We start from the raw sequence: 57,054 nt of genomic DNA, 5'->3' as shown, positions 1-57,054 counted from the left end.
ACGCTCGCGCGCGGGGAGCACGCGCCGCATCTGATCCTGGACGCCTTCCTGCTGCGCTCCCTCGCCGTCAACGGCTACGCGCCGAGCTTCGACGACTGCGCGAAGTGCGGACTCCACGGGCCGAATCGTTTCTTTTCGGTCGCGGCGGGTGGCGTCATCTGCGGCGACTGCCGGGTGCCCGGCAGCGTCGTACCCTCGGCTGAGGCCGTCGGACTGCTCAGCGCGCTGCTGACCGGTGACTGGGACACGGCGGACGCGTGCGAGGCACGGCATGTCAGGGAGGGCAGCGGACTGGTGTCCGCCTATCTGCACTGGCACCTGGAGCGCGGGCTGCGCTCGCTCAGATACGTAGAGAAGAACTAGGAAAACTAGGAGACGAGAGCGCATGGCACGACGCGGAATCCTGGGGCGTCCCCGCCGCGAGTACAAGACGCCGGAACCGCACCCCTCCGGTGCGCGCCCGCCGAAGATCCCCGGCGAGCTGGTGCCGAAGCACGTGGCCTGTGTCATGGACGGCAACGGCCGCTGGGCCAAGGAGCGCGGTCTGCCGCGTACCGAGGGCCACAAGGTCGGCGAGGGCGTTGTGCTCGATGTGCTCAAGGGCTGTCTGGAGATGGGTGTCAAGAACCTCTCCCTGTACGCCTTCTCCACCGAGAACTGGAAGCGCACCCCCGACGAGGTGCGCTTCCTCATGAACTTCAACCGCGATGTCATCCGGCGCCGCCGCGACGAGATGGACGAACTGGGGATCCGGATCCGCTGGGTGGGCCGGATGCCCAAGATGTGGAAGTCGGTCGTCCAGGAGCTCCAGGTCGCCCAGGAGCAGACGAAGGACAACGACGCCATGACGCTCTACTTCTGCGTCAACTACGGCGGCCGTGCGGAGATCGCGGACGCCGCGCAGGCGCTCGCCGCCGATGTGGCGTCCGGCAAGCTCGACCCGTCCAAGGTCAACGAGAAGACGTTCGCCAAGTATCTGTACTACCCGGACATGCCGGACGTGGATCTCTTCCTGCGCCCCAGCGGTGAGCAGCGCACGTCCAACTATCTGATCTGGCAGAGCAGTTACGCCGAGATGGTCTTCCAGGACGTGCTGTGGCCGGACTTCGACCGGCGTGATCTGTGGCGGGCCTGTCTGGAGTACGCGTCCAGGGACCGGCGCTTCGGCGGCGCGCTGCCGAACGAGGAGCAGCCGGAGCAGGCCGAACCGGCGGAGCGGCAGGGCTGAAACGCGGCGGGGTCGCCGTACGGGCCGCATGACGAGCCCGTACGGCGACCCCGAGGCGCCTCGAACAACGGCCGGACAGGGCCTAGTTCTTCGCGACCGCCGCCGCGCACTCCGCGCAGGTGCCGAAGATCTCCACCGTGTGCGCCACGCCGACATAGCCGTGCTGCGCGGCGATCGTCTCGGCCCACTGCTCCACCGCGGGTCCCTCGACCTCGACGGCCTTTCCGCAGACCCGGCAGACGAGATGGTGGTGGTGGTCGCCGGTCGAGCAGCGCCGGTAGACCGACTCGCCGTCGTTCGTCCGCAGTACATCGACCTCGCCCGCGTCGGCGAGGGACTGCAGGGTGCGATAGACGGTGGTCAGACCGACCGAGTCACCACGGTGTTTGAGCATGTCGTGGAGCTCCTGCGCGCTACGGAACTCGTCCACCTCGTCGAGCGCCGCCGCCACCGCGGCGCGCTGGCGGGTCGATCGGCCGCGCACGGGGGCCGCGCTCGATCCACCGCTGGGCGCAGTCGTCACAGGTGCCTCCTTGCCTCTGCCCGTATCCCTCGGGCGTTGCCCGCTTCCCACGGGCCATTCTGCCAGTTCGTGACCGGCTCTTGGTCGGACCGTGACATCGCAGGCGATCAGACCGTGACATCGCCCGTGCTCCGGCGCGCGGCGGGTACGTGTACCTCCGGCGCTTCCCCGTCCGGTACGGCCGAGGCCTCGGCGGTGCGCAGGGCGCGGGCCCTGCGTCTCGCGAGGGGGGTCGCGAGAGCGGTCAGCACCACGAAGACACCGATCGCGATCAGCACGATCGTCGCGCCGGGCGGCACGTCCTGGTAGTACGAGGTGACCGTGCCGGCCAGCGTCACCGCCGTACCGATCACGACGGCCAGGACGAAGGTGACCACGAAGGACCGGGTGATCTGCTGGGCCGCCGCGACCGGCACCACCATCAGCGCGCTGACCAGCAGCAGACCCACCACCCGCATGGCGACGGTGACCGTCACCGCGGCCGTCACCGCGATCAGCAGATTCAGCGCCCGTACCGGCAGTCCGGTGACGCGGGCGAACTCCTCGTCCTGGCTGACCGCGAAGAGCTGCCGCCGCAGCCCCACGGTGACCAGCACCACAAACGCGGCGAGCAGCGAGATCGCGGTCACGTCCGCCGGCGAGACCGTCGAGAGGGAGCCGAAGAGATACGTACTGAGGCTGCCGTTGGAGCCGTTCGGCGCGAGATTGATCAGCAGGACACCGCCCGCCATCCCGCCGTAGAAGAGCATCGCCAGCGCGATATCGCCGCGCGTGCGGCCGTACGCCCTGATCAGCTCCATCGTGACGGCACCGGCCACCGAGACCAGCGTCGCCATCCAGATCGCGCTGGTGGAGAGCAGGAAGCCCAGACCGACCCCGGTCATCGCGACATGGCCGATGCCGTCGCCCATCAGGGCCTGACGGCGCTGTACGAGATAGATGCCGACGGCGGGGGCGGTGATGCCGACCAGGACGGCCGCGATCAGCGCGCGCTGCATAAAGGCGGTCTGGAGTATTTCCATGGTCAGGTCAGCAGTCCTGTGCGGAGCGGCTCGCCGGCCGCGTGCGGATGAACGTGATCGTGGCCGGGCAGGGCATGCTGGCCGACCGCCCGGGGCGGTGGCCCGTCGTGCACCACGCAGCCGTCGCGCAGCACCACCGCGCGGTCGATCAGCGGCTCCAGTGGGCCGAGTTCATGCAGGACGAGCAGAACGGTCGTACCGGCCGCGACCTGTTCGCGCAGGGTGGCGGCGAGGATGTCCTGGCTGGCCAGGTCGACGCCCGCCATCGGCTCGTCCATGATCAGCAGTTCGGGCCCGGCGGCGAGCGCCCTGGCTATCAGCACGCGCTGGTGCTGGCCGCCGGAGAGCGCCTCCACGGAGTCCTTGGCGCGGTCGGTGAGCCCGACCAGCTCGATGGCCCGCTCGACGGCGGCCCGGTCGGCCTTGCGGGGCAGGCCGAACCTCGTACGGGACAGCCGACCGGAGGCGACGACCTCACGGACGGTCGCGGGCACCCCGCTCGCGGCGGTGGTGCGCTGCGGTACGTAACCGACGCGCGCCCAGTCGCGGAAGCGGCGCAGCGGCGTCGAGAAGAGCGTGATCTCACCCTCGGCCAGCGGTACCTGCCCGATCACCGAGCGCACGGCGGTGGACTTGCCGGAGCCGTTGGCGCCGAGCAGGGCGACGACCTCACCGCTGTGCACGGCGAGGTCGATACCGCGCAGCACGGGGCGCGAACCGAGCGTGGCCCTGGCGCCCCGGACGGTGACGACCGGGGCGGAGCGCCGCTCCGGTGTCCGCTGTGCCGCCTCAGCGGTCTGGCCGCTCTCCACCGTCGCCATGTCGGGCGCCTCCGATCCTGCTGCCGGCTGTTTCACTTCGCGGGCCTCACTTCGCGCCGAGTGCCTTCCGCAGCGCGGCGAGGTTGGAGTTCATGACCTCGATGTAGTCATCGCCCTTGGACTTGTCCGTAATTCCCTCCAGCGGGTCCAGGACGTCGGTCTTCAGTCCGGAGTCCGCGGCGATGGTCTTGGCGGTCTTGTCGCTGGCGAGCGTCTCGAAGAATACGGTGCCGACCTTGTCGTGCTCCGCGATGGTCTCCAGTTCCTTCACCCGGGCGGGGGTGGGCTCCGACTCGGGGTCGAGGCCCGCGATGGCCTCCTGCGTCAGACCGTAGCGCTCGGCGAGATAGCCGAAGGCGGCGTGGGTGGTGATGAAGGTCTTGGTGGTGGTGTCGGCGAGGCCCTGCTTGAACGCGGTGTCCAGGCCGCCGAGCTGCTTCACCAGCGCGTCGGTGTTCTTCCGGTACGTGGCGGAGTTGTCCGGGTCGGCCTTCTCCAGGGAAGCGCCGACACCCTTGGCGACCTCGGCGTACTTCACCGGGTCCAGCCAGATGTGCGGGTCCTTGCCGTCCAGGGAACTTTCTTCGCCGGCGTGGCTCTCCTCGTCCGCATGGCCGTCCGCGCCGTCCGCGTGGCCGTCGTCGTGGGAGTGGCCGACCTCGGTGCCGTGCTTCTCCAGCGTGGTGAGCGAAGTCGCGTCGACGGTGTTCTGCACACCGGACTGCGTGATGGCCTCGTCCACGGCGGGCTGAATACCCTTGAGGTAGAGGATGACATCGGCTTCGCCGAGCTGGGCGGCCTGCCGGGGGCTGAGCTCCAGGTCGTGCGGCTCGACGCCGGGCTTGGTGAGCGTGGTGACGGAGACGTGGTCGCCGCCTATTCGCTCGGCCAGGAACTGCATGGGGTAGAACGACGCGGTCACCGCGAGCTTGTCGCCGCTCTTCTTGGTGGCGGCGTCGGAGGAGGAGCAGGCGGACAGCGCGACCAGACCGAGGGTGACTGCTCCGGCGAGGGTGGCGGTGGGTATCAGGCGTCGTGCGTTCATGACTGTCATTTTCAACAAAACTGGAAACGATTGTCAACAAGGGGCGGAGAGGTCTCTTACCCCGCACCGATTTGATCCAAGGGGTGCGGCCGCCGCTAATCTGAAGCATTCGCCGTTCGTCGTCGTCGTAATGAAGAGAGCACCGTGGCCGCCGACAAGATCGACAGCATCGTCAACCTGAGCAAGCGCCGTGGCTTCGTCTACCCGTGCAGTGAGATCTACGGTGGTCAGCGCGCCGCCTGGGACTACGGGCCGCTCGGAGTCGAGCTGAAGGAAAACCTCAAGCGTCAGTGGTGGCGGTACATGGTCACCTCGCGCGAGGACGTTGTCGGTATCGACTCCTCGGTGATCCTCGCCACGGAGGTCTGGGAGGCGTCCGGCCACGTCGCGACCTTCAGTGACCCGCTCACCGAGTGCACCTCCTGTCACAAGCGCTTCCGCGCCGACCACCTGGAGGAGGCGTACGAGGCGAAGCACGGCAAGGCGCCCGAGAACGGCCTCGCCGACATCAACTGCCCCAACTGCGGCAACAAGGGAACGTTCACCGACCCCAAGCAGTTCTCCGGCCTGCTCTCCACTCATCTCGGCCCGACGCAGGACTCCGGCTCGATCGCCTATCTGCGGCCCGAGACCGCGCAGGGCATTTTCACCAACTTCGCCCAGGTGCAGCAGACTTCGCGCAAGAAGCCGCCGTTCGGCATCGCGCAGATGGGCAAGTCCTTCCGGAACGAGATCACTCCGGGCAACTTCATTTTCCGCACGCGCGAGTTCGAGCAGATGGAGATGGAGTTCTTCGTCAAGCCGGGCGAGGACGAGCAGTGGCAGGAATACTGGATGGAGCAGCGCTGGAACTGGTACACCGGCCTGGGTCTCCGTGAGGAGAACATGCGGTGGTACGAGCACCCGGCCGAGAAGCTCTCGCACTACTCCAAGCGCACCGCCGACATCGAGTACCGCTTCCAGTTCGGCGGCAGCGAGTGGGGCGAGCTGGAGGGTGTCGCCAACCGTACGGACTACGACCTCTCCGCGCACTCCAAGGCGTCCGGCCACGACCTGTCGTACTTCGACCAGGAGGCCGGCGAGCGCTGGACCCCGTATGTCATCGAGCCCGCCGCCGGTGTCGGCCGCTCGATGCTGGCCTTCCTCCTCGACGCGTACAACGAGGACGAGGCGCCCAATGCCAAGGGCGTCATGGAGAAGCGCACCGTGATGCGTCTTGACCCGCGCCTGGCGCCGGTCAAGGTGGCCGTGCTGCCGCTCTCCCGCAACCCGCAGCTGTCGCCGAAGGCCAAGGGCCTCGCGACGGATCTGCGGCGCAACTGGAACATCGAGTTCGATGACGCGGGCGCCATCGGCCGCCGCTACCGCCGCCAGGACGAGATCGGCACGCCGTTCTGTGTGACCGTCGACTTCGACACCCTGGACGACAACGCGGTGACCGTGCGCGAGCGCGACACGATGCAGCAGGAGCGTGTCTCGCTGGACCAGATCCAGAGCTACCTCGGCGCCCGGCTCCTCGGCTGCTGACGGCGGCTGCCGACGGCCCACAGTGAACGGCGGGTCACGTTCGTAGCTCGAAGCCCCCGGTTCCTCCACGGAACCGGGGGCTCCGTTGCAGACTGGGCGCTGACCTACCAGGGAGGCACGGATCATGCCGGCCACGACCACCAGCACGGTCAGGAGATGGGACCAGCATGGGCGCGAGCATGTCGTACGCGTCCAGAAGGCGGGTGTGCAGCGGTCGTTGAGCTGCGACACCTGCGGCTGGCGCAAGGGGGCGCAGTTCCTGCCCTGGCTCAAGGCCGAGGAGCATCTCACCGAGGCCCACCAGGCGACGGTGGACCCGGCGGCCGAGTGAGCGCGCCCGGACCGCCGCCCGGTCAGGCCCGCAGACCGCGCAGCAGCAGATCGCACACGGCGGTGAACTCGGCGTCGATCGTGGGCTTTTGCCACTCCGGCGCATAGGCGGGGTCATGGAAGCGGGCCGTGGCGGCGAAGACCGCCCCGGCCGTGCTCGCCGGGTCCGCCGCCACGAACTCGCCCTCGCGCACGCCCTCTTCGACGATCCGGGTGAGCTGATGGGCCAGCTCCGTCAGATGCGCGTCGACCACATCGCTGCTCTCGTCGATGAGCACGGAGAACGTGGCGAACAGCTCCGGGTCGTCCCCCGCCTTGTGCCGCTTGGTGTCGAACAGCGCCAGCAGCCAGCCGCGCAGCTTCTCCGGGCCCGGCCCGGCCTCGCCCTCCATGATCTCGGCCAGCACGGTCTCCGTACGGCTCAGCCAGCGCGAGGTGACCGCCTCCCGCAGCGCCGCCTTCGTACGGAAGTGCCGGTAGACACTGCCATGGCTGACGCCGAGCACCCGTGCCACATCGACCACCGTCGCCTTCGCCGGTCCGTAGCGGCGCAGCACCTCCTCGGTGGCTTCGAGGATGCGCTCTGCGGTCAGGGGCTCGGTGGCCATGGGGCGCCCGGCCTTTCATGTCATGGCTCGTACGGCGGATGCGACAGATGACACTACCTGTCAGGTCCGGCGGCCCGCACCGGTCAGCGCTCGCTGTCCAGATGCGCCATCTGCCCGGCCGGATACCGGTCCCCGGCGGCGGCGCCGGACGGTACGGCGCGCTCGATGGCGGCCAGATCATCGGCGTCCAGCGTGACGTCCAGTGCGCCCAGGGCCTCGGTCAGCCGGTCACGGCGGCGGGCGCCGACGAGCGGCACGATGTCCTCACCCCGGGAGAGCACCCAGGCGATGGCGAGCTGGGCGACCGAGACGCCCTTCTGCTCGGCGATCTTCCGCAGCGACTCGACCAGCCCGAGATTGTGCTGAAGGTTCTCGCCCTGGAACCGGGGACTCATGGACCGGAAGTCGGTGGGGGACAGCCGGCGGTCGCGGGTGAAGTGGCCGCTGATCAGTCCGCGTGAGAGCACTCCGTACGCCGTGACACCGATGCCCAGCTCGCGGACGGTCGACAGGATCTCGTCCTCGATGCCGCGCGAGATCAGGGAGTACTCGATCTGGAGGTCCGCGACCGGGGTGACGGCGGCGGCCCGGCGGATGGTCCCGGCGCCAACCTCGGAGAGTCCGACGTGGCGCACATGCCCGGACTGGATCAGCTCGGCGATGGCGCCGACCGTCTCCTCGATCGGGACGTCCGGGTCGACCCTGGCGATCCGGTAGATGTCGATGTGGTCGGTGCCGAGCCGCCGCAGGGAGTACGCGGCGAAGTTCTTCACGGCGGCCGGACGGCCGTCATAACCGCTCCACCCGTTGTCCGGATCGCGCAGGGCGCCGAACTTGACGCTGGTGAGGGCCCGTTCGCGGGCGCCGGCCGGGGCGGTGCGCAGGGCTTCGCCGATCAACAGCTCGTTATGGCCCATGCCGTAGAAGTCGCCCGTGTCGAGCAGGGTGACGCCCGCGTCCAGCGCGGCGTGGATGGTGGCGATGGACTCGGCGCGGTCCACCTCTTCCCCGTACAGGGCGGACATGCCCATGCAGCCGAGGCCGAGGGCGGCGGTGCGGGGACCGGAGGCGCCGAGGGAGCGCGTGGGGATGGCGTTCATGAGGGGTTCCTCCATGCGGATCGGGATCTGAGAACGAGAAGCGACGGAGCGGAGAACGAGGAGCTACTGAACAACCATGGCATGAGCGATGACAGATTTCAATATCTGTCATTACCCATCCGTGGATGTGTCTGGTGTCCGCCAAAAACGCGTTACGTCCCGGCCCCGCCCGGTGGTAGCGTCACGGGCATGTTCTTCCAGATCTACGAGTGAGAGCGCGGCGGCGACGACCCGCCCCCCACCGACGAATCCGCAGATCACTTCTCATCGCTTCGGGAGAACCCCATGGCAAAAAGCCGCAACAACCTTCTGGGCGTCGGCGGACAGCGCAAGAAGCTGTCCCGCACCGACCCGCAGGCGAGCGCCCCCGCCCGCGACGCCAACCGCAAGGCCTCCGCCGACCACAAGCAGGAGCTGCTGCGCAAGATGCGTGAGCGCGCCGCCGGCAAGGGCGACAGCGAGCAGAGCGACAGCACGCAGCGGAACGACGCGGCCGAGGGCACCGCCGCGCAGGGCTGACGTAACCCCAGTCATACGCCGTGGGCCCGGATCACCGACGTGATCCGGGCCCACGGCCATGAGCGCGTCCCGCGCCCGCTCTCCCGCGTTCCGCGCCCGCTCTCCCGCTCAGGCGATCTTCCGGGGCAGTCGCAGACTCAGCAGCGCCGTCAGGACGACCAGCCCGAGTTGTGCGAGCAGCGTGACCACCAGCGCGTCCCGCATCCCGGCCGTGGTGGTCAGGGTCAGGAACAGCGAGCCCAGTGTCGCCACCCCCAGCGCCAGCGCGGACTGCTGGGCCGTCACCATCACACCGCTGCCCACCCCGGACCGCTCGGCCGGTATGTCGGAGAGCACGATGCGGATGATGACGGGCAGCTGGAGGCCCTGGCCGAGACCGGCCAGCGCGATGCCCGGCAGCAGATCGAGCCCGCCGACCGAGGGCCAGCCGACCCATACGGCGAGCGCCAGCAGCGCCACCCCGGCCGTCTGGATCGCCGCACCGGCCGTGACCACCCGGCTGCCGTACCGCCGGATCAGCCGCGGTCCGGCCAGCGACGCCCCGAAGAACGCCACCGCCATGGGCACCAGCGTCAGTCCCGCGTCGATCGCGCCGAAGCGCAGACCCTGCTGAAGGGCGACGGCGATCACGAACATGAAGCCGCCGAAGCCGATTCCGAACGGCACGATCAGCGCCAGCCCTCGCCGCAGCGTGACCAGCGCGAGCAGACTCGGCGGCACCAGAGGGGTCCTGCCCCGCCGGTCGGCCCGGCGCTCCACCCGTACGAAGGCGTACGACACGACCGGGAAGGCCGCGAGCGAGACCCAGGTCCACACGGGCCATCCGGCCGCCCGGCCCTCCGTGAGGGGCGCCAGGAGCGTCACCAGCGCGGCGGCCAGCAGGACCGTCCCCGGTGTGTCGATGGGCGCGGGCCGCTGCGAGCGGGTCTCCGGCACCGAACGGACCGCGAAGAGCAGGCCCGCCAGCGCCACCGGCACGTTCACCAGGAAGATCGCCCGCCAGCCGCTCCCCGCGATATCGGCCGCGACCAGCACCCCGCCCAGGATCTGGCCCGCCACCATCGCGAGGCCGGCCGTCGCGCCGTACAGGCTCAGCGCCTTGGCGCGGCGCGGTCCACTGGTGGCGGAGTGGATGGTGGCCAGCACCTGCGGCAGCATCAGCGCCGCCGCGGCACCCTGCGCCACCCGCGCGCCGACCAGCGTCCAGGCGTTCGGCGCGAGGCCGCAGGCGAGCGAGGTGATGCCGAAGGCCGCCATGCCGATGAGGAAGAGCCGTCTCCGGCCGAGCATGTCCCCGAGCCGTCCGCCGAGCACGAGCAGCACCGCGTACGAGAGCCCGTACCCGGCCACCACCAGCTCCAGCAGGGCGGGGCCCGCGGCCAGATCGTGATCGATGGTCGGCAGAGCTACATTGACGATGAAGAAGTCGATCAGAGGGAGCGCCGCACCGAGGAGCACGGTGAACAGGCCGAGAGTGCCGAGCACGGACCCGTGGTCATGGATGACGGGCGGTCCGCCGGACGGGGCCTTGGCGGTGGATGTCTTCTGGAGGGACGCGAATGCTCTGCTCACTCCATCGAGAATCGTCCATCGCTCACCCTGGTACCAGAGTCTCTTTATCCCGGTACTCGCACTACCCGGCAAGAGGCTGAGGTGCGACACCCTCCTTCACCGAGGGCGACCGCACTGGCCGCTTCGTACACTCTCGGTTACGTCGAGTGACATTGGAGTGATGATGAAAGCAAGCAAGGGCGACCGTCTCGTGATGCACGGCCGAGTGGTCGGCGAGCACGACCGGATCGTGGAAGTCGTGGAGGTGCTGGGGCCGGACGGCTCGCCTCCGTTCAAGGTACGCGCCAAGAACGGTCACGAATCGATCGTGTCGCCGGGCCCGGACACCGCCGTGGAGCCGCACTCGAGGCACAAGTGAGACGCGGGTGACGAAGCCCGGGTGGTGACGAAGCCCGGGTGACGAGGCGCGGGTGGCACGGCGAGATGCCCAGCCGAACGGTATCGGCCGGAACCCCGCGCCCGTCAGCACGCCAGCCTGGTAGCGGGGAGTTCTTATCCCGGTACCGGGGCTACCTGGCACGGGGCTGGGGCATGCGGCACCCTGGACACATGACCTCCACCATCGCGCGGGCCGGGCACACGGCACAGGCCGGGCGGGAGAGCGATATCCGGCGGCATGAGCTCGCGGGGTTCCTGCGCAGCCGCCGTGAGCGGATCATGCCCGAGCAGGTCGGGCTCGACCGGGGGAGCCGTCGGCGTACCCCGGGGCTGCGGCGCGAGGAGGTCGCCCAGCTCTCCGCCGTCGGTGTCACCTGGTACACCTGGCTTGAGCAGGCGCGGCCCATTCAGGTCTCCGCGCAGGTCCTCGACGCGCTCGCCCGCGCCCTTCTCCTCGACCCCAGCGAACGCGCGCATCTCTTCGCGCTGGCCGGGGCGCTGGATCCCGCGCCCGGGACGCCGTGCCCCACCATCACGCCCGCGATCCGGCGGATGCTGGAGCGGCTTGAGCCGTTCCCGGCGTGTGTGCAGAACAGCCGGTACGACATCCTCGCGTACAACCGCACGTACGGCGTGATGATGTGCGACATGGACGCGCTGCCGCCGCAGGACCGCAACTGCCTCTGGCTCGCCTTCACCAACGAGGCATTCCGCGCCGCCCTCGGCAATCCCGAGGAGACGAGCCGGATCATGGCGGCCAAGTTCCGGGCCGCCATGGCGGAGCATCTCTCGGAGCCGCCCTGGAAGACGCTGCTCGGACGGTTGCGCGCGGCCTCGCCCGAGTTCCGTGAGGTCTGGGAGCGGCATGAGGTGGTCGCCCCGGTCGGGGACAGGACCAAGCGGTTCGTCAACGCCCAGGTGGGGCTGCTCAATCTGGAGCACACCAACCTCTGGCTCGGGCCGTCCGCGGGGCCCCGGCTGGTCAGCTATGTCCCGGTGGACGACGAGACCGCGCTCCGGCTGGAGAAGCTCCAGGCGTTCGCTCAGGCGTCCGGGCCGGTTCCCGCCGATCTCTGAGCCGATCTCCGGTCGAGCGCGTCCGGGGAGGTCCCGCCGCCGGCGCCGGCCGGCTCCAGGCGCTTCGCCGTACGCAGTGCCGACTCCCGCGCCCAGGCGCCGCTGGTCAGCGCGCCCACCAGCAGGACACAGAGCCCGCACGCGGTGATGATCCACCAGGCCGGACGGCTCGCCTCCATGAACCCCGTCTCGTACGAGGCGGAGGCCACCGCGCCGACCGTGCCGCCCGCCAGCACCGCGCCGATCACGGCCACGCCCAGCGTCTGGCCGATCTGGCGGCTGGTGGAGGCCACGGCGGCGGCGACGCCCGCCTGGGAGCGGGGCATTCCGGAGACGGCGGTGTTGGTGATCGGCGCGTTGACCATGCCGAAGCCGAGACCGAAGAGCACATAGCCGGTGAACATCAGCGCCGTGGTCGCCTCCGCGTCGAACGCGGCGAACAGCACACCGCTCGCCGTCATCGCCGCCCCCGCGACCAGCAGCGAGAGGCGTGGCCCCCGGCTGCCGACGAGCCGGCCCGAGAGCGGGGCGCAGAGGAAGGTCATGGCGGCCATCGGCAGCATGTACAGCCCGGCGTGCAGCGCGGACAGACCCCGTACGTTCTGCAGATAGAGCGTGTTGAGGAAGAGGAACCCGCCGAGCGCGGCGAAGGCGCAGATGGCTATGACCGTCGCGCCGCTGAACGGCGCGCTGCGGAAGAACCGCAGGTCGATCAGTGGTTCGGCGCGCCTCGGCTCGTACAGCAGCAGCCCGGCGAGGGAGAGGACCGCGACGGCGGCGAAGGACACGATCAGCGGTGAGGTCAGCCCCGCCGAGGGCGCCTCGATGATCGCGTAGGTGAGCGCGCCGAGTACGCCGATGACCAGCAGCTGTCCTACGGGATCGGGGCGGCGCGGCTTCGGGGCGCGCGACTCGGGGACGTAGCGCCAGGTCAGGATCAGCGCGGCGATCCCGATCGGGAGGTTGATCCAGAAGATCGACCGCCAGCCGACCGAGTCCACCAGCAGGCCGCCGACCAGCGGGCCCGCCGCCATCGAGATACGGACGACACCGCCCCAGACCCCGATGGCGCGGGCGCGCTCGCGCGGGGCCGTGAAGGTGTTGGTGATGATCGACATCGCCACCGGATTGAGCATCGAGCCGCCGACCGCCTGAACCATCCGGAAGGCGATCAGCGATTCGAGGTTCGGCGCGAGGGAGCAGAGCAGCGAGCCGAGCGTGAACAGGACCAGCCCGGCCTGGAAGACCCGCCGTCGGCCGATCCGGTCGGCGGTGGAGCCCGCGAGCATCAGCAGCGAGGCGAGGACGAGGGTGTAGGCGTCGATCGTCCACTGGAGCCCGGCGACCGAGGCATGCAGTTCCTTCTGCATGGAGGGCAGGGCGACATTGAGGACGGTGTTGTCGAGACTGACGATCAGGAGACTCATACAGCAGATCGCCAGCACCAGCACGCGCCGTCGATGGCTCAGCTCGGGCATCCATTGATAGTACGACTAACTAATGACTCGTGTCGTGCGCGACAATGGGCGGATGACCGCTCCACTCTCCACGCTCACGGCACCTCCGGCCGCCCCGCTGGCCATCGGCCCCCACACCGTCCAGCCGCCGGTGGTGCTCGCCCCCATGGCCGGGATCACCAACGCCCCGTTCCGGACGCTCTGCCGGGAGTTCGCCGAAGGCGTGCGGGGGTTCGGGGGCCGCCCCCCGGTGGACGCCGCCAGTGGGGGCAAGGGGCTGTTCGTCAGCGAGATGATCACCACCCGGGCGCTGGTGGAGCGCAATGAGAAGACCATGCAGCTCATTCACTTCGACGCGACCGAGACCCCGCGCTCGATCCAGCTGTACGGCGTGGACCCGGTCACCGTCGGCAAGGCGGTCCGCATGATCGTGGACGAGGATCTGGCCGACCACATCGACCTCAACTTCGGCTGCCCGGTGCCCAAGGTCACCCGCAGGGGCGGCGGCTCGGCCCTCCCGTACAAGCGGCCCCTGCTGCGGGCGATCCTGCGCGAGGCCGTGTCCAACGCCGGGGATCTGCCGGTCACGATGAAGATGCGCAAGGGCATCGACGACGACCACCTCACCTATCTCGACGCGGGGCGTATCGCGGTCGAGGCCGGCGTCACCGCGATCGCGCTGCACGGCAGGACCGCCGCCCAGCACTACGGCGGCACCGCGGACTGGGACGCCATCGCGCGGCTCAAGGAGCATGTCCCGGAGATCCCCGTGCTCGGCAACGGCGACATCTGGTCCGCGGACGACGCGCTGCGGATGGTGCGCGAGACGGGCTGTGACGGCGTGGTCGTGGGGCGCGGCTGTCTGGGCCGGCCCTGGCTCTTCGCGGACCTGGTCGCGGCCTTCGAGGGCCGGGGCGAGGCCGCGCGGCCCACGCTGCGCGAGGTCGCGGGCGTCATGCGGCGCCACGCCGAGCTGCTGGGGGAGTGGATCGGGGACGAGGCCCGGGGCGTGATCGACTTCCGTAAGCATGTGGCCTGGTACCTGAAGGGTTTCTCGGTCGGCTCGCAGCTGCGCAAGCAGCTGGCGATCACCTCGTCGCTCGCCGAGCTGGACGAGCTGATGGCAGGACTCGATCTGGACCAGCCGTGGCCGGACGGCGCGGACGGGCCGCGCGGGCGCACGTCGGGGAACAACCGGGTCGTCCTGCCGGACGGCTGGCTGAAGGACCCGTACGACTGCGCGGGCATCGGCGCGGACGCGGAGCTGGACACGTCGGGCGGCTGAAACCCCCTCGGGGGACCGGACCGGACCGGACCGGACCGGGCAGGGCAGGGCAGGGGCGAGCCCAGCCGTTCACTCCCCGGACGGGCCCCTGGTCACCTCGGGACCGGCCTGCCGCTCCAGCGGCGCCGCCGCCGCCGAGTTGCTGACGCTGAACGCCACGCTGCCCGCGCGATAGCGGTCGTCGGTCCACTCGATGGGCCGGCCCGCCGCCGTGTTCGTCAGATGACGCTGCCTCAGCAGCGGGCTGGCCCGGCGGACCCGGAGCAGCCGGGCGTCCTCGCTGCCCGCCGCGACGGCGTCGATCAGGTGCTCGCCGTAGTGGGCGACGATGCCGGCGTTCTCCGCGATGCTGTTCATGATCGAGACGACATCGTCGGGCAGCGCGCGCACGACCGGCGCGACCCACTCCGTATAGGCCGTGCGCTCGACCATCACCGGCTCCCCGTCCAGCCGCCGTACGCGCACGACGTACAGCACCTCGCTGCCCGGCGCGACGCCCAGCCGGGACGCCTCCTCGGCGGTGGCGGGGCGGGTCGTACGGCTGAGGATCAGGCTGGAGACCTCGCAGCCCATGGCCTGGGCCCACTGCGCGAAGCTGTTGAGCTGTTGGAAGCTGTGGCGGCGCTCCTGGCGCAGTACGACACGGCGCGCGCCCTGCCGGGAGCCGATCAGCCCTTCCGAGGCGAGCAGCCCGACCGCCTGCCGTACCGTGCCGCGCGAGACCGACCAGTGGGCCGCCAGATCGCTCTCCGAGGGCAGCCGGGCGCCGACGGGGTGCTCGCCGCTCAGTATCGACTGCCGCAGCGCCTCGGCGATCTCCAGATAGCGCGAACCGCCCGTGTCCGAACCCACGCCCTGTCCCCCTTCTGAACTGTGTACAGGTACCCCGATCAGTCGGGACACACGCCCCTCACTGTAACCACTCGGGATCGGCGGCCGTACCTTGCGGATACGGTCATGTGGCGTTCACTTCCGGGACATCTCGGCCGGGCGAACTGATGCCAGCTTGTATGAACAAGTTGCACACCCCCCGATGAAACACACTTCGCTCCGGGAGACACAGCGTGACCCGATTCCGTCCTCGCGCCCACGGCCGGCTCATCGCCGCCGCGGCGCTCAGCACCGCCGCGCTCACCGTGCTCACCGCCTGCGGCGCGGCGACCGAGGAGACCGGCACGGCCGCCGGAACCGCCGCCTCCGCCGCCGACTTCGGCGGGATCGACGCCCTCGTCACCGCCGCCGAGAAGGAGGGCACGCTCAATGTGATCGCCCTCCCGCCGGACTGGGCCAACTACGGTGAGGTCATCAAGGCGTTCGAGGCCAAGTACAAGATCAAGGTCAGCAGCGAGAACCCGGACGCCTCCAGCTCCGACGAGATCGCCGCCGTCAAGTCCCGCAAAGGCCAGAAGCGCGCGCCCGACGTCCTCGACCTCGGGATCGCCTTCGCCCGCAGCGGCGCCGCCGAGAACCTCTTCGCGCCGTACAAGGTCGAGGCGTGGGACAAGATCCCGGAGGCCCAGAAGGAGAAGGACGGCCGCTGGTTCAACGACTACGGCGGCTATGTCTCGATCGGCTGCGACGCGGCCCGGATCAAGAACTGCCCCCAGACCTTCGCCGATCTCCTCAAGCCCGAGTACAAGGGCAAGGTGGCGCTCAACGGCAACCCCACCAAGTCCGGTTCGGCCTTCGGCGGGGTGTACGCGGCGTCGCTCGCCAACAAGGGCTCCTTCGGCGACATCCAGCCCGGTATCGACTTCTTCGGCAAGCTGAAGAAGAACGGCAACTTCATCCCCGTCGAGTCCACCCCGGCCACGGTCGAGAAGGGCGAGACGCCCATCAGCATCGACTGGGACTACCTCAACGCCGGTTACGCCGACCAGTTCCGCGGCAAGGGCGTCGACTGGAAGGTCGCCATCCCGGCCGACGGCGTGTACGCGCAGTACTACTCGCAGGCCATCAACAAGGACGCGCCCCACCCGGCCGCCGCCCGGCTGTGGATGGAGTTCCTGTACAGCACCGAGGGCCAGAACCTGTGGCTGAAGGGGTACGCGCGCCCCGTGCTGCTGCCCTCGATGACCACCGAAGGCACCGCCGACAAGACCTTCGTCGCCAAGCTCCCCAAGGTCGAGGGCACCCCGAGCTTCCCCGAGTCCGCCGAACTGGACGCGGCCAACGCCACCCTCGCCGAGAACTGGGACAAGGCCGTCTCCTGATGCCCACCCCCTCCTCGTCCGCACCGGGCGCCGCCGACGGAACACGCCGTCGGCGGCGGGCGCCGCGCGCCTGGCTCGGCGCCCTCCCGCTGCTCGTCTTCGCCGCGCTCTGCTTCGGACTGCCGGTCGGCGCGCTGCTGTACGGGGCCGTCACCCGCGACGATCCGGCCACCGGCGCCACCGCGCTGACCGGTGAACACCTCCAGCGTTCGCTCCAGGGCCCGTATCTGACCTCGCTGGCCGGCAGCGTCGAACTCTCCGCGCTGACCGCCGTGATCGCCACCCTGCTCGGCACGCTGATCGCCCAGGCCGTCGTCACCTCACGCGGCGGGGCGCTGCGCAACGCCGTGCTCACCGCCTCCGGCGTGCTCGCCAACTTCGGCGGTATCCCACTGGCGTTCGCGTTCGTCGCCACCCTCGGCATCTCCGGCGTGGTCACCCGGCTCGGCCATCTCGACAGCGCGGGCTGGAACCTGTACTCCTTCACCGGACTCGCCGTCATCTACCTCTACTTCCTGGTGCCGTTGATGGTGCTGGTCAGCGTTCCGGCGCTGGACGGTCTGCGCCCGCGGTGGCGCGAGGCCGCGCAGAACGCCGGGGCCACCACCTGGCAGTTCTGGCGCCATGTCGGACTGCCGGTCCTCGCGCCCTCGCTGCTCGGCGGGTTCGTGCTGCTCTTCGGCAGCGCCTTCGCCGCGCACGCCACCGCCGCCGCGCTGGTGGGCGGTTCCGTCCCGCTGGTCACGCTGAAGATCGCGGACGCGCTCTCCGGCAACGTCCTGGTCGGACAGGAGAACGTGGCGCTCGCGCTGAGCCTCGACATGATCGTGATCGCCGGTCTGGTCATGGCGGTCTATCTGCCCCTCCAGCGACGGAGCACCCGATGGCTGCACTGACACCGACCGCCACCGCCCCCGGGCAGAGCCCGCGGCAGGCCCGGGACGGCAAGGCCGTACGGGTACGGGCGCGCCGCCGCCCCCGCGTCTGGCGTGGCGCGGTGCTGACCCTCGCCGGGCTCTACTTCCTCGTACCGCTGCTGTCCTCGTTCGTCTTCACGGTGCACACGCCGGGACAGGGCGTCTCCTTCGCCGCGTACACCGGGATCCTCGCCGCCGAGGGCTTCACCCAGAGCCTGCTGCTCTCCCTCGGGCTGGCCGCCGCCACCATCCTGCTCGCGCTGCTGCTGGCCGTGCCGGCGCTGATCGCGGTACGGCTGGGCGCGCCGCGGCTGCGGCCGCTCGTCGAGATCGTCTGCATGCTGCCGCTGGTGGTGCCGCCGATCGCGCTGGTCACCGGCGTCACGACCGTGCTGCGCTGGGGACCGGACCATCTCTCCCGTACCCCGCTCTACCAGACCTTCCTGGCCGTGCAGAACGAGTCGTTCCCGGTCGTGCTGGTGCTCGCCTACACCGTGCTCGCGCTGCCGTTCGTCTACCGCTCGCTGGACGCCGGGCTGCGCGCCGTGGATGTACCGACCCTGGTGGAGGCCGCGCGCAACTGCGGGGCGAGCAGGCCGTATGTGATCCTGCGGGTCATCCTGCCCAACCTCCGCTCCTCGCTGGCCGGTGCCTCCTTCCTCACCCTGGCGCTGGTGCTCGGCGAGTACACGATCGCCTCGCTGCTCGGCTTCCGGCCGTTCGCGGTGTGGATCGTCTCCGTCTCCGGCGCGCAGGCGCGGATGTCGGTGGCGGTGTCGCTGCTCAGCCTGCTGATCACCTGGGCGCTGCTGCTGCTCCTGTCGCGTGCGGGGACCCGCGCCGCCTCGGCGACTCCCGCGCCGCCCGCCCCTTCCGGCTCTTCCGCATCTCTCACCTCTCCCGCCTCCGGCAAGGAGTAGACCTCCCATGTCACTCACCTCGACAGCAACCGAAGACCGTCCGGCGGAGGAGACCACGTCCACGACGGGCGCGCTGGTCGAATTCCGCGGTCTGCGCAGGGCGTTCGGCCCGACCGTCGCCCTCGACGGGCTCGATCTGACCGCGCGCCCCGGCGAACTCCTCGCCCTGCTGGGCCCCTCGGGCTGCGGCAAGACCACGGCGCTGCGGGTTCTGGCAGGCTTCGAGCAGCCGGACTCGGGCGAGGTGCTGGTGGACGGCGAGGACATCACGCGCGTACCGGCCAACCGGCGTGACGCGGGCATGGTCTTCCAGTCGTACAGCCTCTTCCCGCATCTCAACGCCCGCGACAACGTGGCCTTCGGGCTGCGGGTGCGCAAGGTGTCCGCCGCCGAACGGCGCGCCCGCGCGGCCGAACTCCTCGACCTGGTCGGCCTTCCCGAGCACGGCGACCGCTATCCGCACCAGATGTCCGGCGGTCAGCAGCAGCGGGTCGCGCTGGCCCGCGCGCTGGCGCTGCGCCCGCGCGTCCTGCTGCTGGACGAACCGCTCTCGGCACTCGATGCCAAGGTCCGGCTGACGCTGCGCGAGGAGATCCGGCGGCTCCAGCTGTCGCTGGGCATCACCACCATCTTCGTCACCCACGACCAGGAGGAGGCGCTCTCCATGGCCGACCGGGTGGCGGTGCTCAACGCGGGCCGGCTGGAGCAGTGCGCGCCGCCCGCGGAGCTGTACGAGCGGCCCGCCACGGCGTTCGTCGCCGAGTTCGTCGGCACGATGAACCGGCTGGCCGGGCGGCTCACCGACAGCGGGGAGGTCGAGGTCGCGGGCGTCACCCTGCCCGTGGACGGCGAACGTCCGGCGGGCCGGGAGGTGGAGGTGCTGATCCGCCCCGAGAACATCACCGCCACCGCCGATCCGGCCGGTACGGCGACGGTCGTCTCCGCGTCCTTCTTCGGCTCGGTCACGCGCGTGCTGCTCGATCTGCCCGGCGGCGGTTCGGTGAAGTCCGATGTGCCGTCCCGGGACGCGGGCGAACTGGTCCCCGGGGTGCGGGCGACGGTCGAGCCCGCGCGGCGCCCGGTCCTCGTGGTGCCGGCCCCGGGCAGCGGCGCGTGAGGACGGTGACGACGCCCGCGGCCGTCCTCTTCGACATGGACGGCACCCTCGTGGACACCGAGGTGCTGTGGTGGGAGACGGCGGACGAGATCGCCGGGAGCCTCGGCCACCGGCTCACCGGCGCGGACGCCCCGGAGGTGGTCGGCCGGGCGGTCGCCGACACCGCCGCTCATCTGGTGCGGGTCACCGGCGGCGGATGCGCCGATACGGTCGCCTCGGAGCTGACCGGTTCCTTCTTCCGGCGCGTGGAGGCGGGGGCGCCGCTGCGGCCGGGCGCCCGGCGGCTGCTGGCCGAACTGGCGCGCGCCGAGGTGCCCTTCGCGCTGGTGAGCGCGTCTCCCCGGGTCGTCGTGGACTCGGTGGTCGCGGGCTCGCTGGCGGATGTGCCGTTCGCGTTCACGCTCTCCGCCGACGACACCGTACGGACCAAGCCGCACCCCGATCCCTACCGGGCGGCGGCCGAGCGGCTCGGGGTCGGGCCCGCCGTGTGTGTCGCCGTGGAGGACTCGCCGGACGGCAGCGCCTCGGCCCAGGCGGCCGGGTGCGCGGTGCTGGTGGTGCCCTCGCTGCTGCCGGTGGATCCGGCGGCGGGGCGGTACTTCGCCCGCAGTCTGGAGGACGTGGACCTGGCGGTGCTGAGGGGTTGCGCGGGCGCCGGTTAGGCCATCCGAGAGCGTGATTCTCGCCACGTTTGATGTGGGCAAGGCTCAGATGAGCGGATCTTGGGTGCATGCGAAACAGAAAGGGTGGCACGCAGTGCCACCCTTTCTGCGTTCATCACTTGAACTCAGACGACGATGTCATCACTCATATGAGCGCATCCGGTCATGGGCGGGTCATGGCCGCTTCGAGGCGTGAAAGAGACCGGCCCGCCCTGCCGCGCCACGCTCACTTTCGATCTGCTGGCGGACGGGTGGTTAAGGCCGTATGACAGGCAAGTGGCCGTACCCAGGCACCTTCGATCTGGGTATGTTCCTCGCCGTCAGGGCAGCCACCGCGTCCTTGAGGAGTCGGACCCGTGTCGGAAAACAGCGATCCCCAGGTAGCCACCCCCACGCTCCGGGGCGAGAAGTTCGTCTATGACTTCACCGAGGGCAACAAGGATCTGAAGCACCTCCTCGGCGGCAAGGGTGCCAACCTCGCCGAGATGACCAACCTCGGGCTGCCTGTTCCGCCGGGCTTCACCATCACCACCGAGGCGTGCAACATCTATCTCGACAGCGGTGCCGAACCGGCCGCGCTGCGCGACGAGGTGAGCGCGCATCTCGACGCCCTCGAACAGAAGATGGCGAAGAGGCTCGGCCAGGCCGACGACCCGCTGCTCGTCTCCGTACGCTCCGGCGCCAAGTTCTCCATGCCCGGCATGATGGACACCGTCCTGAACGTCGGGCTCTCCGACGCCTCCGTCGCCGGACTCGCCGCCCAGGCGGGCGACGAGCGCTTCGCCTGGGACTCGTACCGCCGGCTGATCCAGATGTTCGGCAAGACCGTGCTCGGGGTGGACGGCGACCTCTTCGAAGAGGCGCTGGAGGAGGCCAAGCGGGCCGAGAACGCCGCCACCGACGTGGATCTGGCGACCTCCGACCTCAAGAAGCTGGTCGAGCGGTTCAAGAAGATCGTCTCCCGGGAGGCGGGCCGCGACTTCCCGCAGGACCCGCGCGAGCAGATGGATCTGGCGATCCGCGCGGTCTTCGAGTCCTGGAACACCGACCGGGCCAAGCTCTACCGCCGTCAGGAGCGCATCCCCGGCGACCTCGGCACCGCCGTCACGATCTGTTCCATGGTCTTCGGCAACCTCGGCCCGGACTCGGGTACGGGCGTCGCCTTCACGCGTGACCCCGCCAGCGGCCACCAGGGCGTGTACGGCGACTACCTCCAGAACGCGCAGGGCGAGGATGTCGTCGCGGGCATCCGCAACACCGTGGCGCTCGCCGAGCTGGAGCACATCGACAAGACGTCGTACGACCAGCTCATGGGCATCATGGAGACCCTGGAGACGCACTACCGGGATCTGTGCGACATCGAATTCACCATCGAGCGCGGCCAGTTGTGGATGCTCCAGACCCGTGTCGGCAAGCGCACCGCCGGCGCCGCGTTCCGGATCGCCACCCAACTCGTCGACCAGGGACTGATCGACGAGGCCGAGGCGCTCCAGCGCGTCAACGGCGCCCAGCTCGCCCAGCTGATGTTCCCGCGCTTCGACGAGAGCGCGAAGCGGCAGCTGCTCGGGCGCGGGATCGCCGCGTCGCCGGGCGCGGCGGTCGGCAAGGCGGTCTTCGACTCGTACACCGCCATCAAGTGGTCCCGGTCCGGCGAGAAGGTCATCCTCATCCGCCGCGAGACCAACCCCGACGACCTGGACGGGATGATCGCCGCCGAGGGCATCCTCACCTCGCGCGGCGGCAAGACCTCGCACGCGGCCGTCGTCGCCCGGGGCATGGGCAAGACCTGTGTCTGCGGCGCCGAGGACCTGGAGGTCGACACCAAGTCCCGCCGGCTGACGGCCGACGGGACCGTCATCGAGGAGGGCGACGTCGTCTCCATCGACGGCTCGACCGGCAAGGTCTACCTCGGTGAGGTCCCGGTCGTCCCGTCGCCCGTCGTCGAGTACTTCGAGGGACGGATGCACGCGGGCGCCGACGACGCCGACGAACTGGTCGAGGCCGTCCACCGGATGATGGCGTACGCCGACCGCCGCCGCAGGCTGCGGGTGCGCGCCAACGCCGACAACGCCGAGGACGCGCTGCGCGCCCGCCGCTTCGGCGCGCAGGGCATCGGACTGTGCCGTACGGAGCACATGTTCCTGGGCGAGCGCCGCGGGATGGTCGAGAAGCTGATCCTCGCCGACACCGACGACGAGCGGGAAGCGGCGCTGGGGGCGCTGCTGCCGCTCCAGAAGAAGGACTTCATCGAGCTGTTCGAGGCGATGGACGGCCTGCCGGTGACCGTCCGGCTGCTCGACCCGCCGCTGCACGAGTTCCTGCCCGACATCACCGAACTGTCGGTACGGGTCGCCCTCGCCGAGGCCCGCAAGGACCACAACGAGAACGATCTGCGCCTCCTCCAGGCCGTGCACAAGCTCCATGAGCAGAACCCGATGCTCGGTCTGCGCGGGGTACGGCTCGGGCTGGTCATCCCCGGGCTGTTCGCCATGCAGGTACGCGCCATCGCGGAGGCGGCGGCCGAGCGCAAGAACGCCAAGGGCGACCCGCGTCCGGAGATCATGATCCCGCTCGTCGGCACCGTCCAGGAGCTGGAGATCGTCAGGGACGAGGCCGAGCAGGTCATCGCGGAGGTCGAGCGGGCCACCGGCGTCGAACTCAAGCTGGCGCTCGGCACGATGATCGAGCTGCCGCGCGCCGCGCTGACCGCCGGACAGATCGCGGAGGCGGCGGAGTTCTTCTCGTTCGGTACGAACGACCTCACCCAGACCGTCTGGGGCTTCTCGCGCGACGACGTGGAGGCGAGCTTCTTCACGGCGTACCTGGAGAAGGGCATCTTCGGGGTCTCCCCGTTCGAGACGATCGACCAGGACGGCGTCGGCGCGCTCGTGCGGAGCGCGGCCGAGGCGGGCCGGGCCACCCGGCCTGGGCTCAAGCTCGGCGTCTGCGGCGAGCACGGCGGCGACCCGGAGTCGGTGCGGTTCTTCCACGAGGTGGGTCTGGACTATGTCTCCTGCTCGCCGTTCCGGATCCCGGTGGCGCGGCTGGAGGCGGGCCGCGCGGCGGCGTCGTCGGCCGGCAGCGATTCCCGGTGACTCCCGACGGCGCCGCCGAGGACATCCGGTGATTCCCGATGACTTCTGGTGACTCCCGAGCATGAATCCCGAGAGAAAGTGGGGGATTTCCTCTGAACACCGGAGCCGCATTGCCGGTTGATCCCTGACCCTCGCCCGGCCGGCGGGGTGGCTCCGGGGCACAGAGAAGGGGCGGGCGCCTTGTGCGGAGGCGTCTGCCCCTTCGTCATGTGCGGATGGTGAGTGCTGTGTTGAATTGCCCGCCGGGTAACGCTGGGCAACAGTAGGGCGCGACCAGTGGATCCCCACCCACCGGTCGCGCCCCCCTTTTACGCGGGCCGGACACGGAGCCGCAACCTCGACCGACCGCCGCCGGGCGGGCAAAGTCCCCCACGGCCCTCGCCACGCCTATTCGGTCGTCCAGGTTTCATGCCCGACGAGGTACAGCCTTTCGCTTCGCGGGCACCACCGCGAAGCGTTTCAACTGTGGCCGAAACACCGTGGTAACAGCCCGTGATGGCCTGCATACTCAGTGCTGGGGGCTGCTGGGGAGATAGTGGATGCAACAAGTGGAGATTTGATGCTGCGTATTCATTTCACCGGGAAGGACCTCGGCGGGGTCCGGATGGCCGCCGGGCCCGACCCGCTGTGGGAAACGATTCTCAGCTTTCACCGAATAAGAGACCGGCGCGGTCCGCTCGCCTACGGGCAATGGCGCAGGGAAACGCGGACCCGGTTGAATGGTGAAACAAGTCTGCTCTCCGCGCTCGTTCCGCGGCGCGGCTATTTCCCCGATTTCCTGACGCCGGCTCAGGGACGGCTCGGCTTTGACGTGGGGCTGGAGGCGGGCCTTGAGGCGCTGCGCGCCACCCCGCGGGAAAGAATCCGCGCCGAACTCGCCCTGCTCGCCGTCGACAATAAGCGCGGCAGGGACCCGGGCGGACGGCTGGCCTCGCTCGCCGACGGCGGACCCGGCTGCCTGGGCGGGCTCGGCGGACTCGGCGGACTCGGCGGGCTGGTCGAGGCGTTGCGTACGTACCACCGCGCCGCCGTCGAGCCGTACTGGCCCCATATCCGGGCCAGGGTCGAGGCGGACCGGGCGCTGCGCGGCCGGGCGCTGCTCGACGGCGGCGCGGACGAACTGCTCTCCACGCTGCCGCCGATGCTGCGCTGGCGCTCGCCGGTGCTGGAGGCCGACTACCCGGTCGACCGCGAACTGCGCCTGGACGGGCGGGGGCTGCTGCTCCAGCCGTCGTTCTTCTGCCGCTCCACGCCGGTCGTCCACCGCGACCCTACGCTGCCGCCCGTCCTGGTCTATCCCGTCACGCACTCCGACGCGCCCGCCGTCACGGAGCGTGGCGGCCCCACGCTCGGCCGGCTCGTCGGGCATACGCGTTCGGCCGTTCTGCGCGCCATCGAGCACGGATCGACGACGAGCGAGCTGGCTCGCAGAACCGGCGTGTCGCTCGCCTCCGCCAGCCAGCACGCCTGCGTCCTGCGCGAGGCGGGGCTCATCGTCACCCTGCGGCACGGCAACGCCGTGCTGCACACCCTCACCCCGCTGGGCGCCGCCCTGCTGCGGGGCGGCGGGCCCTCGGCCGGGCTCTACGCCCGGAACGGCCCGGTGACCTCGTAGGTGATACCGCCCGACGAACTCCCGCTGGTACCGCGCTGGCTGGAGAAGTAGAGCCGCTTGCCGTCGGGCGAGAAGGCCGGTCCGGTGATCTCCGAGCCGGACTGGCCGCCGATCCGCAGGAACGGCGCGACGACATCGTCAGGGGTGATCACACAGATCTCCATGTTCCCGCCGTCCTCCGCGACGAAGAGATCGCCGGAGGAGGAGCCGGTGACATTGTCGACACCGGTCAGCGGCGCCGTACCGGAGACGAGCGAGTCGTCGTAGGCCAGCTCGATGGTCCCGGCGGCCGCGTTGTACTGCCAGACCCGGTTGTCGCCCTTGGTGGTGAACCAGCAGGTGTCGTCGGCGTAGTAGCAGCCCTCGCCGCCGTTGAAGCGCTTGGCGCCGGAGACCTGGTTACGGGTGGCCGTCGAGGCGCCGCTCGGGTCGGGGACCGCCGCCCAGCTCACCGGGCCGCTCGTACCCGTACCGGCGACCAGGACCTCCAGCCGGCCCGCCGAGAGATCGCCCCAGGTGGTGGGCGTGAAGCGGTAGAAGCAGCCGTCGGTGGTGTCCTCGGTGAGATAGATGGTCCTGCGTACGGGGTCCGCGGCGGCGGCCTCGTGCTTGAAGCGGCCGATCGCGTCCCGCCGCACCGGCGCCTTCACGCCCCACGGGTCGGTCTCGTAGACATAGCCGCGGTCCACCTCCTCGCAGGACAGCCAGGTGTTCCACGGCGTCGTGCCGCCCGCGCAGTTCTGCCGGGTGCCGGAGAGGATCCGGTACGCGGCGGTGATCGCGCCCGTCGAGGAGAAGCGGACCGCGCTCGCGCCGCCCGACGGGTCGATCTCCGAGTTGGAGACATAGATCCAGCCGGAGCCGTCTGCGTAACAGGCGCCGCCGTCCGGGGCGTTGTGCCAGCTGTACGACGTGCCGGTGACCTGCTGTCCCGACCGGGCGATGACCCGGCTGGTGAAGCCGGCGGGGAGCCGGATGTTGTTGGCGTCCGCCGTGCCGAGTGCTCCATAGGGGCCCGCGCCCGGCTGGGCGGGCGCGGCGTAGGCGGCGCCGCGCCACAAGGTGCCGCCGAAGGCCGCGGCCGAGGTGCCGATGACCGCTCCGCGCAGGAAACTGCGACGTTCCACTGGTCGCTCCAGGGTGGTGTCGTGACCGCCCCGCGGCGCCGGCCGACGTCACGGGGTCGCGCGTCGCAGGAGCCTAGGGGACGCGCATGGCCGCGGGCTGAACGAGCGGTGAGAAGTCGTCATTCCGGCGGGACTTCGGACCGGCCGGGGGCTTCGGAATCGTTCGTCCAGGGGTGTTTACGTGGGGAGGCTCGCGTACCGCACACCCGTGAGCCGCTCCGACTCCGCCCACAGCAGCTTTCCCGCGCGGTCCTCCAGGGTCCAGGACGCGCGGAACGAGGGGGCGGGCGGGCCACGCCAGCCCTGGATCCTGGGGCCGGTGAAGGAGTCGGGCCGCACGCCGGGCGCGGTCGCCGCGTACAGCGTCGGCAGGGCGCCCGCCTCGGCGGGCTGGGCGATGATCCGGTTGGCGAGGGTGACGATCCGTTCCGCGGTCCTGCGGCCCTCCAGCCGGACGCCCGCCGTCTGGAGATTGGTGGCCGCGTACCCGGGCTGCGCGGCGGCGGCCACGATGTCCGAGCCCGCCGTGGCCAGCCGCCTCGCCAGCTCGTGGATGAAGAGCAGATTCGCCGACTTGGAGCGGCCGTAGGCCACCCAGCGGCGGTAGCGGCGCTCGCTGTTGAGATCGCGGATATCGATATTGGCCACCGCGTGCAAACCGCTGGAGACGGACACCACCCGGGCCTCCGGGGTGTCCAGCAGCCGGGGGAGGAGCAGCCCGGTGAGGACGAAATGGCCGAGGTGGTTGACGCCGAACTGGGTCTCGAAGCCATCGGCGGTCGTGCCGTACGGCAGCGCCATCACGCCCGCGTTGTTGATGAGCAGATCGAGCCGTTCGGCCGGATACGCGGCGGCGAAGCCCCGTACGGAGGAGAGGTCCGCCAGATCGAGCCGCCCGAACTCCACCCGGGCGCCCGGCACTTCCTCGCGGATCAGTGCCTCGGCCGCCCTGCCCCGGGTCTCGCTTCGGCACGCGAGGATCACCCGGGCGCCCCCGCGGGCCAGCTCGCGGGCGGTGACGAGACCGATGCCGCTGTTGGCGCCGGTGACCACGGCGACGCGTCCGCTCTGGTCGGGGATGTCGCGCGTGCTCCAGCCGGTCGCTCCGGTCGCTCCGGGGGTCGGCATGAGGGTCGGCATGCGGCGGCTCCTCGTGGCTCCTGGTGTACGCATGGGGCCCGCCTCCCAGCGTACGACCGGACACGACGGCGCACGACCGGCGGATCCGTACGCCCTACGCGGGCACGGGTGCGGGCGTCCGTATCCGGGCCTCGTACGCGCGGACGGCGGCCTCGTCGTCGTCCAGGCAGCGGCCCGTGAGCAGGTCGAAGCGCTGTTTGAGCAGCGGGGAGGCGACGAAGGGCCGTCCCTCGTGCGTACCGGTCAGCCCGCGCGACAGGACCTGCGCGCCCGAGAACGGGTCGCGGTTGCCGATCGCGTACGGGCGGCCCGCGCGGTCCAGGAAGACCGCCACCTGATCTCCGTCCGGGAGCAGCGCGGCGACTCCGCGCCCGGGGGTGAGCGCGGACAGATCGCAGACCGCGAACCATCCGTCGTCCAGAAGCAGTTCGAGGGTCGTCGGTGAGGAGGAAAGGGGTCGGCTCATCAGACGTTGGCTCCTTCACGCGTCGTCAGGGTGAGAAACGTCAGATCCGGCTTGACCTGATCGCGTTCCGGTACGAACTTCACGGACGGGTCAGGGGTGTCCGGCGCGTTGACGAACGAGACGAACCGGCGCAGCCGCTCCGGGTCGTTGACCGTATCCGCCCACTCGTCGCGGTAGCCGTCCACATGCGCCGCCATCAGCCGCTCCAGCTCCGCGCAGAGCCCGAGCGAGTCATGGACCACCACGTCCCGCACATGGCCGAGCCCGCCCTCGATCCGCTCCAGCCAGGCCGCCGTCCGCTCCAGCCGGTCGGCGGTACGGATGTAGAACATCAGGAACCGGTCGATCAGCCGTACCAGTTCGGTGTCGCCGAGATCCTGCGCGAGGAGGTCAGCGTGGCGCGGATCGGCACCGCCGTTGCCGCCGACGTACAGGTTCCAGCCGTTCGCCGTGGCGATCACCCCGAAATCCTTGCCGCGCGCCTCCGCGCACTCCCGCGCGCACCCCGACACCGCCGACTTCAGCTTGTGCGGCGAGCGCAGGCCCCGGTAGCGCAGCTCCAGACCGATGGCCATCCTGACCGAGTCCTGGACGCCGTAGCGGCACCACGTCTGCCCCACACAGGACTTGACCGTACGCAGCGACTTTCCGTACGCGTGCCCCGACTCGAATCCCGCGTCCACGAGCCGCGTCCAGATCAGCGGCAGCTGCTCCACCCGGGCGCCGAACAGATCGATCCGCTGGCCTCCCGTGATCTTGGTGTAAAGGCCGAAGTCCCGGGCCACCTCACCGATCACGATCAGCTTCTCGGGAGTGATCTCACCACCGGGGATGCGCGGCACGATCGAGTACGAGCCGTTGCGCTGGATATTGGCGAGGAAGTGGTCGTTGGTGTCCTGGAGCGCCGCCTGCTCGCCGTCCAGGACATAGCCGCTGACGCCCAGCGTGGGCGCGAGCGAGGCGATGACCGAGGCCACGACGGGCTTGCAGATCTCACAGCCGTCACCGCCGCGCGCCCTCTCCCGGCCGTGCGAGTCGAGCAGCGTGGCGTACGAGGTGACGCGCAGGGTACGGACGATCTCGTACAACTCGGCCCGGGTGTACGGGAAGCAGCCGCACAGCCCCTGGTCGGCGGGGCCGTTGCCGCTCGCGGCCAGCAACTGGCCGATCACCTTGACACAGCTTCCGCAGCCTGTGCCGGCCTTGGTGCACTTCTTCACTTCGGGGAGGGACGAGCAGGCGCTGATGGCGCCCTTGCTGACGTTGTGGCAGCTACAGATCACCGCCTCGTCCGGCAGGGACTCCGGGCCCATCGCCGCCGGCGCGCCGAGCCCGGCAGGCAGCACCAACTGGGCGGCGGGGACCGGCGGTACGCTCCCGGTGAGCGGGCGCAGCATGCCGTACGCGTCGGCGTCCCCGACGAGCACACCGCCGAGCAGGGTGCCCGCGCCGTCCACCACCAGCTTCTTGTAGACACCGGCCCGCGGGTCGGAGTAGACGACGTCCAGGCAGCCGGGCGCGGCGCCGTGCGCGTCACCGAACGACGCCACGTCCACCCCCAGCAGCTTCAGCTTCGTCGACAGATCGGCGCCGGTGAAGCCGGTGCCGGCCGGCCGGCCCCCGTCCGCCGCGAGGAGGTCGGCGACCGTCGTCGCCATCTCGTACCCGGGCGCCACCAGCCCGTACACCCGGCCGTCCGACGCCAGCGCGCACTCGCCTATCGCGAAGACGGCGGGGTCGGACGTACGGCACCGCTCGTCCACCACGATGCCGCCGCGCTCCCCGACCGTCAGCCCCACGTCGCGGGCGAGCTGGTCGCGCGGGCGCACACCCGCCGAGAAGACGACGAGATCGGTGTCGAGCGAGGAGCCGTCCGACAGCGCCATCCCGGTGACGGTCCCGTCGGCGTCCGTGGTCACCTCCCGCGTCCCCACACCCGTGTGGACGGTCAGTCCCATCGACTCGATCGTCCGCAGCAGGGCCGCGCCGCCGCCCTCGTCGACCTGCGCGGGCATCAGCCGGGGGGCGAACTCCACGATGTGCGTGTCGAGCCCGAGCCCCTTGAGCGCGCCCGCCGCCTCCAGCCCGAGCAGCCCGCCGCCGACGACCGCGCCGGTGCGGGCCGTCATCGCGTACTCCTCGATCGCGAGCAGATCCTCGATCGTGCGGTAGACGAAACAGCCGGTCGCGTCCTTGCCCGGCACGGGCGGCACGAAGGGGTACGAGCCGGTCGCCAGGACGAGCGTGTCGTAACGGACGGTGTGACCGGACCGCGAGGTGACCGTACGGGCCGCGCGGTCGACGGTCTCCGCCGGGTCGTCGAGACGCAGCTCGATGGCGTGCCGCGCCATGAAGTCCGGCTCCACGAGGCTGAGGTCCTCGGGCGTACGGCCGTCGAAGTACGAGGTCAGCCGCACCCGGTCATAGGCGGGGCGCGGCTCCTCGCAGAGGACCACGACCCGGGCCCGCTCGGTCACCCCCCGCTCGGCGAGAGCCTCCAGGAACCGCTGGCCGACCATGCCGTGGCCGACGACCACGATCGTGGGGGTGGACATCTCGGAAACCTCCGCCGGGGGCCGGCATCGCTGGGTCATGCACAGGAGCCTGCGCGGCGGCTGTTACCCGGCCGGATCGCCGCGATTTCGCGGGCGGAACGCTGCGCTCAGCGCGGCGACGGTGGAGGTGTGAGGGGTCGGCGCCGCCCAGCTCTTCGGCGCGAGCCGCCAGTCCTCCGGCCCGAGCCGCTCATTCTTCGGCCCGAGCCGCCAATCTCACACTCTTCCGGGATCCATGGACGGGGCACACATCCCCTCCATAGGGTCGCGATCATGCCCGACATCTCGCTGACCATGCTCGTTGTGCTCTGCCTCGCCGCCGGGGCGGCCGGCTGGATCGACGCCGTGGTGGGCGGCGGCGGGCTGCTGCTCCTGCCCGCGATGCTCCTCGGGCTGCCGCACGTACCCGCCGCGCACATCCTGGGCACCAACAAGGCGGTCGCCATCGTCGGTACCTCGGGCGCGGCGGTGACCTATGTGCGCAAGGCGCCGGTCGAGGTGAGGACGGCCGTACGGATCGGGCTCGCGGCCCTCGCCGGCTCGATGACCGGTGCCTTCTTCGCGGCCGGGATCAGCAGCGAGACGCTCCGGCCCGTGATCATGGTGGTGCTGCTGGGGGTGGCGGCCTTCGTCCTGCTGCGGCCGTCGTTCGGCGGGACGCGGGCGGGCGGCCCGGTCACCAGGGCGCGTACGGTCACCGCGATCGTGCTGGTCGGCGGCGGGATCGGCTTCTACGACGGGCTGTTCGGACCCGGCACAGGAACGTTTCTGGTGCTCGCGCTCACCGCCGTACTCCACCTCGATCTGGTGACGGCCTCCGCCACCGCGAAGATCGTGAACGTCTGCACCAACGGCGGCGCGCTCGCGATGTTCGCCTACCAGGGCACCGTGCTGTGGCAACTGGCCGCGCTGATGGCGGTGTTCAATCTGGCGGGCGGGATGGCCGGAGCGCGGATGGCGCTCCGGAAGGGGAGCGAGTTCGTGCGCGGGGTGCTGCTGGTGGTGGTGTTCTCGCTGATCGCGAAGCTCGCGTTCGATCAGTGGACGGCGTGAGCGCGCGGGCGTGGTCGGGGCGGGCGGGGCGCGTGGTCGGGGTGGGCGGGGCGCGCGGTCGTGCGAGGTCGGGCGGGGGCAGCGCGGCGCGGTTGGTGTGGCCTGCCTCCGTGCTATTTCGACCCGGTGAGATGGGCGTACGCCACGACATTGCCCTGGTAGCCGCCCTTCTTGGCGAAACCGCCCCCACAGGTGATCACCCGTAGCTCCGCCTGGTTCGTGGCCCCGTACACCTTGCGGTCGGGGAACTCGGCGTTGTCGTAGACCTCAAGGGCGTCGACCGTGAAGACGGCGGTACGGCCGTCCGCGCGTGTCACCTCGATGTGGTGGCCCTTCTTGAGCGTGCCCAGCTCGTAGAAGACGGCGGGTCCTTGCGCGTTGTCGACATGACCGGCGACGATCGCGGTCCCCTTGGCGCCCGGGGCGGCGCCGTCCTTGTACCAGCCCACGATGTTGCGGATGCCGGGCGGCGGTACGTCGAGACTGCCGTCGCGCCCCAGTCCCAGGCCGAGGACCTGCGCGTTCACATTGATCTCGGGGATGCTCAGCCGCACCGGGGCCGAGGAATCCATCGGGGCGGCGGCGGGCCCGGTGTGGCTGCCGGGGCCCGCGGCGAAGGCCTCGGCGGCGGTCGGCATGGGCGGGGTCACGGGCTCGGAGCCGTTCTGGACGAGCCAGATCCCGATACAGACGGGGATGGCTATCAGCCAGCCCGAACCTCCGCCCCTGGTCCGGCCGGCGGCTCCGCACGCGCGTCCGCCTCTGCCGCCGCCCCCTCCGCATATGGCGCCGCACCCGCATCCGGCACCGTCACCGGCCCCGTACATGCCTCTGCTTCTGCCTCTGCGCCTGGCCCTGGCGGTCATCAGTCCTGATCTCCTGTTTTTCGTTGTCCGAGTTCCGTTGTCCGAGTTCGAGTTCCGCGTTCCGATTTCCGAGAGGAGAGGTTCCCCGCCCCCGTCAGCGATGAGCGTGACGGGGACGGGGACGCGGGGCGGGACCGGGGCGGTGGAGGCCGGCCCGTCAGCTCGCCTGCGTGCCGCTCGCCCGGCGACGCAGGAGCCAGGTCCCGCCGACGGCGGCTGAGGCCAGAACGGCCACGCCCGCCGCGATCTGGGTGGTGTCGGTGGTGACGCTGCCGCCGACCCCCGTTCTCACATGACCGGTCGGCCCGCCGTGCTCCACGAAGAGGTCGCCGTGGGCCTCCCTGCCGTTGTCACAGCGCACACGGATCCTGTGGTTTCCGGTTCTGGCGTGGTGCGCCACCCGGAATTTTCCGGCCACGGCCTCCTTGCCGGCGACGCGGTCGAGTCTGAACTCCCCGGCGCCGGCGGACGCGGCGAAGCCCCGGGCGCGGCCGTCGCGTCCGCAGGCGGTGGTCTTCGCGGTGACGGTGGTGCCGGGGCGCACATGCTTGGGGGACAGCTCCAGCCGGCCCGGTCTCCCGCGGTCACGTCCACTCTCCCCACTGCCTTCCGGGCCGTTGCCACCGCCGGCGTCCCAACCGCCTTCCGGGCCGCGGGCACCGCCGGCGTCCCAACTGCCCTCCGGGCCGTTGCCACGGCCGGCGTCCCAGCTACCGTCGCGGTCCTCGGCGAAGGCCGCCGTGTTGCCCGCGACGGTCAGGGCTATCGCGGCGGCTGCCAGCGCGGTCCGGGTCAGCAGGGGGGCGGTGATGGGCATGGTGGCATCCTCCGAGGCTGGCGACAGCGCGGTACTCGTCACCTCCGAGATAAGGCGCCCCACGGCGCGCACGCCTGCTGATGGGCGATCAGATTCACCGGCCGCACGCCGTGTGCCGGGCCCGCGCGCCGGTGTCGTCGCAGGTCACGGCGGAGCGGTGGCGATCTGTCGGCGTCGCCGCCCGTGGCGCGCTGAACGGGTGACCCCGGGCGCGGTGCGGGCGGCGGTCCCGTCCGCTCAGACGCGGTCCCACTCCACCCCGTCGTACAGCTCGGTCACCGTCTTCAGCAGCGCCGCGTCCCCCGGGAAGACCGTGTCGTCGATCCGGCTCACCGGGGCGATCCCGTGCGAGTTGGTGACCAGGGCCGCCCGGTACCGGGGCAGGTCCGCCAGGGTGACCTCACGGCGTACCGAAGGCAGACCGGCGGCCGGGAGCCGGGGCTCCACCAGCGCCATGGTGATGCCCGTCAGAAACGGTCCGTCCGGCCAGACCACCGAATCGCCGTCCCAGAACGCGATATTGGCGATCGCGGACTCGGCCACCACCCCGCGCTCGCCGGTCAGCAGCGCGTCGTCGAAGCCCGCCTCCCTGGCCAGCCGCCCGTAGTGGATCTGGGCGAAGCCGCCCAGATGCTTGATGTGCGGGACCGGGCGCAGATACGGGACCGACATCAGGCTCCGCGCCCGCCCGTCCGGAGCCGCGGGCGGCCGTACCGTGACCATCACGCTCGCCTCGTCCGCCCCGTCGGGCCAGTGCACATAGACCCGCCCCGAGGCGTCCCGCACCTCACCCAGCGCGTGCCGGAGCAGGGCACGTACCCGCTCGCCGTCCAGGCCGGCGCCGAACAACTCCCGGGTCGAGGCGTCCAGCCGGGCGAGATGGAGGTCCAGACCGCGTACCCGGCCGTCCCTGATCTGCATGGCGGTGAAGTGCCCGTACGTGTCGAGCGCGCGGAGCCGCAGGTCGGCCTCGGTGGCGGGCCGGCCGTCGACCTCTATCAGCAGCTGTGGTGCGGTGGCGGTAGTCGTCATGCGCCTCACGGTATGCCGGTCCGCGATCGCCGATCGGTCAGTCCTCTATCAGCCGGCGCGGTCCCGGCCCGTGCGCGGCCAGTTCGTCGCCCGGGTTGGAGAGCACGCAGCGGTCCAGCGACAGACAGCCGCAGCCGATGCAGTCCGCGAGGTTGTCGCGCAGCCGTCGCAGCGTCCGGATGCGCCGGTCGAGGTCGTCGCGCCAGCACTCGGAGATCCGCGCCCAGTCCTCCTGGGTGGGCGTACGGTCCTCCGGCAGCAGCGACAGGACCTCACGGATCGTGGCGAGCGGGATCCCGAGGCGCTGCGAGGTACGGATGAAGGCGACGCGGCGGAGCGTGTCCCGGCTGTAGCGGCGCTGGTTCCCGGTCGTACGGCGGCTGCTGATCAGCCCCTCGCGTTCGTAGAAGCGCAGTGCCGAGGGCGCGACGCCGCTGCGTTCTGCCAGTTCACCGACGGTGGCTTCCTTGGCGTTCCAGGCGAGATGCGTCATGCGGGTCAGCGTAACTTGACCTGAACCAAGGTTGAAGTATGACGCTCTTCCCATGGACCTCACCACGCGGGAAGCCGCGATCACAGCCGTGCCCGGACACACCGACGGACACACCGACGGACACACCGGGAAGGAGCGGAAACTGCGGCTCGCCGTCATCCTGGGCAGCAACCGCGAAGGCCGCTTCGGTCCCGTCGTCTCGGACTGGTTCCTCTCCCACGCCGCCGAGCACCAGGACTTCACCACGACCTTCATCGATCTCGCCGACACGGACCTGTCGGCCCCCCTCTCCTCCCGCCCGGGACCCGCCGTACGGGCCGAACTCGACAAGGTCACCCCGACGCTGGCCGCCGCCGACGCCTTCGTCGTCCTCACCCCCGAGTACAACCACTCCTTCCCCGCCGCCATCAAGGCGCTGATCGACTGGCACTTCGTCGAATGGCAGGCCAAGCCCGTCGGCTTCGTCTCGTACGGCGGGCTGTCCGGCGGGCTGCGCGCCGTCGAGCAACTGCGCCAGATCTTCGCCGAGATGCACGCCGTCACCGTCCGGGACACGGTCTCCTTCCACAACGCGCACGCACACTTCGACGCCGAGGGCCGGCACCGCGACCCCGCCGAGTGCGACGCCGCCGCGCGGACGATGCTCGACCGGCTGGCGTGGTGGGGGCTGGCGCTGCGCGAGGCGAAGTCCGCCCGCCCGTACGCCGGTTGACGGCGGCGGGCCGCCCGGCCCCGGTTACGGGAAGCCGGACAGGGCCCGGGTGACGGGCAGCCGGGTTACCGGGCGTACGCGTGGCTGTACGCCTCGCGGTCCGCCGCCCTCGCGGTGTAAGGTCCCCCGGCCCCGCATCGATCATCCGGAACCCGAAGGAGTCCGCTCGTGCCGCTCGCCGAGTGCCTGACCGTGCTGACCACGACCGACAGCGCCGACAAGGCGGAGGACCTTGCCCGGGGCGTGATCGAGGCCCGGCTCGCCGCCTGTGCGCAGATCTCCGCGCCGGTCACCTCCGTGTACCGCTGGCGGAGCGCGATCGAGACCAGCGAGGAGTGGCAGATCCTCTTCAAGACCACCGCTGCCCGCTATGGCGCGCTGGAGGCCCATCTGAAGGAGGCCCACGACTACGAGACTCCGGAGATCATCGCCACGCCGGTGGTGCGGGGGAGCGCGGAGTATCTGACGTGGATCGCCGAGGAGACCGTCGCGCGATGAGGGCCGGGTTCGGGACCGGAGCCGGGGGCGGCGCCGGGGCTGGCGAGGGGCGTGACGACGGGCCCGGCGAGGGGCGTGACGACGGGCCCGGCGAGGGGCGTGACGACGGGCCCGAGGGCGGGCTTCCGTTCTTCGTCTATGGCACGTTGCGGCCGGGCGAGCACAATCACGACCTGTTCCTGCGCGGACGCGTAGCCGTGGAGGAACCGGCCAGGCTGGCGGGAGCGCTGCTGTACGACGGCCCCGGCTACCCGTACGCGATCGAGGCCGCCGGTACGGCCGCCCCTGGCACGGTCGCCTCCGGAGCGGTCATGGGCGAACTCGTCACGGCGAAGCCGGAGGAGTACGACGAACTGCTCGCCGTACTCGACGAGTTGGAGGAGTACGCGGCCCCCGGCGATCCGCGCAACCTGTATGTACGGGTGGCCCGCGACGTCCTGCGGGCCGATGCCACCCCGGCCAGGGCATGGGTGTACTTCGCGGCGCCACACGTCGCCCACGCGCTACGGGCGCGCGGGCGGCTGATCGCGGACGGCGACTGGCTCGCCCACATCCGCGGGCGCTGAGCTGACCGGACGCGATGGGCGGGGATGACGGGGTTGGCGGCGATGGCGAGGACGGCGGGGACGGCGGCGGTGGCGGGGACGGCGAGGACGGCGGGGACGGCGGACGGTGCGGCGGGCGTCAGCGGGCGCCGCCGCCACCTCCCGCCGCCAGCGCCTCGGCCACCCCCGTCTCGGCCGGTCCGAGGAACATGGGATCGGGCCGTACCAGCGCCTCCGCCGCCGCCTTCCCCGAGGCGAACACCTCCCGTATCCCGCCGTAGTACCAGGTCGCGTCATGCGGCTCCGCGACACCGACGCCGTACGACTCGACCCCCGCCGCCCCGCAGAGCGCCACCGCGCGCCGGACATGGAATCCCTGAGTCACCAGCACCGCCCGGTCGACCCCGAATATCTTCTTGGCCCGTACGCATGAGTCCCAGGTGTCGAACCCCGCGTAGTCGCTGACGATCCGGTCGTCCGGCACCCCGCGTCCGACGAGATACGTCCGCATCGCGTCCGGCTCGTCGTACTCCTCCCGGCTGTTGTCCCCGGTCACCAGCACGACCTTCACCTTCCCCGCGCGGTACAACTCCGCCGCCGCGTCGAGGCGATGGGCGAGATAAGGCGTCGGCCGGCCGGACCACAGCCCGGCGCCGAACACCACGGCGACGTCCCGCGCGGGGACCTCCGCGACCGTACGGATCCGGCTGTCCGCGACCGCGTGCATCCACGTCGCGGGCGCCAGCGCGAGCGCGCACCCGAGCATGACGGCCTGCACGAGATGTCTCCGGCGGCGTCGGGTCAGCCGGAAACGCGGCCCGCGCGCCTCCGCCCGCTCTCCCGGCAGCCGTGGCCGGCGTGTCAGCCGTAGCGCGCGCGGCCATAGCCCGCGCGACCGTGGCGCAGGCAGCCGTAGCCCGCGCAGGCGTGACGGCTTCGGCAGTGGCATGGTCCCCCCTGAGTGGTCCTGGATTCCCCGTTCACCCCGCTCTGCTCTGTACGACGATCGACGGCGTCGATCAGTTCGCGGATATGTCCGGTGGTGTCCAGGCCGCCAGCAGCAGCGACGCGGTCGCCGCGGACACATAGACCGACGCGGCCAGCCAGGCCAGGGCGAAGCCCCCGGGGTCGGCGGGCAGCAGCCGGCCCAGGACGTCATGGCGGCGGTCCGCCGCCGCGTCCGTCAGCGCCTCGACCCGCCGCGCGCCGGTGGTGAGGCCCACCGCCCGCAGTCGGCGCGGCAGTTCGCCGTCCGCCGACGCGGCCGACACCGCCCGGCCGCCCGCGACCGCGCGGTCCACGGTCCTGCGCAGCAGGTCCAGCTCGGCGGGGAACGCGGGAGGCGCCCCTTCCTCCACCGGTGCCGCGAGTCCCGCCGGTACGGGCGGTACGGCCGGGATGTGCGAGCGGTTGAGCAGGCGCAGTCCCAGATCCGCGCGGACGGGCTCCCCGTCATGGCCGGTCCAGGACGCGGCGAGCACCCGCACCCGGTCGGGCCGGTCGGGTACCACCCGGGCGATCAGCCGCAGCGCGAGCCCGCGGCGGCTCGCGAGCAGCGACAGGTTCTCGGCGTAGGGGAGTTCCGGCCGCTCGTCGGGCGCCGCGAGCCGCAGCGTGGGGCCCGCGGTCACGGCGAAGCCCGTGCCGGTGACGACGCCGTCGAGAAAGAGCAGATCGCCGCCCGCCGTACGGGCGTCGACGGGCTCGGACAACCAGCCGAGCACCGAAGCCAGTTGCTCGGCGGGTGGCCGCTCCCAGAGAGCGGCGAGCGGTGCTTCCCGCCAGCCCGCGCCGGCGGCCCGTACGGAACGTACCGCTCCACCACCACCGATCCGGCCGTCCGGCGAGACGGTGGGCGCCGTGAGGATCACCCCGCCGCCGTCGCCCAACTCCCGCAGCCCGAGCGCGCAGCCACCGGGCACCGGCGTCCCCGACGCCTGGAGCGCGCGCTCCGGTCCGCCGGGAGCGACGTCCGAGAGCGTACGGAGCGTGCCGTCGGGCGCGAGCGCGTAGACCGTGGCGCCCGCGTATCCGGACGCGGTCACCACCGGCTCGGTGAACAGCCCGTGCAGCCGCAGCGGCCCTTCGGGCCGGTAGTCGCGGCGGGCCGGGGAGAGGGCGGCGGCGGGGCGGCGCACCAGATCCAGCAGCTCCGCCAGCTCGCCCGACAGTCCGGCCAGCCGGAACGCCGGGTCGTCGGAACGGGCCTCGCTCAGCAGCCGCGCGATCCGGACCGCCGTGCCGGCCGGCCGGTGCAGCCCGGCCAGCCGCGCCGAGTGGGCGGCATGGAGCAACTCGGCGCGGTGGACCGCGCCGGAGCCGGACGCACCCGCGACCAGGACGGCGGTCACGGCGCCCCGGAGAGCGTCGAGAGCCGTGGACTGGGCCGGGGTGAGGGCGGGTTCGCCGGCCATCGCGGGCGCCGGTACCGCAGGCTCATCCTGTCCGCTCTCCGTCCCCTCCTCCGTGTCCTCCTCCGCCTGCTCTTCCCTCGCTCCCTCCGCTTCCTCCGCTTTCCCGACCGCGAGAGGGGCGACGGACAGGACCGCAGCGCGGTGCAGACAGGCCGGAGCCAGCAGACAGCCGCACACCGCGTCCTCCGCGTCGGCCACGATCCCGGCCGTGACCCGCAACGTCACGGCCGTGTCCTCGGCGACCCGCACCACGACACCGTCCGGCGTCGCCTCCACCGGCCAGCCGGCGGCCTTCGCCACCGCACCGTCCACGCGTTTGCGCAGCCGCGCGGGCAGCAGATCGAGTGCCCCGGCCGCCACTTCGGCGGTCACCGGCGGCAGTACCGCGGCGGATTCCGTCATCGGTGCGCACCTCCTACGCGTTCGCCGACCCAGCGGGCCAGCTCCAGAGGGCTGAGCGCCGCGACCGGCATCCCCGCCCCCACCAACTGCCCCGCCACCCCGGCCGAATACCGGGGCCGTCCCTCGTCGTCCAGCGAGGCGCAGCCCAGGACATGACAGCCCGCGTCGACCAGCGCCCGTACCTCCGTGAGCAGCGGGGAGACCGGGCCGCCCTCCTCGAAGTCGCTGATCAGCACGACCAGCGTGCGGGACGGCACCGTCACCAGCTCACGGGCGTGGCGCAGCCCGCGCGCGATGTTCGTACCGCCGCCGACCCGGACCTCAAGCAGCAGGCCGAGCGGGTCGTCGACCTGGTCGGTGAGGTCGAGCACCTCGGTGGAGAACGCGACGAAGTGCGTACTCACCGTGGGGACACCGGCCAGTACGGAGGCGGTGAGCGCGGCCCAGACCGTCGACGCCTCCATCGAGCCCGAGACATCCACGACCAGCACCAGCCGCCAGTCGGCCGCCTTATGGGCGCGCGTACGGAAGACGGGCCGTTCGGGCAGGACCGTCACCGCGCCGGTGTCCGGATCGCGGCGGGCGGTCGCCAGATTCGCGCGCAGCGTACGGGCGAGATCCAGCGGCCCGCCGGGGCGGCGGGTCGGGCGCGGATGGGAGACGCCGGTGAGGGCGGGGCGCAGCCGGCTGGCCAGCGCCTCGGTCAACTCGGCCACCAGCCGGGCCACCAGGGGCCGCAGCCGGGCGAGCTGATGCTCGGGGAGGCCGCCGGCGTACGAGAGGACGGTACGCAGCAGCTCCACCGACGGCCGAGCCGCGGCCGGGTCCAGCTCCAGGGCGGCGTCGAGCCGTCCCGTATCGGCAGCGGCGGCCAGCACCTCTTCCCGTATGCCGGGCCCGAACAGCGCCGCCAACTCCTCGGACCAGGAACGGACATCGGGATACGACTCTTCGTGCCCGCCCCGGGAACCACCCGCGTCACGCTCCTCACCGCGCGCGCCCTCGCCCCGCCCGTACCCGTACAACTCGTCGAGCGCGCCGGCGATCCGGGCGGCTCCGCCCGTGAGCTCCCGCCCCCGCCCGAGCAGCAGTCGCCACCGCTCACCGGGGGTGAGGGCGATGGCTCCGGGCGGGTCGTCGCTCCCACCGGGGGAGCGGTGGCCCAACATGCCGGAGTTACTGGAACTGTCGCCGCTACCGGAACTGTCGTTGCTGTCGGACCTGTTGCTGCTCTCGGAGTCGCCGGAACCGTTACGGACCACCTCCGCCAAGACCTCCGCCCCCCATCCCCGCGCCGCCAGCGCCTCGCGGCCCGCCAGATCGGCCGCCGCAAGCAGCGCCAGCGCCGCCGGATCCGACAGCGCCCCGGGGAGGACGCCCGCGGCGAGGCCCGTACGGTCCTCCACCGTGGCGAGCAGCCGGGAGCGGGCGGCCGGGGAGAGCGTGTCGAATCCCGCGCGCAGCGAAGGGAGCCGGTCCAGGAACCCCCGGTCGGGCAGGGCCTCGATCCGTTCCAGCAACGGATCGAGCGCGCGGCCGGTCTCCAGCAGCGGGCCCGCCGCGAGCAGCGTCCCGCGCAGGAATCCGGCCAGGTCGGCGCGGAGTTCTGGGGTCGTCGCGCTGTCCGCTCGGGACGCCAGACGCGTGCCGAACTCCGCCGCGTCCCGCAGCCCCAGCAGCACCCGGGCCGCCCCGGCCGCACCCCGGATCAGCGGAGTCGCCCCGGCGTCGAGGCGCTTCAGCGCGGCGTCGAGCCGGAACCCGCCGCCGAGGTCCTGCCCGGTCGAGCCGCGCGGGCCCGCGGCGTCCGGTACGGCGCCTCGCCGCGTTGCGGGACTCGTCCAGGTACGTCCAGTACGAGGCCGACCCTCCGCCGCCGCCCTGTGGGCCAGCGAGACCAGGGCGCGCGCGTCGGCGGGCTCGGTGGAGCCGGCGAGCCCGTCCAGCGCCCGGACCCCGGCCGCGGCCAGTTCTTCGTACGCCGCGCCGAGCGCGTCCCCTTCCCACCCGGCGCGCAGCCCCGGCAGATGGCCCGAGCCGAGCCTGTCCAACAGGGCGAGACCGGCGAGCAGTTCGGGCAGGGTGCCGGAGGCGGGCAGCAGTCCGGCGGCCTCGGAGAGCCGCTCCGCGGCGAGCGCGGGCAGTCCGCAACGCGCCGCTTCCTCCAGACCGGACAGCACCTCGGCCGCGGTCGGCCCGCCGCGCTCGTGCTCCGCCGCACGCCGTCGGCGCAGCATCCCGGCCGCCGCCTGTTCGAGCGTCACCCCGTGAACGCCCGCCACATCGAGCATCGCGGCGGTCGACGGCGACCAGGCCACGACCCAGCGCGTGGTCAGCGGGGCGGCGTCGCCCACGCCCGCCACCGCGCCCTCCTCCCCGTACGGGACACGGCAGGCGGCGAGCCGGCGCAGACACAGCTCACGGCGTCGGTCCAGATCGCCGCGGTGCGCGTCGAGACGCAGCTCCCGGCGGCCGGGCGCGGCCGGTGTGGGCAGCGACAGGCCGCCGAGCAGCGCCTCCACGGCCGGCCCCAGGCCCGAACGCGGCGTGCCCGGCGCGAGCCTGCCCTGCCGCGTCCCCACCAGCACCCGCTCCATCGCGGCGGCCACCACCCGGCCCCGCCCGAACAACCGCCCCTGCGTGAGCACGGTCTGCGCCGCTTCGGCCAGCTCACCGCGCCCGGCGGCGGGCAGACCGCGCAGCGCCGCCAGGTCGCGCGCGACCCGCACCACCTCACGGGCGTCGGCCGGCCCGCTCGGATGCCCGGCGTCCCGTACGGCCGCGCAGATCCGTACCGCCGTCGACGTCAGCAGATCGTCCAGCAGCGCGGGATCGCCCGCCGCGAGATGCACCCCGCGCTGCCACTCGGGGTCGCGGATCCCGGCCGGATAGCCGGACCGCTCGTCCAGCAGCGCGTACGAGTACGGCACGAGCGAGGTGACGACGGCCCCGGCGGCGCGCACGTCCGTCACCTCCGCCGATGCCTTCCCGGGACCGGGACCGGGACCGGTGCCAGGACCAGGACCATGGCCTGAACCGGTGCCAGAACCGGTGCCGGGTGCGAGAGCGCCCCGCAGCAACGCGGGCGCGTGGAAGGCGCCGATCACGGCCGCCGCCCGGCGGCCCCCGTGCTCGGCCAGCCGACGCCGCATATGCGCCTCGCGCCGCAGATCGTACGGATCGACCGCGCCCGCGTCCGCCCGCAGGGCCCAGCCGACCAGCAGCGCGGCCCGCCGCAGCGCCTCCGGGCCGGAACCGGGCGCCGCCGCCTCGACCAGCCGGTCCCACAGATCGTCCCCGGGCCGACCCCCGGCCCGCGCCCGCAGCGCGGCGGCCAACGCCCCACCGGCCCAGGCCGATCCACCGGACTCACCGGACCCGTCCGACTCGGCCCCTGCCGCGTCCGACTCGGCATCCGCGCCTCGACCGGACGCGCGCGCCGACAGCGGCAGGTCGAACGGAACGACCTCCACCCCCGCCTCCCGTGCCCAGCGGATCGCCGCCAGCTCCGGCGAGAACTCCGCGAACGGCAGGAACACCAGCCCGCCGCCCGCCGCCCCGTCCCCGCCGCCGGCCAGGGCGACCGGGGGCACCGTCGCCGGATCGGCGAGATACGGCAGCCAGGGCGCGAACTCCTCGGGCAGCTCGACGAACAGCACCTCCGGCGCCGCCTCCGCGAGCATCGCCGGTACGGCCGCGGCCAGCGCCGGGGAGTGGTGCCGTACCCCGATCAGATACGGCTCCCGGCACCCGGCGAGCCCGGCCAGCGCCTCCGAAGGCCCCCTGTCGCCGGCCGTCGGCGCACCCACCACACCGCGCTCCGGCTCATCCCAGCTCATCGCGCAGCCCCCACAGCGTCCGCCACAGCGGAGCGCCCGCCTCCGCCCGGCGGCGCACCGGGCCGTCCCAGTACCCCAACAGCCGTGCGTGGTCCGCCGGATCGTCCTTGCGTACCGTCCCGAGCAGATGGCCCGGCAGCGTACGCAGAACATCGCGGCCGTCGCCGAGATACGCCGCGCCGAGCCCCATCGACGTGGCGACATGCACCGCCTCGGCCGTCGACATGACCGTCGAGGGGCGCTCGATCTCCCAGCCCTCCGCGCTCCGTCCCGTCCGCAGATCCCGGAACGCGGTGACCAGCGCCTCCAGCACCGTGTCGTCCACGGAGAACGTGGCCCCGCTCCGCACCAGCGCCGCCGTCGCCTGACAGCGCACCAGCTCGGTCTCCGCGTCGAGATCGCCGATGGGGCCGACCGTCTCGAAGTTGAACCGGCGCTTCAGGGCGGCGGACATCTCGGAGACGCCCTTGTCGCGGAGGTTGGCGGTGGCGATCAGCGTGAAGCCGGGAACGGCGTGCACCGTGCTGTCCCCGCCCTCCTCGCCCGCCAGTTCGGGCACGGACATCCGGCGCTCCGACAGGATCGAGACCAGCGCGTCCTGCACCTCGGGCAGACAGCGCGTGACCTCCTCGACCCGGGCCACCGCGCCACGCGTCATGGCCGTGAGGACGGGAGAAGGCACCAGAGCCTCCCGGCTCGGCCCCTTGGCCAGCAGCAGCGCGTAGTTCCAGCCGTAGCGGAGCTGGTCCTCGGTGGTGCCCGCGGTGCCCTGCACCGTGAGCGTGCTGCTGCCGCACACCGCGGCGGACAGCAGCTCGGAGAGCATCGACTTGGCGGTGCCCGGCTCACCGACGAGCAGCAGTCCGCGCTCGCCCGCCAGTGTCACCACACACCGCTCCACCAGCGCCCGGTCACCCACGAACTTCCGTGACACGACCAGCTGTTCACCGTCGGCCGACCGCAGCGCCTCGCCGTCCGAACCACAGACGAACAGCACCACCGCGCGCGGCGTCAGCCGCCACCTCGGCGGGCGCGGGCCCTCGTCGTACGACGCGAGGAACGCCAGCTCCGCCGCGTACCGGTCCTCCGGCAGCTCCAGCTGCCGCCCCGGCTCCCGCTCCGTCTCCGTCTCCGTCGCCGTCGTCTCCGTCATCGTGTGCCTCCCCGGCCGCTCCGGCCCTGGAACTCCTCGAACCCCGGCACATCGCCTTCGACGACCCGGCGCCACGCGGCCCTGTACAGCTCCGGCACCGTCCGGTCGGGCACCACATAGAGGGGCAGGTTCCCCGGGAGCGGCTGGTCCCGCGGCAGCAGTGCCGTCTTCCAGCTCTCCGCGGGCAACCGCGGCGCGGGCTGCTCCAGCCAGGCGCCGGGCAGGAACAGCGAGCGGCCCGCCCTCGCGCGCTTGGCCTCCACCACCAGGTCCGTGGCGGCCAGTTCGGCCCGCGCCTTCTTCAGCCGGGCCGGCTTCCACCCCGTCCACTCGGCCTGGTGGCGGTCGGTCGGATCGGGCAGCGCCAGCAGCATCAGATAGAGCACGGCGGCGTCCTCGGAGAGTCCGAACCGCTCCGCCGCCTCGACCACCAGCTCCGGCGCACCGAGCCGCGGGTCCTGCGGGGGGCCCGGCGGGCCGTCCGCCGTGATCAGCTCCATGAACTCCGCGCTGAGCAGCGTCCGCAGCGCCTTCAGCTGCGGAGCCTCGCCCGCCGTCGCCGCCAGCAGCGTCAGATCCGGATGGTCGGGGCCGCCCTCGCCCCGGTCCGGATTGTCCGTCCCTTCCGCGGGCAGCACGGCCGAGGGCCGCACCCACACCTGCTCCCAGTGGCTCCCGTATCCCGATGGCGTCAGCACCAGCGCCGGTGACAGCTCGAATATCTCCTTGTCGCCGGCGTCGCGCTCCGGCGGCAGGCCGCGGGCCTCGCGCAGTCGCCGGGACACGGCTTTATTGGTGGTGTCCTTGTCGACCCCGAGACGCAGCAGCAGACCGGGGTCGGCCAGCCGCTCCCGCATCATGCGGACGGTGACCGGCAGGACCACGCGCAGCGGGTCGCCGTACGGCAGCCGGTACGCGAGCCAGCGCAGCGCGTCGACCGTGGTACGGAGGGTGAGTCCGGTCAGCGACCGCGGCTCCGCCGGCTCCAGCCCGCGGTTGGCCATCCGGTGTTCGGTGCGGCCGGTCAGTACCTGCCAGCACTCGGGGTTGAGCGCGTTCTGTGCCGAAGTGTCGCCGCCCATCTCGGCCACCAGCTGTCTGATCAGCGTGGGTGGCACGGGCCGTCGCCTGCCACGCGCCGCGATCCACGCCTCCGTCAGCGGTTCCAGCGCGAAACCGGTGGTCCACAGCTCCGCCACCCGCTCCGGACCGGTCGGCAGCAGCAGCTCACTGAAGGTTCGCCGCTCCCTGACGCTCAGCGCGCCGAGCGTGGCGGTCGCCGCCTCCACCTCGGCGTTCTTCGCACCCAGCGACTTCAGATACGCGGCGGGCAACGCCCCCTGGCCCGGGCCGCCCGTGTCCGGGGAGCCGAGCTGGAGCAGGCCGCCCACGGCCGCCGCGACCCCGACCCGCTCGGCGAAGTCCACGGCCTGTTCGGGGCGGTACGGCAGCGGGCCGCGCTCCCGTACCAGCTCCATGATCCGGCGCACCAGTGGCGCCCGTACCGGATCGTCCGCCGCGCCCAGCACCTCGGACTCGATGAGCACGCATCCGTCCCAGCCACCGAAGGCACCGGCCGGGTCGTACTCCACGCCGTGCCAGTACGCGTCCTTGTCGTCGGACCGCAGCCGGCCGAGGATCACCAGCCGCCGTGCCCCCGCGTGCCGTACCTCACCGGCGAGCTTGCTCCCGTCGCTGCCGGGGATCCGAAGCTCCACGACGCGCAGCCGCCCGCGCGGGTCGATGAGCAGCGCGTCACCGTCCGCCTCGACGGTCAGCGCCGCGTCGAAGAACTCCAGCAGCGCGGCCCGGTGTTCGTCGGAGGTGGCGGGCGAGGCGATGCGCAGCGTGAGCGCTGCCATTCCGGCTCCGGCCAGCGTCACCCACCCCTGGCCCGTCCACTTGATCGGGGTGTGTCCCGGGATCGCGTCCGGCGCCAGCGCCTTCGGCAGCAGCCGGATCTGTTCGAGGATCGTCGCGTGCTTCGGCAATGGGCCGCCGTAGGACTGGTACGTCCCGATGGCGAAGCCGTGGAACGCGTTGCCCAGAACGGCGTCGAAGGCGTGCCGGACCTTCTCCCTCGGTTTCTCGGAGGCCGGCACCCGCGCCGCGTGCTCGGCGAGCGTGGCGATACGCCCGCTGTGCCGGGCCGCCTCGTCCACCAGCCCTGCCACGCCCGCCACCAGCCCGGGGTGCGTGACGTCCGGCAGCAGTCGGCGTACCGCCGCCTCCGCCTTCGTGCCGTCGGCGACAGCTGCCAGCAGCGCTCGCGCGTCCTCCTCCGTCACCGCGCGCAGCGCGGCCGAACCCCGTTCGTCACGCGGCCGCAGCGCGTGCCAGTACGACAACGGCGGCACCAGCGGGGTGCCCGCCGCGTACGCGCCACCCCGACATCCGTCCTCGACCCGCGCGAGCTGGATGCCGTCGGCGTCGTGCAGGGAGACCGACGCGCGGTAACCCCCGGTCTCACGCGGATGCAGCGAGGCGCCGCCGGGCAGCCGCAGCGGCGGCACGGGAATGCCGTCGGTGAGATGCTCGACGCGGGCGCCGGCCGGGACCGGCACGGCGGGGCCGCGGTTGCCGTCCACCGAACAGGCGGTGAGCGTCCGCTCCTTGGGGTCGTATGTCACCCACCAGCCCAGCAGCCCGTCCTTCGTGCCGAACGGCGAGGACTCCAGACCGGGCTGTACGGGCAGCAGCCGGCAGGCCCGCTCCAGCAGTTGTACGCCGCCCCCCACCGGCGCCGAGTCGAAGAAGGCGGGCACCGACACCCGGCCCCTGCGGGCCGACCCCGGGTCGTACTCCCACCACTCGTTCTCGTGCAGCACCCATACGGAGATCCCGTCCGAGGCGACCGGGCGGCGCTCCGCCGCGAACGAGGTGTCGCCCGCGTACACCGGCCGCCCGCCGTAGCAGCGCCCCCCGTCGGGCAGCTCGAACGACGGCGTCTGGACGTCCGCCCAGTGGTCTTCCAGCTGGCCCTTGGGCGTGAACTCCTCGGCGGGACGGCCCGACCACACGGCCCGTCGCTCGTCGCCGCGCCCGTTGGCGATCAGCCACTGGCCCCCGGCGTAACGGATCGTCATCGCGGCCCAGGAGCGGGGCGAGGTGGCCGGGGGAGTCAGCGACCGCTGGTCGAGCACGGCCGTCGGCCCGACCGCCGCGACCCGCGTGTCGACCCTGACGAGCAACGCGGGCCAGGAGTCCCGCGTCTTGTACCACCTATTGGCGTGGGAGCCGTAATACTGGTGCAACGGCTCCGGGTCGACCGTGCCGAGCCCCGGCAGCGCCTCCTCCAGGGCGGGCCAGCCCAGCTCGTCGAGAATGCCCGCCCGCAAGGTCCTCGCCAGGGCGGGGGCGGGCGAGACCGCCGTGATGCGCCGCACCGCCTCCGGAGCCGTCGCCAGCACGGACGGCGAGGAGAATCGGTTGAGCCGCCGCAACAGGTCGTCCAGGCCGGGCAGTCCGAAGGGCCGCGACAGATCGTCGGCACGGTCGGCCAGCCACCCCACGAGTACGGTCCGCAGAGCGGGATGGTCCACGATGCGGCCGAGCCGCTCCGTGGAATCACGGCTATCGGCCAACTGCTCCACGTCCGTGCGCAGCAGATGCGTGAACCGGGGATCAGTGGTCAGCGCGACGAGATCCCTGCGTCCCTCGCGGTCATCCGCCAGCCAGTCGGCCAGATGGAGGTTCGAGGCGTCCTCAGAGGGGCCGGCGACCGGCACGCCCCATGCCAGACAGGCATCGAGCAGATCCAGATCCGCCGTCACATGCTGTCCGTAACCGCCGAGCAGCCGTACCGGCGTGCCGTCGGCCACCAGCCGCTCCACCAGCCGTTCCACCAGGGTCAGTTCGGCTTCGAGGCGTACGGTCGTCCGCCAGCCGCGCCGCCGGTGCCCGGCCCAGGACGACAGCCACTCGGCGGCCGGGACCGTCCCGTCCACCAGCAACTCGACGGCCCCGCACCGGTCGAGCAGCGCCAGCCAGGACGCGTCGAACTCCTCGGGGCTGTCACCGCCCGTGGTGGGCAGCAGCGTCAGCAGCCGCTCCGGTACCGAGCGGTCCTCGGCCGCGAGGGCGGCCAGGGAGGGCAGCGCGGCCTTCCAGAAGCCTCCCGCCGCGCGGTTCATCGGGCCGGTGTGGATGATCTCGGCGAGCAGCGACCGCTCCTCGGCGCCCGCGTCCAGCCCCGCGCCCTTCGCGAGCCGCCGCAGATCCTCCAGCATGCCCGCGTACGGGGCGAGCCCGGCCGCGCACCGCTCCAGCGACACCGACCTGAACTGTCCGTACGCCTCGGCCGCCGACAGCCGGGCCGTCAGCGCCTTCGCGTGCTCACGCAGCGCCTTGCCGGTCAGCGCGCCCGCTCCGGCGAACTCCAGGAAGACCTCGCGCAGCCGCTCCTCGTCCACCTCCAGCCCGTGCCGCTGCTCGGCCGCCCGCGCCTTGCCGAAGAACACCGAGGCCTGCTGCCGGGATTCGACGGCCAGGAAGAGCCGTGCCACCTGCTCGTAGTAGGTGGGCAGGAAATGCGGGACGGACCGGTCGAGCCGCGTGCCGATCTCGTCGAACCCCTCCTTCGCCAGTCCGGGCTTAGTGCCGACGAGCCGCGTGAGCCGCTCCATCTCCTTGACGACGGCCAGCGCGTGATGGCCGTTGGCCGGGTCGTTCACCAGCGCCCAGGCCGGGAAACCCAGCGACTGCCGCTTCACCCGCCCGACGTCGGCCACCTCGGCCGCGCCGAACCCCAGATACTCCAGGGAGAGATCCTCGGCGGCGCCGATCGCGCCGGGCACCAGCCGTACCACCGCGCGCTCGCCCAGCGCGGGATGGCCGTACGAACGCGCCGTCAGCACATCGCCCCCGGCACCGCCGGGCGGCAGCACCGCGCCCGCCTCCAGCAGGTCCTTCTCGAACCGCTCTTTCCCGAACTGCTCCTTCTCCGGAAGGCCCGCGCCCGCGGACCGACTGTCCGCCTGCTGCCCGTCCACCGGTGTCCCGCTCAGCGGTCGCACGTCGCTCACAGCGCCTTCTCCTCGTCGCTCTCGATCACACGGTCCGCGTACACCAGCGCGGCCATCCGCTCGCCCTCCGACCAGGCGACCGGCCCCACTTCGGCGAGCGGCAGCCGCCGCCCCGCCCTGTCACGCCACTCCAGCGAACCGGTCAGCGTCTCCGACTCGGGGTAGTCGTCCCCCAGCCAGTACGCCGCCTCCAACTGCCGGCCGTCCTCCACCAGCGGGCAGACCGCCTGGCCGCCGCGCACCCGGTAGCCGAGCGAGACCGCGCGGGCCGAGGCGTGCCGCAGCTCCGCGAACTTCCCGTCGGCGTAGGCCCGCCACTCCTGCGCCGTACCGCCTGCCACGGCGCCCCTGGTCGCCTCCGGCCGCCGCCACACCTCGCGGAACAGCTGCTCCGCGCCCTGCTCGACCCCCAGCTCCGCCGCGAACTCCCGCAGCTCCGCCAGCTCTTCGAGCAGCACCGGATGCGGAATCAGCACCGTCTCCACCCCGGCCGGCTCCAGCCACACCGAGTCCCCGTCCAGATCGACGATTCCCAGCCCCCGCGCCGGATCGGCGTCCCGCAGAAAGCCCGCACGATCGGTGTCCGCCGAACCGTCCGCCCCCACCGGGGCCACGACGAGATCCCGCAGCGTCGACTGCCAGGCGGCGTCCGGCCACACCCGCGCCAGCAGCGCCACCGGCACCGGCAGCGAACGCACCAGCCAGGTGTCCACCTGTTCCCGGCACTCCCGCTCGTGCCGCTCAAGCCACTCCGCCAACTGGCGAAGCCGCACGACTTCCGGGTCGTCCCTGAGCTTCGACGGCACCTGTTTCAGCGTCCGCCCCGCGGCGTTCCGGCACAGCACGCGCGTACCGTCCAGCGCGACGGCATACCCGCCCGTTGTCTCGACCCAGCCCATGGCAGGACCCCTTCCCGACCTTCTGGTTCCGAACTGCCATCACCGTAAGTGAGGGGTCTGACAACGCCCCCGCGCCGCTGGTGAGGTGGTGGAAAACCACCGACATCACCGCGCAACGACCCGGCAACCAGGACCGGCCACGATCGGTTCATGACGGAGCCGGCACACCACCGCGTGTCACCCCCGCACACGCCCACCCTCGTCGTCGTCGCCCACGGCAGCCGCGACCCGCGCGCCCTGCGCACCATCACGGCGCTCCTGGACCGCGTCCGCGCGCTGCGCCCCGGTCTCGACGTACGGCTCGGCCACATCGAGCTCAACGAACCGCGGCTGCCCGACACCCTCGCCGCCCTCGGCGCCGGCCGGGCCGTCCTCGTACCGCTTCTCCTGGCCCGTGGTGTGCACATCAAGCGCGATCTGCCCGCGTTCGCCGCCGCCGCGCCCCGTCTGCGCACCCGCGTCGCCGCCCCGCTCGGACCGCACCCGCTGCTGGTCGAGGCGCTGTACGCGCGGCTCGTCGAGGCCGGCTGGCCCACGGACCTGGGGGACCGGACGCGCCGGGGAGCCGGGGGACACCCGGGCCGGGGCACCGACCCGACCGGCCACAACGCCGGGATCGTCCTGGCCGCCGCCGGATCGCGCGACCCCGAATCAGCGGCGGACACCCGCCGTACGGCCGTGATGCTCAGCGAGCGTCTCGGCGGGGTGCCCGTCGTCCCCGCGTACGCGTCCGCCGCCTCGCCCACCGTCCCCGAGGCTTTGCGCGCCCTCGCCGCCCGGGGCCGCCACCGCACCGCGATCGCCTCGTACTTCACCGCGCCCGGCTACTTCGCCACCCGCGCCGCCGCCGGTTCCGGGATCGTCGCCGCGCCCCGGATCGCCGCGCCCCGGATCGCCGCCGCCCCGCTCGGCGCGCACCCGGCGATGGCCCGGCTGCTGCTCCACCGCTACGACGAGGCCCTGGCGGCTCCCCGGACGGCACCGCGCCCGGGGAGCCCGGAGGAGAGCGGGGTTCAGCCGTCGAGTACGGCCTTCATGACGCTCTTCGCGATGGGAGCGCCGAGCCTGCCGCCGGAGATGTCCTCCCGGGAGATGTCCATGTCCGTGGGGTCGATGAAGACCGCGACCGCCACGGAGGCATCGCCCTTCTGGCCGTAGGAGACGAACCAGCCGTACGGCACCTCCTGGCTCACATCGACCCCGCGCTGCGCGGTGCCGGTCTTCCCGCCGACCGTGACACCGTCGATCAGCGCCCTCTTCGCGCTGCCCTCCTCGGCAGTGAACTCCATCATCTCCCGCACCTGTTCCGCGGTTTCCTCGGAGACGGCCTGGCTCTTGACCGCGGGCTCGCGCTTCTCCAGGGTGGAGAGATCGGGGCCGCGCAGCTCCTCGACGATGTAGGGCTGCATCAGCTTGCCGCCGTTGGCGAGGGCGGCGGTCACCATGGCCATCTGCATCGGCGTGCTGGTGAGACTGCCCTGCCCCATGCCCGTCAGCGCGGTCCCGGGCCGGTCCAGCTTGTCGGGGTAGAGGCTCTTGGTGGCCAGCATGTCCCCGAAGTCCTCCGCGTACACATCGGCGTTGAACCCGAACTTCTCGGCCGTCTCCCGCATCTTGTCCGCGCCGACCTTGGACGCCGCGTCGAGGAAGACGTTGTTGCAGGAGTACTGCATGGCGGTCTTCAGCGAGGCCTTGTCGCACACCTCGTCGCCCGCCTCACTGCCGATCTTGTTGGTGGAGAGCGGCAGGGGATACGGGGATTCCGCGTCGGACGGGGCGTCGATGTCCGAGATCACGCCGTGCTCCAGAGCCGCGGCGGCCGTGAGGATCTTGAACGTGGAGCCGGGCGGATACGTCTCCCGCAGCGCCCGGTTGGCCAGCGGCTTGCTCTTGTCGTCGTCGAGCGCCTTGAACTTGTCGCCCTCCTTGAAGGACAGCCCCGCGAAGACGGACGGGTCGTAGGAGGGCGTGGAGACGAGCGAGAGGACTCTGCCGGTCCGTGGATCGAGGGCCACGACCGCGCCCCGGGCGTCGAGGTCGGTCAGCCCCTTGTAGGCGGCCTTCTGCGCCTTCGGGTCGATGGTGGTGATCACATCACCGCCGCGCGGTTTCTCGCCGGTCAGGACATCCAGGGCGCGCCCGATGGCGAACCGGTCGTCCTGTCCGCTCAGCACCTTGTCGTACGTATTTTCCAGCAGGGACATGCCCTGGGACTGCGAGGCGTAGCCGGTGACCGGGGCGTACATCGGTCCGTCGGTGAAGGTCCGGCGGTAGGCGAACTCCGCGTCGGTGACCTTCTTCGACCCGGTGACCGGCCGGTCTCCCACGATGATGTCCCCGCGCGGCTGCGAGAACTGGGCGATCTTCACCCGGCGGTTGTTCTCGTGGTTGGCGAGGCTCTCGCTCTCGATGAACTGGAGCCAGTTGGCCCGCACCAGCAGGGCGAGTACGAGCACCCCGCAGAAGATGGCGATACGCCTCAGTGGCTTGTTCATCGAGCTCTCCTCTCCCGCGCACCCACGCGGTCACCTCCACGCATGCGCACGTGGTCACACTTTCGATCTTCCTGGTAAAGATGCGAGGTATCGCCCAGCGGTTCCGGCGAGTCGGCGACGCCCGCCTCGGGAGCCGCGCCGGGAGCCCGCGCCTGTCACCCGCGCCGGTTACCTTCGGTGCATGGCAGGCACCACCGACAGCACCACCCCGCACCCCCCGGAACCGGCGCACGGGTACGACGGCGCGGCCACCGAACGCTGGGCACGCGAACCCGACAAACGGCCGGGCCGCACCGCGTTCCAGCGCGACCGCGCGCGCGTGCTGCACTCCTCCGCGTTGCGCAGGCTCGCGGGCAAGACCCAGGTGGTGACCCCCGGATCCCGCAGCCAGGAGTGGGACGCCAGCCCCCGTACGCGGCTGACCCACTCCCTGGAGTGCGCCCAGGTAGGCCGCGAGCTCGGCGCGGCGCTCGGCTGTGACCCGGATCTCGTCGAGGCCGCGTGTCTCTCCCATGACATGGGCCACCCGCCCTTCGGCCACAACGGCGAGCAGGCGCTCAACGACTTCGCCGCCGACTGCGGCGGTTTCGAGGGCAACGCCCAGTCGCTGCGCCTTCTGACGCGTATCGAGCCCAAACGTTTCGTACGGTACGAAACGGTGACCCCGGCCACCCACGCGCCGGCGTCAGGTGACCCGGGCAGTGGCACCCTGGTCAGCGTCGGCCTCAACCTCACCCGGGCCGCCCTGGACGCCGCCACCAAATACCCCTGGCCGCGCGGCGCACACCCCACCGAGCCGGGCTCGGCGAAATTCGGTGTGTACGAGGACGATCTGCCGGTGTTCAGCTGGGTCCGCGAGGGCGCGCCGACGGACCGTATCTGCTTCGAGGCACAGGTCATGGACTGGTCCGACGATGTGGCCTACAGCGTCCATGACTTCGAGGACGGGCTGCACGCGGGGTACGTCGACCCCGCCGCGCTCACCTCCGTCTCCGAGCGGAACGCGATCTGGACGGTGGCCATCGGCCGCTACGTACCCGCCGGCACGGACCCGCAGGAGCTGGCCGCCGCGCTCGACCGGCTGATGGCGCAGGAGTGGTGGCCGCACTCGTACGACGGATCCGCCGTCGCGCAGTCCTGGCTGAAAGACGCCACCAGCCAGCTCATCGGCCGGTTCTGCGAAGCCGCCGAGGGCGCCACTCGCCGGGCGTACGGTACGGGCCCGCTCACCCGGTACGCCGCCCAGCTGGTCGTCCCGCGCGAGGCCCGGCACGAGTGCGCGGTCCTCAAGGCCGTCGCCGACCGCTATGTCATGCAACGCGCCGAACAGGAAGTTCTCCGCGCCGACCAGCGGATCCTGCTGGCCGAACTGGCGGGCGCGCTCACGGCCCGCGCCCCCGAGGGGCTCGATCCGCAGTTCCGCGCGCTGTTCGAGGCCGCCCGCGACGACCGGGCCCGTAAACGCGTCATCGTCGACCAGATCGCGTCACTCACCGACGCGGCGGCCCGCTCCCTGCACGCCGGACTCACCGGCCGCCGCCCCTCACCGCCCTGACACCGCCGAACGCCTCTGACACCGCACGGCGCCCTTGACACCGCCCGGCGCCCCTGACATCGCCGAGCGACCACCGCGCACATGTGCGGCCCACGCGCACCCGCGGATGATCCAATGGGTGGTGCTCCGATGAAGGTGGTGCGATGAAGGGGTGACATGCGCCCCTCATGCCTCACGGCTCCTGATCATCGGTTGCAGGAGAGTAGCCGGATCACAGCAGTGAGACATGCCCATGGAGCGCTCCCTCTTTCGCCATCACGCTCCGTGCGGGACGCTCGCAGATGGCGGCAGCGCGAAGAGGAGGCATCAAGTGGTCGACGCACATCGGACATTTGTCATCGTCGGCGGTGGACTCGCCGGGGCCAAGGCGGCGGAAACCCTCCGTGCGGAAGGGTTCACCGGCCGGGTGATCCTCATCGGTGACGAGCGCGACCATCCCTATGAACGCCCGCCGCTGTCCAAGGGCTATCTGACCGGTTCCGAGGAGCGGGACAGCGTCTTCGTGCACGAGCCCGCCTGGTACGCCCAGGCCCAGGTGGAGCTGCATCTCGGCCAGACCGTCACCTCCATCGACCGGGACACCCGGTGCGTACATCTCGGCGACGGCGCCTCCGTACGGTACGACAAGCTGCTCCTGGCCACCGGCGCGGAACCGCGCCGCCTCGACATCCCCGGCACGGACCTGGCGGGCGTCCACCATCTGCGCCGCCTCGCGCACTCCGACCGGCTGCGCCAGGTGCTCGCCGCCCTCGGCCGGGACAACGGCCAGCTGGTGATCGCCGGCGCGGGCTGGATCGGCCTGGAGGTCGCGGCGGCGGCCCGCGGTTACGGCGCCGAGGTCACCATCATCGAGAACGAGGAGACCCCGCTCCTGCGGGTCATCGGCCCCGAGCTGGGCCAGCTCTTCACCGATCTGCACCAGGAGCACGGCGTACGGTTCCGCTTCGGCGTCCGGCTCACCGAAATCACCGGACAGGACGGCATGGTCCTCTCGGCCCGCACGGACGACGGCGAGGAACACCCCGCCCATGACGTGCTCGCCGCGATCGGCGCCGCCCCGCGCACGGCCCTCGCCGAGGCCGCCGGGCTCGCTCTCGCCGACCGCGCGGACGGCGGCGGCATCGCCGTGGACGCGGCGCTGCGCACCTCCGACCCCGATATCTTCGCGGCCGGCGACGTGGCCGCCTTCCCCGTCTCCGGCTGGGGCGCCATGCTCGCCACCGACCGGGTACGCGTCGAGCACTGGGCCAACGCCCTCAACGGCGGCCCGGCCGCCGCCCGCGCCATGCTCGGCGAGGACGTCGTCTACGACCGGATCCCGTACTTCTTCTCCGATCAGTACGACCTCGGCATGGAGTACTCCGGCTGGGCCCCGCCCGGCTCGTACGACCAGGTGGTCGTGCGGGGCGACGCCGGAAAGAGGGAGTTCTGCGCGTTCTGGCTGAAGGACCGCAGGGTGCTCGCCGGCATGAACGTCAACGTGTGGGACGTCACCGAGGACATCCAGCGCCTCATCCGTTCTGGTGCCCGGCAGGATCTGGACGCCCTCGCCGACCCGGGTGTCCCGCTCGGCTCGCTGCCCGTCTGACCTGGTCCGGACCCCCGCGGTGACCCCCGCCGCGTACTGGACGGTCCGTGGGTGTCAGTACGCCCCCGTAGAATTCACGCGTGGCCGGCAGGATCAACGATGACGACGTGAAGGCGGTTCGGGACGCGGTCCCGATCGACGCCGTCGTGTCCGACTACCTCCAGCTGCGCAGCGCGGGCGGTGGCAACCTCAAGGGGCTCTGCCCGTTCCACGACGAGAAGTCCCCCTCCTTCCAGGTCAGTCCGAGCAAGGGTCTCTTCCACTGCTTCGGCTGCCAGGAGGGCGGGGACACCATCGCCTTCGTGATGAAGATCGACCATCTCTCCTTCTCCGAGACGGTCGAGCGGCTCGCCGCCAAGGCGGGCATCACCCTCCGCTACGAAGAGGGCGGATACAACCCGGCGAGCCAGCGCGGCGAGCGCACCCGCCTGGTGGAGGCGCACAAGATCGCCGCCGAGTTCTATGTCGACCAGCTGTCCGGCCCCGAGGCCGAGACCGGCCGGAAGTTCCTGGCGGAGCGCGGCTTCGACCAGGCCGCCGCTGAGCATTTCGGGGTCGGTTACAGCCCTGCCGGCTGGGACCATCTCACCCGTTTTCTGCGCGGCAAGGGCTTCACCGACAAGGAGCTGCTGCTCTCCGGCCTCTCCCAGGACGGCCGCCGCGGTCCCATCGACCGCTTCCGCGGCCGGCTGATGTGGCCCATCCGCGACATCTCCGGCGAGGTGGTCGGCTTCGGCGCGCGCAAGCTGCGCGAGGACGACAACGGCCCGAAGTACCTCAACACCCCCGAGACGTCGATCTACAAGAAGTCCCAGGTGCTGTACGGCGTCGACCTGGCGAAGAAGGACATCGCCAAGGCCAGCCGGGCCGTGGTCGTCGAGGGGTACACCGATGTGATGGCCTGTCATCTGGCCGGGGTCACCACCGCCATCGCCACATGCGGTACGGCGTTCGGCGGCGACCACATCAAGATCCTCCGGCGGCTGCTGATGGACAACGGCAGCGCGCGCGTGATCTTCACCTTCGACGGGGACGCGGCGGGCCAGAAGGCCGCGCTGCGCGCCTTCGAGGACGACCAGAAGTTCGCCGCCGAGACCTATATCGCCATCGCCCCCGAGGGGATGGACCCGTGCGAGCTGCGGCTCGCCAAGGGCGACGAGGCCGTCCAGGACCTGGTCCAGCCGCGCACGCCGCTCTTCGAGTTCGCGATCCGCCAGATCGTCTCCCGGTACGACCTGGAGACTCCGGCGGGCCGGGCGGCGGCGCTGGACGAGGCGGCGCCGATCGTCGCGCGGATCAAGAACGGCTCCTCGCAGCACGAGGTCGCGGTCCAGCTCGCCGGGATCCTCG

The 57,054-nt window shown here is 71.7% G+C and carries 46 protein-coding genes and 1 pseudogene (2 of these 47 running past the window's edge); 23 read left to right on the top strand and 24 right to left on the bottom strand.

The features are described from left to right. Together recO and ACFRKB_RS12520 are read left to right on the top strand one after the other, a co-directional pair. Nucleotides 1-363: the 3' portion of a DNA repair protein RecO gene (gene recO / locus ACFRKB_RS12525; protein WP_129771048.1), read on the top strand. 387 nt of this gene lie to the left of the window's left edge; the window shows 363 of its 750 coding nt (coding positions 388-750); its start codon lies beyond the left edge, outside the window; it ends in the stop codon at nt 361-363. Between the two features lie 22 nt (nt 364-385). Next, complete coding sequence (locus ACFRKB_RS12520) at nt 386-1,228, top strand: isoprenyl transferase (protein WP_383105577.1); 843 nt, start codon at nt 386-388, stop codon at nt 1,226-1,228. Between the two features lie 82 nt (nt 1,229-1,310). Here the strand turns inward: ACFRKB_RS12520 and ACFRKB_RS12515 are convergent, their stop codons facing one another. From ACFRKB_RS12515 to ACFRKB_RS12500, 4 genes are all read right to left on the bottom strand, one after another. Then, entirely contained in the window at nt 1,311-1,751 is a 441-nt protein-coding gene (locus ACFRKB_RS12515; RefSeq protein WP_030354181.1) for a Fur family transcriptional regulator, read from the bottom strand. A 107-nt stretch (nt 1,752-1,858) separates the two neighbouring features. Next, nucleotides 1,859-2,773, bottom strand: coding sequence for a metal ABC transporter permease (locus tag ACFRKB_RS12510; protein ID WP_383105575.1), 915 nt, complete (start codon nt 2,771-2,773; stop codon nt 1,859-1,861). Nucleotides 2,774-2,775: 2 nt separating this feature from the next. Beyond that, a complete protein-coding gene (locus tag ACFRKB_RS12505) occupies nt 2,776-3,594 on the bottom strand; it encodes a metal ABC transporter ATP-binding protein (protein WP_383105573.1) in 819 nt (272 codons plus the stop codon). Between the two features lie 46 nt (nt 3,595-3,640). After that, entirely contained in the window at nt 3,641-4,639 is a 999-nt protein-coding gene (locus ACFRKB_RS12500; RefSeq protein WP_383105571.1) for a metal ABC transporter substrate-binding protein, read from the bottom strand. A 144-nt stretch (nt 4,640-4,783) separates the two neighbouring features. Here ACFRKB_RS12500 and ACFRKB_RS12495 point away from each other — a divergent pair, with 144 nt between their 5' ends. Both ACFRKB_RS12495 and ACFRKB_RS12490 read left to right on the top strand, forming a co-directional pair. Then, nucleotides 4,784-6,166, top strand: a complete 1,383-nt coding sequence (locus tag ACFRKB_RS12495; RefSeq protein ID WP_383105569.1) for a glycine--tRNA ligase — start codon at nt 4,784-4,786, stop codon at nt 6,164-6,166. A 124-nt stretch (nt 6,167-6,290) separates the two neighbouring features. Then, a complete protein-coding gene (locus ACFRKB_RS12490; RefSeq protein WP_365971102.1) occupies nt 6,291-6,497 on the top strand; it encodes a hypothetical protein in 207 nt (68 codons plus the stop codon). A gap of 22 nt (nt 6,498-6,519) precedes the next feature. Here ACFRKB_RS12490 and ACFRKB_RS12485 read toward each other — a convergent pair whose 3' ends face one another. Together ACFRKB_RS12485 and ACFRKB_RS12480 are read right to left on the bottom strand one after the other, a co-directional pair. Then, nucleotides 6,520-7,104, bottom strand: coding sequence for a TetR/AcrR family transcriptional regulator (locus ACFRKB_RS12485; RefSeq protein WP_383105567.1), 585 nt, complete (start codon nt 7,102-7,104; stop codon nt 6,520-6,522). Nucleotides 7,105-7,187: 83 nt separating this feature from the next. Then, nucleotides 7,188-8,204, bottom strand: a complete 1,017-nt coding sequence (locus ACFRKB_RS12480; protein ID WP_383105565.1) for an aldo/keto reductase — start codon at nt 8,202-8,204, stop codon at nt 7,188-7,190. Between the two features lie 285 nt (nt 8,205-8,489). Between ACFRKB_RS12480 and ACFRKB_RS12475 the strand changes: the two genes are divergently transcribed. Further along, complete coding sequence (locus ACFRKB_RS12475; RefSeq protein ID WP_383105564.1) at nt 8,490-8,723, top strand: DUF6243 family protein; 234 nt, start codon at nt 8,490-8,492, stop codon at nt 8,721-8,723. A gap of 108 nt (nt 8,724-8,831) precedes the next feature. Here the strand turns inward: ACFRKB_RS12475 and ACFRKB_RS12470 are convergent, their stop codons facing one another. Beyond that, nucleotides 8,832-10,226, bottom strand: a complete 1,395-nt coding sequence (locus ACFRKB_RS12470; protein WP_383105672.1) for an MFS transporter — start codon at nt 10,224-10,226, stop codon at nt 8,832-8,834. Between the two features lie 232 nt (nt 10,227-10,458). Between ACFRKB_RS12470 and ACFRKB_RS12465 the strand changes: the two genes are divergently transcribed. Both ACFRKB_RS12465 and ACFRKB_RS12460 read left to right on the top strand, forming a co-directional pair. Then, nucleotides 10,459-10,653, top strand: a complete 195-nt coding sequence (locus tag ACFRKB_RS12465) for a DUF1918 domain-containing protein (RefSeq protein ID WP_383105670.1) — start codon at nt 10,459-10,461, stop codon at nt 10,651-10,653. Between the two features lie 191 nt (nt 10,654-10,844). Continuing rightward, on the top strand, nt 10,845-11,750 hold the full coding sequence (locus ACFRKB_RS12460; RefSeq protein WP_383105562.1) for a helix-turn-helix transcriptional regulator: 906 nt from the start codon (nt 10,845-10,847) through the stop codon (nt 11,748-11,750). On the opposite strand, the gene ACFRKB_RS12455 is transcribed toward ACFRKB_RS12460, so the two are convergent. After that, nucleotides 11,717-13,228, bottom strand: a complete 1,512-nt coding sequence (locus tag ACFRKB_RS12455; RefSeq protein WP_383105560.1) for an MFS transporter — start codon at nt 13,226-13,228, stop codon at nt 11,717-11,719. The genes ACFRKB_RS12460 and ACFRKB_RS12455 overlap by 34 nt on opposite strands. A gap of 52 nt (nt 13,229-13,280) precedes the next feature. Here ACFRKB_RS12455 and dusB point away from each other — a divergent pair, with 52 nt between their 5' ends. Next, nucleotides 13,281-14,492, top strand: coding sequence for a tRNA dihydrouridine synthase DusB (dusB, locus tag ACFRKB_RS12450; protein ID WP_383105558.1), 1,212 nt, complete (start codon nt 13,281-13,283; stop codon nt 14,490-14,492). A gap of 69 nt (nt 14,493-14,561) precedes the next feature. Here the strand turns inward: dusB and ACFRKB_RS12445 are convergent, their stop codons facing one another. Beyond that, on the bottom strand, nt 14,562-15,344 hold the full coding sequence (locus ACFRKB_RS12445) for a GntR family transcriptional regulator (protein WP_365971094.1): 783 nt from the start codon (nt 15,342-15,344) through the stop codon (nt 14,562-14,564). A 248-nt stretch (nt 15,345-15,592) separates the two neighbouring features. Between ACFRKB_RS12445 and ACFRKB_RS12440 the strand changes: the two genes are divergently transcribed. The 7 genes from ACFRKB_RS12440 to ACFRKB_RS12410 all read left to right on the top strand — a co-directional run bounded on the left by ACFRKB_RS12440 (nt 15,593) and on the right by ACFRKB_RS12410 (nt 25,031). Next, the gene (locus ACFRKB_RS12440; RefSeq protein ID WP_383105669.1) at nt 15,593-16,705 is read left to right on the top strand and encodes an ABC transporter substrate-binding protein; all 1,113 of its coding nucleotides are present in this window, start codon (nt 15,593-15,595) and stop codon (nt 16,703-16,705) included. Then, nucleotides 16,705-17,601, top strand: a complete 897-nt coding sequence (locus ACFRKB_RS12435) for an ABC transporter permease (RefSeq protein ID WP_383105556.1) — start codon at nt 16,705-16,707, stop codon at nt 17,599-17,601. The genes ACFRKB_RS12440 and ACFRKB_RS12435 overlap by 1 nt, the downstream gene beginning before the upstream one ends. After that, the gene (locus ACFRKB_RS12430) at nt 17,589-18,542 is read left to right on the top strand and encodes an ABC transporter permease (RefSeq protein WP_383105554.1); all 954 of its coding nucleotides are present in this window, start codon (nt 17,589-17,591) and stop codon (nt 18,540-18,542) included. Before ACFRKB_RS12435 ends, ACFRKB_RS12430 begins: the two co-directional genes overlap by 13 nt. Before the next feature lie 7 nt (nt 18,543-18,549). Further along, nucleotides 18,550-19,659: an ABC transporter ATP-binding protein gene (locus ACFRKB_RS12425; RefSeq protein WP_383105552.1), complete on the top strand. Its 1,110-nt coding sequence runs from the start codon at nt 18,550-18,552 to the stop codon at nt 19,657-19,659. Next, the gene (locus ACFRKB_RS12420; protein ID WP_383105550.1) at nt 19,656-20,321 is read left to right on the top strand and encodes an HAD family hydrolase; all 666 of its coding nucleotides are present in this window, start codon (nt 19,656-19,658) and stop codon (nt 20,319-20,321) included. Before ACFRKB_RS12425 ends, ACFRKB_RS12420 begins: the two co-directional genes overlap by 4 nt. A 356-nt stretch (nt 20,322-20,677) precedes the next feature. After that, entirely contained in the window at nt 20,678-23,416 is a 2,739-nt protein-coding gene (ppdK, locus tag ACFRKB_RS12415) for a pyruvate, phosphate dikinase (protein WP_383105548.1), read from the top strand. A 559-nt stretch (nt 23,417-23,975) separates the two neighbouring features. Beyond that, nucleotides 23,976-25,031 carry an ArsR/SmtB family transcription factor gene (locus tag ACFRKB_RS12410; protein ID WP_383105547.1) on the top strand — a complete coding sequence of 352 codons (1,056 nt, stop codon included), beginning with the start codon at nt 23,976-23,978 and terminating at the stop codon, nt 25,029-25,031. Here ACFRKB_RS12410 and ACFRKB_RS12405 read toward each other — a convergent pair. From ACFRKB_RS12405 to nirB, 4 genes are all read right to left on the bottom strand, one after another. Further along, on the bottom strand, nt 25,001-26,158 hold the full coding sequence (locus ACFRKB_RS12405; RefSeq protein ID WP_383105546.1) for an alkaline phosphatase PhoX: 1,158 nt from the start codon (nt 26,156-26,158) through the stop codon (nt 25,001-25,003). The two genes, ACFRKB_RS12410 and ACFRKB_RS12405, sit on opposite strands and share 31 nt — an antisense overlap. Nucleotides 26,159-26,335: 177 nt before the next feature. Continuing rightward, nucleotides 26,336-27,298 carry an oxidoreductase gene (locus ACFRKB_RS12400; protein ID WP_383105544.1) on the bottom strand — a complete coding sequence of 321 codons (963 nt, stop codon included), beginning with the start codon at nt 27,296-27,298 and terminating at the stop codon, nt 26,336-26,338. A 94-nt stretch (nt 27,299-27,392) separates the two neighbouring features. Then, nucleotides 27,393-27,764, bottom strand: a complete 372-nt coding sequence (gene nirD / locus ACFRKB_RS12395) for a nitrite reductase small subunit NirD (RefSeq protein WP_383105543.1) — start codon at nt 27,762-27,764, stop codon at nt 27,393-27,395. Further along, the gene (gene nirB, locus ACFRKB_RS12390) at nt 27,764-30,319 is read right to left on the bottom strand and encodes a nitrite reductase large subunit NirB (RefSeq protein ID WP_383105541.1); all 2,556 of its coding nucleotides are present in this window, start codon (nt 30,317-30,319) and stop codon (nt 27,764-27,766) included. Before nirB ends, nirD begins: the two co-directional genes overlap by 1 nt. A gap of 273 nt (nt 30,320-30,592) precedes the next feature. Between nirB and ACFRKB_RS12385 the strand changes: the two genes are divergently transcribed. Then, nucleotides 30,593-31,372 (top strand): sulfite exporter TauE/SafE family protein, encoded by a 780-nt coding sequence (locus ACFRKB_RS12385; RefSeq protein ID WP_383105540.1) that lies wholly within the window; start codon nt 30,593-30,595, stop codon nt 31,370-31,372. A gap of 113 nt (nt 31,373-31,485) precedes the next feature. Here ACFRKB_RS12385 and ACFRKB_RS12380 read toward each other — a convergent pair whose 3' ends face one another. From ACFRKB_RS12380 to soxR, 4 genes are all read right to left on the bottom strand, one after another. Then, on the bottom strand, nt 31,486-32,010 hold the full coding sequence (locus tag ACFRKB_RS12380; RefSeq protein ID WP_383105539.1) for a class F sortase: 525 nt from the start codon (nt 32,008-32,010) through the stop codon (nt 31,486-31,488). Between the two features lie 385 nt (nt 32,011-32,395). Further along, nucleotides 32,396-33,055 carry a hypothetical protein gene (locus ACFRKB_RS12375; protein WP_383105538.1) on the bottom strand — a complete coding sequence of 220 codons (660 nt, stop codon included), beginning with the start codon at nt 33,053-33,055 and terminating at the stop codon, nt 32,396-32,398. Nucleotides 33,056-33,292: 237 nt separating this feature from the next. Further along, on the bottom strand, nt 33,293-34,087 hold the full coding sequence (locus tag ACFRKB_RS12370; protein WP_383105537.1) for an aminotransferase class IV: 795 nt from the start codon (nt 34,085-34,087) through the stop codon (nt 33,293-33,295). A 37-nt stretch (nt 34,088-34,124) separates the two neighbouring features. Then, the gene (gene soxR, locus ACFRKB_RS12365) at nt 34,125-34,580 is read right to left on the bottom strand and encodes a redox-sensitive transcriptional activator SoxR (RefSeq protein ID WP_383105535.1); all 456 of its coding nucleotides are present in this window, start codon (nt 34,578-34,580) and stop codon (nt 34,125-34,127) included. Between the two features lie 52 nt (nt 34,581-34,632). Between soxR and ACFRKB_RS12360 the strand changes: the two genes are divergently transcribed. From ACFRKB_RS12360 to ACFRKB_RS12350, 3 genes are all read left to right on the top strand, one after another. Then, nucleotides 34,633-35,292: an NADPH-dependent FMN reductase gene (locus ACFRKB_RS12360; protein WP_383105534.1), complete on the top strand. Its 660-nt coding sequence runs from the start codon at nt 34,633-34,635 to the stop codon at nt 35,290-35,292. 168 nt (nt 35,293-35,460) lie between these two features. Then, a complete protein-coding gene (gene cutA, locus ACFRKB_RS12355) occupies nt 35,461-35,790 on the top strand; it encodes a divalent-cation tolerance protein CutA (protein WP_383105532.1) in 330 nt (109 codons plus the stop codon). Beyond that, nucleotides 35,787-36,356, top strand: a complete 570-nt coding sequence (locus ACFRKB_RS12350; protein ID WP_383105530.1) for a gamma-glutamylcyclotransferase family protein — start codon at nt 35,787-35,789, stop codon at nt 36,354-36,356. The genes cutA and ACFRKB_RS12350 overlap by 4 nt, the downstream gene beginning before the upstream one ends. Nucleotides 36,357-36,474: 118 nt before the next feature. On the opposite strand, the gene ACFRKB_RS12345 is transcribed toward ACFRKB_RS12350, so the two are convergent. The 6 genes from ACFRKB_RS12345 to ACFRKB_RS12320 all read right to left on the bottom strand — a co-directional run bounded on the left by ACFRKB_RS12345 (nt 36,475) and on the right by ACFRKB_RS12320 (nt 50,066). Further along, complete coding sequence (locus ACFRKB_RS12345) at nt 36,475-37,284, bottom strand: SanA/YdcF family protein (protein ID WP_383105528.1); 810 nt, start codon at nt 37,282-37,284, stop codon at nt 36,475-36,477. A gap of 70 nt (nt 37,285-37,354) precedes the next feature. Beyond that, entirely contained in the window at nt 37,355-39,151 is a 1,797-nt protein-coding gene (locus ACFRKB_RS12340) for a thioesterase domain-containing protein (RefSeq protein ID WP_383105526.1), read from the bottom strand. After that, a complete protein-coding gene (locus ACFRKB_RS12335; RefSeq protein ID WP_383105525.1) occupies nt 39,148-42,990 on the bottom strand; it encodes a DUF5682 family protein in 3,843 nt (1,280 codons plus the stop codon). Before ACFRKB_RS12335 ends, ACFRKB_RS12340 begins: the two co-directional genes overlap by 4 nt. After that, on the bottom strand, nt 42,977-44,143 hold the full coding sequence (locus tag ACFRKB_RS12330; protein ID WP_383105523.1) for an ATP-binding protein: 1,167 nt from the start codon (nt 44,141-44,143) through the stop codon (nt 42,977-42,979). Before ACFRKB_RS12330 ends, ACFRKB_RS12335 begins: the two co-directional genes overlap by 14 nt. Further along, the gene (locus ACFRKB_RS12325; RefSeq protein ID WP_383105521.1) at nt 44,140-49,167 is read right to left on the bottom strand and encodes a hypothetical protein; all 5,028 of its coding nucleotides are present in this window, start codon (nt 49,165-49,167) and stop codon (nt 44,140-44,142) included. Before ACFRKB_RS12325 ends, ACFRKB_RS12330 begins: the two co-directional genes overlap by 4 nt. Further along, nucleotides 49,164-50,066: a DUF4132 domain-containing protein gene (locus ACFRKB_RS12320; protein WP_383105520.1), complete on the bottom strand. Its 903-nt coding sequence runs from the start codon at nt 50,064-50,066 to the stop codon at nt 49,164-49,166. The genes ACFRKB_RS12325 and ACFRKB_RS12320 overlap by 4 nt, the downstream gene beginning before the upstream one ends. A 150-nt stretch (nt 50,067-50,216) precedes the next feature. On the opposite strand from ACFRKB_RS12320, the pseudogene ACFRKB_RS12315 reads away from it, so the two are divergent. After that, nucleotides 50,217-51,056: pseudogene (locus ACFRKB_RS12315) on the top strand (sirohydrochlorin chelatase); the annotation flags it as partial. A gap of 23 nt (nt 51,057-51,079) precedes the next feature. On the opposite strand, the gene ACFRKB_RS12310 reads toward ACFRKB_RS12315, so the two are convergent. Next, the gene (locus ACFRKB_RS12310) at nt 51,080-52,561 is read right to left on the bottom strand and encodes a peptidoglycan D,D-transpeptidase FtsI family protein (protein ID WP_383105518.1); all 1,482 of its coding nucleotides are present in this window, start codon (nt 52,559-52,561) and stop codon (nt 51,080-51,082) included. A 181-nt stretch (nt 52,562-52,742) separates the two neighbouring features. On the opposite strand from ACFRKB_RS12310, the gene ACFRKB_RS12305 reads away from it, so the two are divergent. From ACFRKB_RS12305 to dnaG, 3 genes are all read left to right on the top strand, one after another. Further along, nucleotides 52,743-54,116 carry a deoxyguanosinetriphosphate triphosphohydrolase gene (locus ACFRKB_RS12305; RefSeq protein ID WP_383105516.1) on the top strand — a complete coding sequence of 458 codons (1,374 nt, stop codon included), beginning with the start codon at nt 52,743-52,745 and terminating at the stop codon, nt 54,114-54,116. A gap of 310 nt (nt 54,117-54,426) precedes the next feature. After that, complete coding sequence (locus ACFRKB_RS12300; RefSeq protein WP_383105514.1) at nt 54,427-55,704, top strand: NAD(P)/FAD-dependent oxidoreductase; 1,278 nt, start codon at nt 54,427-54,429, stop codon at nt 55,702-55,704. An 80-nt stretch (nt 55,705-55,784) separates the two neighbouring features. After that, nucleotides 55,785-57,054: the 5' portion of a DNA primase gene (gene dnaG, locus ACFRKB_RS12295; RefSeq protein WP_383105512.1), read on the top strand. It continues 641 nt past the right edge of the window; the window shows 1,270 of its 1,911 coding nt (coding positions 1-1,270); it begins with the start codon at nt 55,785-55,787; its stop codon lies off the right edge, out of view.

It is taken from the genome of Streptomyces scopuliridis, assembly GCF_042790125.1.
GTDB lineage: Bacteria > Actinomycetota > Actinomycetes > Streptomycetales > Streptomycetaceae > Streptomyces > Streptomyces scopuliridis_A.
Note: the sequence above shows the minus strand (reverse complement) of the source record. Positions and strands in the feature narration are given on the sequence as shown.

What these genes read in the sequence shown, in the direction of transcription:
- ACFRKB_RS12520 (WP_383105577.1), top strand. Translation starts at nt 386, where the DNA reads ATGGCACGACGCGGAATCCTGGGGCGTCCCCGCCGCGAGTACAAGACG.
- ACFRKB_RS12510 (WP_383105575.1), bottom strand. Translation starts at nt 2,773, where the DNA reads ATGGAAATACTCCAGACCGCCTTTATGCAGCGCGCGCTGATCGCGGCC.
- ACFRKB_RS12505 (WP_383105573.1), bottom strand. Translation starts at nt 3,594, where the DNA reads ATGGCGACGGTGGAGAGCGGCCAGACCGCTGAGGCGGCACAGCGGACA.
- ACFRKB_RS12500 (WP_383105571.1), bottom strand. Translation starts at nt 4,639, where the DNA reads ATGAACGCACGACGCCTGATACCCACCGCCACCCTCGCCGGAGCAGTC.
- ACFRKB_RS12490 (WP_365971102.1), top strand. Translation starts at nt 6,291, where the DNA reads ATGCCGGCCACGACCACCAGCACGGTCAGGAGATGGGACCAGCATGGG.
- ACFRKB_RS12485 (WP_383105567.1), bottom strand. Translation starts at nt 7,104, where the DNA reads ATGGCCACCGAGCCCCTGACCGCAGAGCGCATCCTCGAAGCCACCGAG.
- ACFRKB_RS12480 (WP_383105565.1), bottom strand. Translation starts at nt 8,204, where the DNA reads ATGAACGCCATCCCCACGCGCTCCCTCGGCGCCTCCGGTCCCCGCACC.
- ACFRKB_RS12475 (WP_383105564.1), top strand. Translation starts at nt 8,490, where the DNA reads ATGGCAAAAAGCCGCAACAACCTTCTGGGCGTCGGCGGACAGCGCAAG.
- ACFRKB_RS12465 (WP_383105670.1), top strand. Translation starts at nt 10,459, where the DNA reads ATGAAAGCAAGCAAGGGCGACCGTCTCGTGATGCACGGCCGAGTGGTC.
- ACFRKB_RS12460 (WP_383105562.1), top strand. Translation starts at nt 10,845, where the DNA reads ATGACCTCCACCATCGCGCGGGCCGGGCACACGGCACAGGCCGGGCGG.
- ACFRKB_RS12455 (WP_383105560.1), bottom strand. Translation starts at nt 13,228, where the DNA reads ATGCCCGAGCTGAGCCATCGACGGCGCGTGCTGGTGCTGGCGATCTGC.
- dusB (WP_383105558.1), top strand. Translation starts at nt 13,281, where the DNA reads ATGACCGCTCCACTCTCCACGCTCACGGCACCTCCGGCCGCCCCGCTG.
- ACFRKB_RS12435 (WP_383105556.1), top strand. Translation starts at nt 16,705, where the DNA reads ATGCCCACCCCCTCCTCGTCCGCACCGGGCGCCGCCGACGGAACACGC.
- ACFRKB_RS12430 (WP_383105554.1), top strand. Translation starts at nt 17,589, where the DNA reads ATGGCTGCACTGACACCGACCGCCACCGCCCCCGGGCAGAGCCCGCGG.
- ACFRKB_RS12425 (WP_383105552.1), top strand. Translation starts at nt 18,550, where the DNA reads ATGTCACTCACCTCGACAGCAACCGAAGACCGTCCGGCGGAGGAGACC.
- ACFRKB_RS12410 (WP_383105547.1), top strand. Translation starts at nt 23,976, where the DNA reads ATGCTGCGTATTCATTTCACCGGGAAGGACCTCGGCGGGGTCCGGATG.
- ACFRKB_RS12400 (WP_383105544.1), bottom strand. Translation starts at nt 27,298, where the DNA reads ATGCCGACCCTCATGCCGACCCCCGGAGCGACCGGAGCGACCGGCTGG.
- nirD (WP_383105543.1), bottom strand. Translation starts at nt 27,764, where the DNA reads ATGAGCCGACCCCTTTCCTCCTCACCGACGACCCTCGAACTGCTTCTG.
- nirB (WP_383105541.1), bottom strand. Translation starts at nt 30,319, where the DNA reads ATGTCCACCCCCACGATCGTGGTCGTCGGCCACGGCATGGTCGGCCAG.
- ACFRKB_RS12385 (WP_383105540.1), top strand. Translation starts at nt 30,593, where the DNA reads ATGCCCGACATCTCGCTGACCATGCTCGTTGTGCTCTGCCTCGCCGCC.
- ACFRKB_RS12380 (WP_383105539.1), bottom strand. Translation starts at nt 32,010, where the DNA reads ATGCCGACCGCCGCCGAGGCCTTCGCCGCGGGCCCCGGCAGCCACACC.
- ACFRKB_RS12375 (WP_383105538.1), bottom strand. Translation starts at nt 33,055, where the DNA reads ATGCCCATCACCGCCCCCCTGCTGACCCGGACCGCGCTGGCAGCCGCC.
- ACFRKB_RS12370 (WP_383105537.1), bottom strand. Translation starts at nt 34,087, where the DNA reads ATGACGACTACCGCCACCGCACCACAGCTGCTGATAGAGGTCGACGGC.
- soxR (WP_383105535.1), bottom strand. Translation starts at nt 34,580, where the DNA reads ATGACGCATCTCGCCTGGAACGCCAAGGAAGCCACCGTCGGTGAACTG.
- ACFRKB_RS12360 (WP_383105534.1), top strand. Translation starts at nt 34,633, where the DNA reads ATGGACCTCACCACGCGGGAAGCCGCGATCACAGCCGTGCCCGGACAC.
- ACFRKB_RS12350 (WP_383105530.1), top strand. Translation starts at nt 35,787, where the DNA reads ATGAGGGCCGGGTTCGGGACCGGAGCCGGGGGCGGCGCCGGGGCTGGC.
- ACFRKB_RS12345 (WP_383105528.1), bottom strand. Translation starts at nt 37,284, where the DNA reads ATGCCACTGCCGAAGCCGTCACGCCTGCGCGGGCTACGGCTGCCTGCG.
- ACFRKB_RS12340 (WP_383105526.1), bottom strand. Translation starts at nt 39,151, where the DNA reads ATGACGGAATCCGCCGCGGTACTGCCGCCGGTGACCGCCGAAGTGGCG.
- ACFRKB_RS12335 (WP_383105525.1), bottom strand. Translation starts at nt 42,990, where the DNA reads ATGAGCTGGGATGAGCCGGAGCGCGGTGTGGTGGGTGCGCCGACGGCC.
- ACFRKB_RS12330 (WP_383105523.1), bottom strand. Translation starts at nt 44,143, where the DNA reads ATGACGGAGACGACGGCGACGGAGACGGAGACGGAGCGGGAGCCGGGG.
- ACFRKB_RS12320 (WP_383105520.1), bottom strand. Translation starts at nt 50,066, where the DNA reads ATGGGCTGGGTCGAGACAACGGGCGGGTATGCCGTCGCGCTGGACGGT.
- ACFRKB_RS12310 (WP_383105518.1), bottom strand. Translation starts at nt 52,561, where the DNA reads ATGAACAAGCCACTGAGGCGTATCGCCATCTTCTGCGGGGTGCTCGTA.
- ACFRKB_RS12305 (WP_383105516.1), top strand. Translation starts at nt 52,743, where the DNA reads ATGGCAGGCACCACCGACAGCACCACCCCGCACCCCCCGGAACCGGCG.